This is a genomic window from uncultured Xanthomarina sp., from assembly GCF_963971605.1.
In the GTDB taxonomy this organism is placed as follows: Bacteria; Bacteroidota; Bacteroidia; order Flavobacteriales; family Flavobacteriaceae; genus Xanthomarina; species Xanthomarina gelatinilytica.
The window spans coordinates 1-43,692 of the sequence record NZ_CAXATZ010000023.1 but is presented as its reverse complement, the minus strand read 5'-3'; the positions used below and the strand labels follow the sequence as shown (position 1 = coordinate 43,692).

The following is a 43,692-nucleotide window of genomic DNA, read 5'->3' as shown; positions in this document are numbered from 1 at the left end:
TTATCAAAATGTTTTCTTCCAAATAATCTACTGGGTATTTTATATTATCTGTAAATAGAGCCTGTATGTTTTCAGGTAACTTGGCAACCACCCGAGGTATAAGAATGTCTACTATGTCTTTTCTAATTTTTGCCAGCATGGCTTCATCGGCAGCAAGATTGTCTTTTTTAGAATTGGATTTTGGTTTAACAAAATCGTCGTGCTGTGTTGAAATTACTATGGCATCAATTCGTTGAGGCACATTATCGTCGCTGTACTCAATAGTTACCTGACTTTTAGAATCTGGACGTAAGTAGGTAATGTCTTTGTTTTCCCTTCTTAAATCAGCCAGTTCAATAAGGATTCTGTGTGCTAAATCCAATGCTAGAGGCATGTAATTTTCGGTTTCACTTGTGGCATAGCCAAACATCATACCTTGGTCTCCTGCACCTTGCTCTTCTTTGCTGGCTCTATCTACACCACGATTAATGTCTTCGGATTGCTCGTGTATGGCAGAAAACACACCACAGGAATTACCATCAAACATGTAAGCACTTTTGGTATAGCCAATTTTGTTTATGGTATCCCTGGCAATTTTTTGCACATCCAAATAGGTGTTGGATTTTACTTCTCCAGCTAGCACTACCTGACCTGTAGTAACAAGGGTTTCGCAAGCAACCTTCGAGTCTTTGTCGAAAGCTAAAAAGTTATCGATTAAAGCATCGCTAATTTGGTCTGCTACTTTATCTGGATGTCCTTCAGAAACACTTTCAGAAGTAAATAAATAAGACATATAAATAGGTTTTTTATAATTTATAATTACGAAAAAATGTGATTGCAATAGTTGCTAGAGGAGTAGAATGTTACTGCTTTAGCATTTTTTTAATGAGGTTGCAATCAGACAAATTTTTCCTCTTGATATATGAAATGCAAATGTAGAAAAATTAAATGGATAGCAAATTATTTTCAAATTTTTATAACAAATAATTTGGAATTTCAATTTTTCTAATGCAATATTTGTACTCACAAAGTTCAAATACTTACTGAAATGTTATCAAGAAAGGTGGAGGGATTAGACCCTATGAAGCCTTAGCAACCCTTTGTTTTGCAAAGAAGGTGCTACATTCTACTTAATGTACGATTCATGTATCGACACGTTGGATAGATAACTAAAACGAAATTTCACATCTGAAATCTCGTCAATTTCTTTTTAACATTTTTCTATTAGGTACGCTTCTTAAGAAGCTTATTTGTCCCGATGGTTATCGGGATTGGTTTAATCATTTATTATTAACTCAAAAAAATTAGAAAAATGAATGCAACAAACATTATCCATTCCATTCCTAGCGATCCGTTAACAGGCGCTATTTCAGTACCAGTGTACCAAACATCCACATTTGTTCAGGAAGCTCCCGGGCTAAACAAAGGTTTCGATTACGCCCGAAGCAACAACCCAACCCGTAAAGTTTTGGAAGACGTTGTGGCGCAATTGGAAGGAGGTCATTCTGCCTTTGCTTTTGCAACGGGTTTGGCAGCCATAGATGCTGTTTTAAAATTGTTGTCTGCTGGCGATGAGATTATTGCAGTAGATGATATTTACGGTGGCGCATACCGTTTATTTACCCATGTGTACGAAAAATTAGGTATTAAAGTGCATTATGTAGATACTACAGATGCCGAAAATGTTGCCAATGTTATCAGCAGTAAGACCAAATTGGTTTGGATTGAATCTCCAACCAATCCAACCCTTAAAGTGTCGGATATTCAGGAAATATCCAAAATCGCAAAAAGTGTCAATGCGCTTTTGGTTGTTGATAACACTTTTGCCAGTCCTATTGCCCAAAAACCTATTGTCTTAGGAGCAGATATTATTATCCATAGTGGCACGAAATATATTGGTGGTCATTCCGATTTGGTTGCAGGTTTAGTTGTAACAAAGACAAAGGAATTATCAGAAAAATTAAAATTTATTCAAAATGCTTCTGGAGGTATTTTAGGGCCTTGGGATTGTTTTTTAACCATTCGTGGAATAGAAACCTTGGAGCTTCGTTATAGAAAACAATGCGACAATGCCTTTGCTGTGGCAGCCTTTTTGGCAAATCATGAAGCTGTAGAAAACGTTTATTTCCCTGGTTTGGTATCGCATAAAAACCATGATGTGGCTAAGCGTCAACAAAATGGTTTGTTTGGAGGTATTGTATCCTTTACTTTAAAAGAAGACACGCAAGAGGCAGCCAACAAATTTGTAACAAATACTACATATTTTAAATTGGCAGAAAGCCTTGGAGGTGTTAAAAGTTTGCTTTGTCATCCTCCACAAATGACCCACGCATCCATACCACGTGAAAAGCGGTTACAGTCTGGAATTAAAGACTCATTGATCCGTTTGTCTTGTGGAATTGAGGATTCAGAAGATTTAATAAATGATTTGAGTCAAGCTTTTACGACTGTTAACAAAACAAAAAAAACAGGTTATGTCAAACACTAAAACCCTAAATGTGGTTATTTTCGGTATAGGTAATGTTGGCAGCACCTTAATCAACCAAATACAAGCAGCCAAAGCCCAATTGTTATCACAACAGCAATTAAATATCCAGATTCCTATTGTAACAAACTCTACTTTGGCATTCTATAATGAATTTGGTATTGAAAATGCTTGGCATTCCAATTTTGAAAAGGCTTCAATTCCTTATAAGATTAAAGATATCGTTGACTTTGTCAAATCACACCATTTTCAAAATTTAATAGCTATAGATGCCACAGCCAGTAAAGATTTTGTTCAGAATTATGTGTCTTTAATTGAAAACGGATTTCATATCATTTCAGCAAATAAGGTAGCCAATACCTTAAGTTTTGAATTTTATGAACAATTAAGACAGACTTTAAAAAAGCACAACAAGTCTTTTTTGTACGAAACCAATGTGGGTGCAGGATTGCCTGTGATTGAAACCATAAAACGCTTGTACGATTCTGGTGAACAGATTAAAAAAATTAGAGGTGTTTTTTCTGGATCTTTAAGTTTTATATTCAATCGGTTTTCTTCTGAAAACGTCCTTTTTTCTGATATCCTAATACAGGCTAAACAATTAGGCTTAACAGAACCGGATGCAAGGGAAGATTTGTCAGGAACCGATGTGGCCAGAAAACTATTGATTTTAGCTAGGGAACTCCATATTAAAACCGAGTTGCACGATGTTCAAATAGAATCTTTGGTACCAAAAAATCTGAATGGGAATACTACGCTACATCAGTTTTATAGCAGACAAAAAGAATTGGATGTCCCTTTTCAGGAGCGAAAGCAAAACCTCTTGGGAAATCAGGTGTTGCGTTATGTTGGGGAATTGGATGTTACTAAAAAATCACTGGAAGTCAAGTTGGTATCAGAAGAAAAGCATACAGCTATCGGACAATTAAAAGGAGCCGATTCTGTATTTGAAATATATTCAGAATCTTATCAAGATTTTCCCTTAGTGATACAAGGAGCAGGAGCAGGAAAACATGTGACAGCTAGAGGCCTGTTTTCAGACATTGTAAAATTATCCTCAAGTTTAAATTAACAAATAGGTGAATTTTATCGATTCTATGATTAAACATAAAATTGTTTCAAAACAACATGAGCATTATGAGTGATATAAAACAAGAAATTCAAAAACGTATCTTGGTTTTGGATGGAGCCATGGGAACCATGCTGCAACGTTATAAATTTACAGAAGAAGATTTTAGAGGCGAGCGTTTTAAAGATTACCCAACATCGCTTAAAGGCAATAACGACTTGCTCTCCCTTACGCAACCTGAAGCCATTGCCGAAGTTCATAGATTGTACTTTGAAGCAGGTGCAGATATTGTAGAAACCAATACCTTTTCTGGGACTTCCATTGCCATGGCAGATTACAACATGGAAGATTTGGTGTATGAACTTAATTTTGAATCGGCTAAAATTGCAAGAAAAGTTGCAGACCAATTTACCAAAGAAAATCCAGAAAAACCAAGATTTGTAGCAGGAAGCATTGGTCCAACAAACAAAACCGCAAGTTTATCGCCAGATGTAAATAGACCAGAATTTCGAGCTATTACGTTTGATGAATTAAGAATTGCCTACAAACAACAAGTAGAAGCTTTAATTGATGGAGGCGTAGATGTGCTTTTAGTTGAAACTATTTTCGATACACTCAATGCCAAAGCAGCTTTGTTCGCTATTGAAGAAGTGAAAGAGGAACGTAACATCGATATTCCCATAATGGTTTCTGGAACCATAACAGATGCTTCTGGAAGAACGCTTTCTGGTCAAACCGTAGAAGCTTTTTTAACCTCTATTTCGCATGTTCCGTTGCTTAGCGTTGGATTTAATTGTGCCCTTGGAGCCGAACAATTACAACCATATCTACAACGATTGTCTAACGAAACGGAGTTTTTTACTTCAGCACATCCAAATGCAGGTTTGCCAAATGCTTTTGGGGAATACGACCAGTCACCCAAAGAAATGCAAGTGTTGATTGAAAATTATTTAAAAGATGGGCTTATCAATATTATTGGAGGTTGTTGTGGCACAAATCCAGATCATATAAAAGCGATTGCTGAGATTGCTAAAAATTATAAACCAAGATTGGTTTTTAGTTGTTAGTGTTTGGTGTTTAGAAAAATATAAAATATGAAAAATTATACAGAATTAGAAGTTTGGAAATTTGCAAGAGCTTTGGTGAAATCGGTTTATCAGCTTACTAAGCACTTTCCAAATACAGAATTATATAGTTTAACAAATCAGATTAATCGAAGTGTGATATCTGTACCATCAAATATTGCTGAAGGTATTGGAAGACAATCAGACAAAGAAACTATTCAATTTTTGTATATCTCAAAAGGTTCTTTGTTTGAGCTTGAAACGCAAATGTATCTTGCTTTCGATTTAGAATATATTTCTGAAGACCAACTAAAAGTAATTTTAGAACAATTATCATCTTGCAAGAAATTACTAAACGGATTCATTAACTATTTCAAAAATAAATTATAGTTATGAGTGATACTAAACACCAAACATCAAACACCAAATACCAAAAGTATTTAACTCTGTCTGGTTTAGAACCTTTGGTTGTAACTCCTGAAAGCAACTTTATTAATGTTGGTGAGCGAACCAATGTAACAGGTTCTAGAAAATTTCTTCGATTAATTAAAGAAGGGAATTATAACGAAGCTTTGGAGGTTGCAAGACATCAAGTGGAAGGTGGTGCACAAATCCTTGATGTGAATATGGATGAAGGCATGCTAGATGGTAAATATGCCATGACCAAATTTTTAAACCTTATTGCATCAGAACCTGATATTGCTCGAATTCCAATTATGATTGATAGTTCCAAATGGGAGATTATTGAAGCCGGATTGAAAGTGGTTCAAGGAAAATCGGTTGTGAATTCGATTAGTTTAAAAGAAGGAGAGGCTGAATTTATTCATCATGCAAAATTGGTAAAACGTTATGGAGCAGCTGTCATTGTCATGGCATTTGATGAGGTTGGTCAAGCCGATACTTACCAGCGTCGCATAGATATTTGTAAACGATCTTATGATATTTTGGTTAACCGAGTTAACTTTCCACCACAAGACATTATTTTCGATCCCAATATTTTTCCTGTGGCAACAGGTATGGAAGAACATAGGAAAAATGCTTTGGATTTTTTCATGGCTACCAAATGGATTCGTGAAAACCTGCCATATGCCAATGTTTCGGGAGGCGTAAGTAATGTGTCTTTTTCCTTTAGAGGAAATGATACAGTTCGCGAAGCCATGCATGCCTCTTTTTTATATCACGCCATTCAGCATGGCATGAATTTAGGCATCGTCAATCCTGCCATGTTGGAGGTTTATGATGCGATTGATAAGAAATTGTTGGAATTGGTGGAAGATGTGTTTTTTGATAGACGTGATGATGCCACAGAACGATTGCTGGATTTTGCTGAATCAGTGCACGCAAGTCGCATACGGACAAGTCGCGTAGGGACAAGTCGCGACTTGTCCCTACTACAAGAATGGAGAAACCATAGCCTTCAAGACAGAATCACACATGCTTTAGTAAAAGGAATTGACACTTTTATTATTGAAGATGTGGAGGAAGCACGTTTATCAGTCTCAAAGCCAATTGAAGTGATTGAAGGCCATTTAATGATAGGGATGAATGTGGTTGGAGACCTCTTTGGAAGTGGAAAAATGTTCTTACCTCAAGTAGTGAAATCGGCAAGGGTTATGAAAAAAGCAGTTGCTTATTTACAGCCCTTTATTGAAGCCGAAAAGGATGGAAAACAAGAGTTTTCCGGTCGTGTATTGATGGCAACGGTTAAAGGCGATGTGCATGATATTGGAAAAAACATTGTAAGTGTGGTTTTAGGTTGTAACAATTACGAAATCATCGATTTAGGGGTCATGGTGCCACCTGATAAAATTATTGAAGCTGCCATTGCCGAAAAGGTAGATATTATTGGTTTAAGTGGGTTGATTACACCTTCTCTGGACGAAATGGCTTATGTGTCACAAGAAATGGAAAAGAAAAATTTAGATATTCCTTTAATCATTGGAGGTGCCACCACGTCCAGAGCGCATACGTCTGTAAAAATTGCTCCAAACTATAGCGAAACTGTGGTGCATATTAACGATGCCTCGAGAGCAGTAACAGTTGTTGGAAATTTGCTTCAGAAGGATAATAAAGTGTTTAAAAAACAAATTAGAGAAGAGTATGATGCCTTTAGAGAGCAGTTTTTAAAACGCACTAAGGAAAAAGTATATCTTACTATTGAAGAGGCAAGAAAAAATAAATTTCAAATAGATTGGAATACCTCAGAAATTGTAAAACCAAAGCAATTAGGAGTTCAGATTCTTGAAGATTTCGATTTAAAAAAATTAGAAGCATTTATCGATTGGTCTCCATTTTTTAGGAGTTGGGATTTACATGGTCGTTACCCAGATATTTTGGAAGATGACGTTGTTGGAGCACAAGCCAAGGAGTTATTTAAAGACGCCAAAGTTTTGCTCAATCGTATTTTCGATGATAAACTTCTGAAAGCTAATGCTGTTTTCGGATTATTTCCAGCAAACTCAGTCAATGATGATGATATTCAAATTCAGAATTCAGAATTCCGAATTCAGAATTATAAATTCCTAACCCTTCGTCAGCAATCCAAAAAAGCAGCAGGAAAACCAAACTTGGCCTTAGCCGATTTTATCGCACCAAAAGAAACAGGAGTTCAAGATTATATGGGTTGCTTTTGTGTAAGTACAGGTTTTGGAACAGAATCTTTAGCGAAAGAGTTTGAGGAAAATCATGACGATTATAATGCTATTATGATTAAAGCCTTGGCAGATAGGTTGGCAGAAGCATTTGCAGAATATTTACATAAAGAAGTAAGAACAAATTACTGGAATTATGCGCAAGACGAAAGTTTAACAAACGAAGATTTAATTAAAGAAAATTACAAAGGCATTCGTCCGGCTCCAGGCTATCCAGCGTGTCCAGATCATTTGGAAAAAAAGACAATCTGGGAATTGTTGAAAGTAAAAGAAAACATTGGAGTTGAACTTACAGAAAGTTTGGCCATGTGGCCAGCAGCCAGTGTTAGTGGATACTATTTTGCAAATCCGGAAGCAAAATATTTTGGATTAGGTAAAATTAATCAAGATCAACTAAAAGATTATGCCATACGAAGAGGTATTACAGAAGCCGAAGCAGAAAAATGGTTGCATCCTAATTTAGCAGATTAAATATGAAAGTAACAGAGCACATAAAAAACGCCAACGGGAACACTTTGTTTTCATTCGAGATTTTACCTCCTTTAAAAGGACAAAACGTGCAATCCATATTCGATAATATCGATCCGTTAATGGAATTTAAACCACCATTTATTGATGTAACCTATCATCGTGAAGAATATGTGTATAAAGAGCTCGAGAATGGTTTGCTGCAAAAAAAGGTGGTTAAAAAAAGACCTGGAACGGTTGGAATTTGTGCAGCCATTCAAAATAAATATCGCGTAGATGCCATTCCGCATATTTTGTGTGGTGGATTTACAAAAGAAGATACCGAAAACTTTTTGATAGATTTAGACTTTTTGGGGATTGACAATGTCATGGCCTTACGTGGTGATGCCGTAAAAACAGAAACCTATTTTAAAGCTGAAAAAGAAGGGCATCATTATGCAAGTGAATTGGTGACCCAAATTTCAGATTTGAACAAAGGCACCTATTTGGATGAAGACCTGCTTAATTCATCTTGTACAAATTTCTGCGTTGGCGTTGCAGCTTATCCAGAAAAGCACATGGAAGCTCCAAGTTTGGATAGCGACATCCATTTCTTAAAAAAGAAAATAAAAAATGGAGCCCAATACATTGTAACCCAAATGTTTTTTGATAATAATAGGTACTTTGAATTTGTTGAAAAATGTAGAAGAGAAGGTATCACAGTTCCAATAATTCCAGGGTTGAAACCCATAGCAACCAAAAAACAACTTAATTTAATTCCACATCGATTTCATGTGGATTTACCTGAAGACTTAATTTTAGAGGTTGTGAATTGTCAAAACAATGAACAGGTAAGACAATTGGGCATTGAGTGGTGTGTCCAGCAATCCAAAGAACTACAAAAAGCAGGAATTCCTGTGCTTCATTACTATTCCATGGGGAAAAGTGACAATATAAAAGCCATAGCATCGCAGGTATTTTAAATATTCTACTATTTTTGCTTCACAAATAATATAAATGAGGCAATTACTAACCTGCTTGATGTGTCTGTGTTTTGCATTTGGTTTTTCGCAAGAGAAGCAAAGCAAATCCTATTTTGATATTAATTATTTTACTGGCAACATTGCCTTGCACAATAATGATATTCTTCATTTAATACAAGGACATCCAGAGGGTGTTATCCTGAGTTGGAACAAAAAAACCTTTGGGGAAAAGGATTGGGAACAACGCTATGGCTATCCAGATTGGGGTCTCTCCTTTGCATATCAAGATTTAAAAAACGATGTTTTGGGCAATAATTATTCCCTTTATGCCCATTATAATTTTTATTTTTTAAAACGGAATTTAATGTTGCGTATAGGTCAAGGCTTGGCTTATAATACAAATCCTTACGATAAAGAGGATAACCATAAAAATGTAGCTTTTGGTTCTACCATTTTAAGTGCCACTTATTTAATGCTAAATTACAAAAAAGAACGTTTGTTTGATAGGTTTGGCGTGCAAGCCGGTTTTTCACTTTTACATTATTCCAATGCCAATGTAAAAGCGCCAAATACCAGCGTAAATACCATTGCCTTCAATGTAGGCGTTACATATAATTTAGATGAAACAGACCCAGATTTTATTGGAACGCTTACCAAAGAAAAATTCACGCAACCCATAAAATACAATGTGGTTTTTAGAAGTGGTATCAATGAAAGTGATGTGATAGGAAGTGGGCAATTTCCATTTTATATCCTCTCGGCTTATGCCGATAAGCGTTTGTCGCATAAAAGTGCTGTGCAGTTAGGGACAGATGTGTTCTTCTCTATGTTTTTAAAAGAACTGATTTACTATAAATCCGTTGCCTTTCCTGAAGAACATGTTTCGGGAGATGAAGATTACAAGCGTGTGGGTGTGTTTGCTGGTCACGAATTGTTCATCAATAAAATGTCTTTGGTCACACAATTTGGTTATTATGTGTATTATCCATTTGATTTTGAAGGGAGAACCTACTTAAGAATAGGGGTAAAACGTTATTTTGGCGAAAAAATATTTGGTGCCATTACTTTAAAGTCTCATGGAGCCAAAGCCGAAGCTGTTGAGTTTGGAGTTGGAATTAGATTGTAAATAAATGAAAAAAATACTGTACCTATTTGTTTTTACTTGTTTTCTTGCTTGCGATAGCGAGGATGCGAACGATTGTTTTCAAAAAACCGGAAACATCATTCAAAAGGAAGTGGTTGTGGACGATTTTGAAAAAATTCTAATTAACCGAAACATTGAACTCATTCTTAAAGAAGCACCAGAAACCCATGTTTTAATTGAAACAGGAGAAAACTTAATGAATGATGTAGAGGTGGTAGTTGTAGATAATCAATTGCGTTTAACAGATAACAATACTTGTAATTTTGTACGGGATTACGAGCCAACTAAAATTTATGTTTCGGCTCCAAATATTACCGATATAAGAAGTTCCACACAGTTCGACATATCTTCCGATGGCGTTTTGAATTATACCGATTTAAGATTGTTTTCAGAAGATTTTAATTCTGAAGGTGCTTTCACTATGGGAGATTTTAGATTGCGTGTCAATACAAACATGTTGAGAATCACTTCAAATAATCTGTCTTCTTTTTACATTTCTGGAGATACCAACAAACTGCATATAGGTTTTTATTCTGGAGCTGGACGTTTTGAAGGAGCTCAGCTAATTGCTCAAGAAGTAAATGTGTCCCATAGAGGGAGTAACGACATAATTGTAAACCCACAACTTTCTTTAGAAGGGGAATTACGTGGTACAGGAGATGTCATTTCCAAAAACCAGCCACCAATTGTGGATGTGGAACAATTATACACAGGAGAACTTATTTTTGATTAAGTTGAAAAAAAAATCATTGACTGCTTAGAGGTGATCAAACCCCAAAAACAAAATTGCAATAGCTTAGGCTCCAATCAGTAGTGTTGGTCAAACATTAAAGTTTTAGACCTTTACAACTTTGGGTCTTTGCGAGAAAAAAACTTACTTCGTCAACTCCCGAAACAAGTTTTCCAAACTCATGTTTTTCTGATTCAACTGCAAAATTTTCAACTGATTGTCATGTGCAAAATCAAACACATGGGAACGCATGTCTTCTGTAGTGGAAAAGGTGATTTCATAAATAAAGTCGTGCGTATTTACAACCTGTTTTACTTTTGGCAAGTTCAATAAAAAGGCATCTTCAACCCTGTAATCAAATTCCACAACCACTATTTGTTCCTGACCTTCACGAAGTTCTTTTAATTTCTTATCGGCTACAATTTCACCTTTGTTAATAATAATCACTCGATCGCACATGGCTTCAACTTCTTGCATGATGTGTGTGGAGAGAAAAACAGTTTTTTCTTTTCCAATACTTTTAATCAGGTTCCTAATGTCTACCAATTGGTTTGGGTCCAATCCAGTGGTAGGTTCATCTAAAATCAGCACATCTGGATTGTGCAAAAGCGCATTGGCCAAACCTACCCGTTGTCTGTAGCCTTTAGAGAGCTGGCCTATTTTTTTGTGACTTTCAGGTGTTAAACCAGTAAGCTGTATCACTTCTTCTATACGTTCTTTGGTTACGCCATAAACTTGAGCGTTAAAGGCTAAATATTCCCTTACATACTGTTCCAAATACAACGGATTGTGTTCCGGCAAATACCCTACACTTTGCTGAACCTTCTGTTGGTTGGTATTTACATCAAAGTAGTTCACTTTAGCTTGTCCTTCAGAAGCCTCAATATAAGTGGTTAGAATTTTCATCATGGTCGATTTTCCTGCGCCATTGGGCCCTAAAAAACCAACAATTTCTGGCTTGTTCACCTTAAAGGATATGTTGTTCAACGCTTTTTGAGAACCGTAAATTTTTGTGATGTTTGCAACTTCTATAGACATAAAACGCTTAGATTTTTTGTAAAAATAACTAATTCGTAAACGATTTCAATTAAAAAAAAGTCTTTCCATTTTGTTTTTTCAAATTATTGCTTACATTAGCTGCCGCATTATGAAACAGTCAAGCTAAAGAGCTTAACATCCAAAGGAATGATTATAAAGCTGTTTCAAGTGGCAAATTTTAGCCGTAAAATAAGCACATGAAAACAATAACGCATTTTACATATTATAACTGGTATTATTTCTTTTTTAACAGAAGAAACGAGACCCTATATATGTATATGTAAAGATTAATAATATATGTTAAAAAGTCTCGATTTATTTCGGGACTTTTTTTTTGCGAAAAAATTAAAATAAAAAACATAGGTTTGATAAAAACAGTTGCCATACAGGGAGTCAAAGGGTCTTTTCATCATATTGTGTCACAACAATATTTTAAAAACCAAGCACATATATTGGAATGTTTAACGTTTGATGAAGCTGTACAGAGCTTGATTTCTGGAAAAACAGAAGCTGTGGTCATGGCTTTAGAGAATTCCATAGCTGGTTCCATTATCCCAAATTATGCTTTGATAGACACCCATCATTTGCATATTGTAGGTGAACATTATTTGGATGTGCAACACCATCTAATGGCTTTGCCAAATCAAAGCATAGCCAATGTTAAAGAGGTGTATTCCCATCCGATGGCTTTATTGCAATGCAAAGAATTTTTTAAAAAATTCCCACACATAAAACTTATTGAAGATAAAGATACAGCTGAGGTGGCACAGCGTATTCAAAGTAAAAGCATCAAAGGGGTTGCGGCCATAGCAAGTAAACTGGCTTCAGAACTATTTAACTTGAACATTCTTGCCGAAAGCATTCAAACCATAAAACATAACGAAACCCGATTTGTAATCGTTAAAAAAGAAAATCATGAAATCTCAGAAGAAGAAATCAACAAAGCATCTATAAAATTCGAATTAGAACATAAAAGAGGCAGTTTGGCAGCCATGTTGAATGTCATGAGTGATTGTAAATTGAACTTAACCAAAATACAATCATTACCAAAAATGGAAACACCATGGAAATACGCTTTTTTTGTTGATGTGACATTTGATGAGTATAAAGACTATAAAAAAGCAATTTCCATTATGGAAATCATGACTGAAGATTTTAAAATATTAGGTGAATATAAAAAAGCAAAACCATGATTGAAGCTGCAAAAAGATTGCAAAGCATTGAAGAATACTACTTTTCGAAAAAACTTCGTGAAGTTAGGCTGTTGGAAGCCAATGGCAAACCAATCATTAATTTGGGCATTGGAAGCCCAGACCTTCAACCACCACAGAGTGTCATTACAGCCTTGGGCAAAAGTTTTGAAGCGATACAGGCCAACCAATATCAAAGCTATCAAGGTTTGCCGGAACTTCGCGAAGCCATTGTCTCTTTTTATAGAGACCAGTTTCAGGTGTATTTAAGCCCAACTACAGAAGTCTTGCCATTAATGGGAAGCAAAGAAGGTATCATGCACATTTCCATGGCTTTTTTAAATCATGGAGATCAAGTGCTTATTCCAAATCCAGGATATCCAACCTATGCTTCTGTAACAAAATTACTTGGTGCAAAGCCAGTATTTTACAATTTAAATGAAACAAATAATTGGATGCCAGATTTGGAAGTATTAGAAAGTCAAGACTTAACCAAGGTAAAAATGATGTGGGTGAATTATCCTCATATGCCAACAGGAGCAATAGCGACCGAAGGGTTTTTTACAAGATTGATTTCCTTTGCCAAACGGCATCGTATTTTAATTGTGAATGATAATCCGTATGGTTTTATTTTAAACGATTCCCCTAAAAGTATCTTGAGTATTCCAGGAGCAAAAGACGTTTGTTTGGAGCTGAACTCTTTAAGTAAAACCTTTAATATGTCTGGTTGGAGAGTTGGGATGGTTTTGGGGAAATCAGACTACATCAATCATGTTTTAAAAGTAAAAAGCAATATGGATTCTGGCATGTTTTACGGTATTCAAAAAGGAGCCATAGAAGCCTTAAAGTGCTCCAAATTATGGTATGCCAGTTTAAATCAAGTTTATCGGGAAAGACGAAAACTCATCTGGCAACTGGCAGATAGCTTAAACTGCAGATTTGATAAAAAAGCAACTGGATTGTTTGTTTGGGCAAAAGTTCCAGACTTGTTTACATCAGAGGAGTTTATTGATTTATTGTTAAAAGAAAAAAACATTTTTATAGCTCCAGGGACTGTTTTTGGAAGCCAAGGAGAAGGCTATGTTAGGTTTTCACTTTGTGCAACCACAGATGTTATTGAAGAAGCCATTGCGAGGCTATAAATACCCTGCATGGTTATAATCCCCAAGCGTTGTGACTTGCAGGTTTAAATTTCAAATCTTCCATAAGTGAAGATGTCTTTAAAAGACAAAAAATATGAAAAACATATACATAATAGGAGTTGGTTTAATTGGAGGTAGCATTGCCAAAGATGTTAAAAAAATGAATCTAGGGATTTCAATTCATGGAATTGATGCAAACGAAACCCATTTACAAGAAGCATTAACTTTAAAACTAATTGATAAAAAAGCAAATTTCGAAGATTTAAAACATGCTGATTTGGTGATTGTTTCCATTCCTGTAGATGCTACAGAAACCTTGTTGCCACATATTTTGGATGTTGTATCTGAGGATACCTTGGTAATTGATTCTGGTTCCACCAAAGCAAGCATTTGCAAAGCTGTAGCGAAACATCCAAAAAGGAGAAATTTTTTAGCCACACACCCTATTGCAGGAACTGAATTTTCGGGGCCAAAAGCTGCTGTGGAAGGTTTGTTCATGAACAAAACAAACATCATTTGCGAAATAGAAAAAACAGCTTTTAAATTGCAAGAGCGCGCTTTAACCATTTTCAAGATTATGGGAATGAACATGCGTTACATGAATCCGGAAGCCCATGACAAACACATAGCTTATGTATCGCATTTATCCCATATAAGTGCTTTTATGTTAGGGAAAACAGTTATTGAGAAAGAAAAAAACGAACGTGATATTTTCGATTTGGCAGGAAGTGGTTTTGCTTCAACAGTAAGATTGGCGAAAAGTTCACCAAGTATGTGGACACCCATTTTCAAACAAAATAAAGTTAATGTTATTGAAACTTTAGATGAGTATATAAACAATCTTGTTAAATTTAAGGAGTTTATGCAAACCGATAATTTTGATGCCATTTTTAAGGATATGGAAAACACAAACCATATAAAAGACATATTAAACGGAATAAAATAAGTAAGCACTAAGCAAATTCCCAAACATCAAAAAAGCAGGACTTGTATAGATAATATTGGAATTTGTTTTAAGAAATTTTAAAACATATTATGGAAAACAAAAAAGAATTAAGACACTGGTTAAATGCCTTCGGGTTAGAGCATCCATTGGTTATTGCAGGACCTTGTAGCGCAGAGACTGAAGAACAGGTTTTAAATATAGCCCATCAATTGAAGGATAGTGATACAACAGTTTTAAGAGCAGGAATCTGGAAACCAAGAACACGACCTGGAAATTTTGAAGGAGTAGGAGCCTTGGGCTTAAAGTGGTTGCAAAAAGCCAAAGAAGAAACAGGCTTGTTAACAGCCACAGAAGTTGCCAATGCCACTCATGTGGATTTGGCGCTGCAACATGATATAGATGTGTTGTGGATTGGTGCCAGAACAACGGTCAGTCCGTTTATAGTTCAGGAAATTGCAGAAGCTTTAAAAGGAACCGACAAAATAGTGTTGGTGAAAAACCCTGTAAATCCAGATTTGGCTTTGTGGTTGGGAGCTGTAGAGCGTTTTTACGCCTCAGGAATCAATAATCTGGGAGTGATCCACAGAGGTTTTTCAACCTATGAAAAAACCAGGTATAGAAACAATCCAGAATGGCAATTACCAATCGATTTACAAAACAGGTTTCCAGACTTGCCACTTATTTTAGATCCTTCGCATATAGCTGGACGTAGGGATATTATTTTCGATTTATGCCAAACGGCTCTCGATTTGAATTATGATGGCTTAATGATAGAAACACATCACCAACCTGATAAGGCTTGGAGTGATGCGTCCCAGCAAATCACACCAAACACGCTTATTCAGTACACAAAAGATTTACGTATAAGAAAAGAGATAGGTGAAGCTGCAGAATTTAAAAACAAAATAAACACCTTAAGAACGCAAATAGATGTTATAGACCATCAATTTATTGAAATGTTAGGAAAACGCATGAAGATTGCCGATGATATAGGAGCTTTAAAAAAAGCACATAATGTGGCCGTTTTACAAACCAAACGTTGGAACGAGATACTTGGTAAAATGATTCTTCAAGGAGAAGAGAAAAACTTAAGCGAAGAATTTATTTTAAGGCTTTTCAAAGCCATACACCAGGAGTCCATCAATCATCAGGAAAAGATTATTAACAAATAAAAGTGTTTTCCCACCATTAAGGTTTCTAAAATCTCAATGGTCTTGAGTCATCCTGAAAGGTCTTTTATCAACGATAAGTTTTTCATTATTAATTAATATTGCATCTTTGTAATAATGATAGGAATTGTATATAAATCTACAGGAAGTTGGTACACTGTTAAAACAGATTTTGGTGCCACTTATCAATGCCGAATCAAAGGAAAGTTCAGGATACAAGGCATTAAAAGCACCAATCCCATAGCCGTTGGAGATCGTGTGGATTTTGATTTGGATACAACAAATAACGAAGAAACCGTTGGTATTGTGACCCATATTCACGATAGAAAGAATTATATTGTTAGAAAATCGGTTAATTTATCAAAGCAAACACACATTATTGCATCAAACATCGATCAAGTGTTTTTATTGATTACCATTGATAATCCACCAACATTTACAAGTTTTATCGATCGGTTTTTGGTTACAGCAGAAGCCTATTCCATTAAAACCATTTTACTGTTCAATAAAATAGACACCTATCAAGAAGAGACCCTTAATGAAGTTAGGTATTTGGCTCATATATATAGGCAAATAGGTTATGAGTGTATTGGGATTTCGGCTGCTACTGGTAAAAATATCGATAAGGTTAAGGCCTTAATGCAAGATAAGGTAAGCATGTTTGCTGGTCATTCTGGAGTTGGAAAATCTACCTTAATAAACACTATTGAGCCAGAATTGGACTTGAAAACAAAAGCCATTTCCAATCAGCATATGCAAGGACAGCACACCACGACTTTCGCTGAAATGTTTGATTTAAGTTTTGGAGCTAAAATTATAGATACACCTGGAATTAAAGGTTTTGGGGTTGTAGATATGGATAAGGCTGAGGTAGGCGATTATTTTCCTGAGTTTTTTAAACTAAAACAGGAATGCAAATTTCATAATTGTATTCATGTGGACGAACCAAAATGTGCTGTAAAAGAAGCCTTGGATAGAGATGAGATAGCCTATACCAGATATAGAAGTTACATTCAAATTCTGGAAGGTGAAGATGAACATTATAGAACGGATAGTTGGGATAAAGAATAAGGTATGAAAGCTGTAATTCAAAGAGTTTCAAAAGCCAGTGTTACTATTAATGCTAAACAGGTTGCCAATATAAACAAGGGCTTGTTGGTATTATTGGGTATTATTGAAGAAGATACTCAGGAAGACATTTCATGGTTGTCCAATAAAATTGCTAACCTCAGGGTTTTTAACGACAAGAATGGTGTGATGAATCAATCGTTGCAAGAGGTTGATGGGGAAGTCATAGTTGTAAGTCAGTTTACACTTCATGCAAGTACAAAAAAAGGCAATAGACCGAGTTATATAAAAGCAGCCAAGCCAGATACAGCAATACCAATCTACGAAAACTTTGTAAAACAATTGGAGGCAGACTTAGGGAAGAGTGTACAGACAGGTGAGTTTGGTGCAGATATGAAAGTGGAACTTTTAAACGATGGACCAGTAACCATAATCATTGATACTAAAAATAAAGAATAAATCAATTAATTTTATTGAAAGCTTTGTTTTTTGAAAAATAAGTCTATTTTTGAAACAGAGAAATAAAGTGCCTACATGATAAGAATTATACTTTTAGTTCTCTCCTCACTAATTTATACACAAATAACAGCACAGGATGATAATTTATTTAATGTAAATACCATCCCTTTAGAGCTTAGAATAAAATCGAATGCAGTTGTTAGGTCTGATTATACACATATAAACGTTATTGACTATGATAAATTCGTGTTTACTAATAAACGTATCATCACAGTTCTTAATAAAGAAGGTGATTATAAAATTGGTGCATTTCAACATTACGATGATAACATAAAAATCCAAGATCTTGAAGTGCGAATTTATAATTCACTTGGAAAAGAAATCAAAAAGATTAAAAAGAACGAGTTTAAAGACGTAAGTGCAGTACCTGGTGGTACGTTGTATTCAGACAGTCGTGTAAAGTATTTAGAATATACCCCAATTAATTATCCTTATACCGTCCTCTTTGAGACAGAAGTTGTTTACAATTCCACAGCTTTTATACCAAGTTGGAGACCAATAGAAGGATTTTATATAAGTACCGAAAATGCTGAATATAAAATCTCAAATTCTTCTGATATATCCGTAAAAGTTAAAACTTCAAATTTTAAAGATTATAACATCAAAAGGCTTAGTGATTATCATTTTATAGCCAAAAACTTAAAATCAATAGAGCCAGAGTCATTCAGTCCAGATTTTAGTACTTATGCACCTTTTTTAAAAGCAGCTTTAACTAAATTTGAAATGGAAGGCGTTAAAGGCGTTAATAACAATTGGGTGGATTTTGGATTATGGATGAACAACAACTTGATAAACGGAACTCAAGAACTACCTCAAAATGTAAAAAACACCATTAAACAACTTACAGCAACTGCTAATACAGATATGGAAAAAGCTAAAATTGTTTATGAGTATATGCAGAATAAAACACGCTATGTAAGTGTGCAAGTGGGTATTGGCGGATGGAAACCTATGCTGGCAGAAGATGTAGAAAGATTGAGTTATGGAGACTGTAAAGCTTTAACCAATTATACACAAGCCTTATTAAAAGAAGTTGGTGTGGCTTCTTATTACACCATTATTTATGGAGATGATAAACTTATTGATATAGATAAAGATTTTTCGGCAACTCAAGGGAATCACGCTATTTTATGCTTGCCTAATAATAACGATTATATCTGGCTGGAATGTACTAGTCAAACCAATCCGTTTGGGTATACTGCAAATTTTACCGATGATAGAGATGCTTTAATAATTACACCAGAAGGAGGTAAAATTGTACGTACAAAGGTATATGCCACTGAAGAAAATATTCAAAAGATAGATGCTGAAGTTTTTTTAGATGAAAACGGAGCTATTCTAGCAGATGTTAACATTCAATCTAAAGGAGCGCAATATGGTGATCATGAAGGCATACAAAACAAAACAATAAAAGAACAGGAATTATATTACAAAAATAATTTTTGGAAAGATTTAAATAATCTTGAAATTCTAAAAATGGCTTTCAGTAACGATAAAGACAGTATTGTTTTTACAGAAGACATCAAAGTTAAAATTCCTAATTATACCTCTAAGGCAGGTAGCAGATTCTTATTTCAGCCTAATGTGTTTAATAAAATAACCATGGTGCCTCCAAGGTATAAAAACAGAAAATTACCTTTTGTAATAGAAAGGGGATTTACAGATCTTGACACCTATAGGATTAAGCTTTCTAACAACTTACATGTGGAAGCTAAGAACGAGCCTGTATCAATTCAAAACAAGTTTGGCTCATATAATTTAAACATCACAACCTCCAATAATGTTATAAACTATAGGCGTGAATTAATACTTAATAAAGGTTCTTATTCTAAAGAAGATTACCATGAGTTTAGAGAGTTCCTCTTAAGTATTAAAAAACACGATAACTCTAAAATCGTACTAAACACCAAAACTTAACCTATGAAATATTTATTATTATTCATATTTGTATTTGCGTTGAAAATCGCAACTGCCCAAGATTATAAATTTGGAAAAGTAAGCAAAGGGGAACTTCAGGAAACATCAGATCCTACAGATTCAGAAGCCAATGCAACCGTTTTATATAGAAGTCAAGAAATTAAATTCGAATATATAGAAAGCAAAGGCTTTGTTCAGAAAAATGAGATTCATGAACGCATAAAAATATATAATAAAGACGGCTTTGATCAAGCAACCAAAGTAATAAAACTTTATAATGAATCTAATGAATTAAAAGAAAGTTTAACAGGATTTAAAGCATATACATATAACTTAGAAGGGAATAAAATAATAGATGATAAATTAAAAAGCGATGGTATTTTTGAAGAAGAAACTAATAGATATTGGTTATATACTAAATTCACCATGCCAAATATTAAAGAAGGTTGTGTTATTGAATATAAATATACAATTGAATCAGAACTAATTAGAATAGATGATATTGAGTTTCAACAAGAAATTCCAATTAGAAAATTAGATTTTAAAATGTCAACACCAGAGTTTTATAACTATGCCAAATATCCAAATGTTAAGGCAGCTTACTACCCTAAATTAAATGAAACTTATAAAGAAACTACGGTTTTTCTGTCTGGTGAAATGCAAACAAAAATATCTCATAATCCAACAAGAGGAACTCGTTCAGATTTTAGTAAAAATGAATGGAAGTATAGAGAAAATATAACAACTGCTAATTTAGTTAACATTCCAGCTATAAAAAACGAAACTCATGTGTCTAATATTGATAATTATAGAGCCATCATGAAAATGGATTTAAGTTCCATTCATTATCCAGATCAAGTGAGACGTAATTTTACAACCAATTGGGAAAAAGTAACAAAAACAATTTATGAAAGTAATGATTTTGGAGAGCAATTAAAAAAATCAGGTTATTTTAGTGATGATTTAAGTTCTGCCATTGCAGGCGCAACAAACCCAATAGAACAAACCTATAATATTTTCAATTTTGTAAAAACCAAAGTAAAATGGAACGGACTTCATGGGTATTACTCAGATTTAGGCGTAAGGCAAGCTTATAAGCAAGGTGTTGGAAATGTGGCAGATATCAATTTGATTTTAAATGCTATGTTGCGTGAAGCTGGACTAGATGCAAATCCTGTTTTAGTGAGCACAAAAGATAATGGTATTCCAGTATTTCCAACAAGAAGTGGTTTTAATTATGTTATTTGCGCTGTTAAATTAAAAGAAGGTCTGGTGCTTTTAGACGCTTCTAGAAATTTCACAAGCCTCAACGTATTACCAGTAAAAGCTTTAAATTGGCAAGGAAGATTAATACGAAAAGATGGTAGTTCAGACTGGATTAATTTATCTGTTCAAGAGCCTTCTAAGGAAATAGTTTCTTTAAATATTAAACTTAATACAGATTTATCAGCAACAGGAAAAGTTAGAAATCAATACACAGACTATAGTGCATTAAAATACAGAAATACCTTTGAAAGTTATTCTAAAGACGATTTGATTAAAGAAATTGAATCTGAAAATGGGTTGTTACAAGTATCTAATATTGAAGTAGAAGATATGAATATTCCTATAAAACCTGTACTTTTATCTTATGAATATGAGCTAAAAGAAGCTTTAGAAGAAATAGGAGGTAGCTACTATTTTTCTCCTTTATTATTTTTAAAAATAAAAGAAACACCTTTTAAGCTTCAAACAAGAAATTACCCAATAGATTTAGATTACCCAACGTCAAGAAAATATATGGTAAACATCATGTTACCTGAAGGATTTCAAGTAGAATCTTTACCAGAAAACCAAAAGTTACAGTATAATAGCACAGAAGGAGAATTTACTTATTTAATTAGAGAGAACGGTTCGATGCTACAAATGATAATTACGTTAGATTTAAATAATACCTTAATTTTACCAGAAAATTATGAGCAATTTAAACAGTTTTTCGAATTATTAGTAAATAAACAAGCTGAGAAAATAGTTCTTAAAAAAGCATAACAATGGATATTAAAAATGCACAGTTGATAGTTGATTCCTGGATTAAAGAGCATGGCGTTCGTTACTTTAACGAATTAACCAACATGGCACAATTAACTGAAGAAGTGGGAGAGGTGGCCAGAATTATAGCCAGGCGTTATGGTGAACAAAGTGAAAAGGAAAGCGATAAAGACAAAGATTTAGGCGAAGAATTGGCAGATGTTGTTTTTGTGGTTCTATGTCTCGCCAACCAAACAGGAATTGACCTCCAAGCAGCTTTTGATAAAAAAATGGATAAAAAAACCAAACGCGATCACGACAGACACCACAACAACAGCAAATTAAAATAACGCAAATTCCTGAGACAGCAGGAGTCTTTTTAAATGAATATCCTACTTCAACAATCAACAATCAACAATCTGCAATCTGAAATCAAAATCACAGGTTCCAAAAGCGAATCCAATAGGTTGTTGTTGTTACAGGCTTTGTACTCCAATATCCAAATAGAGAACTTATCAAATTCCGATGATACTCGTGTCATGTCTCAAGCATTATCGTCTACTTCCAATATTGTGGATGTTCATCATGCTGGTACAGCCATGCGTTTTTTAACAGCCTATTTTGCCTTTCAAAAAGGTCGGGAAGTGGTATTAACCGGATCAGATAGAATGAAGGAAAGACCCATAAAAATACTGGTCGATGCTCTTAGGGAACTTGGTGCAGATATAAGTTATTTGGAAACGGAAGGATTTCCACCTTTAAAAATAAACGGAAAAAACCCAACAAAAAATAAAGTGACACTTCAAGCCAATGTAAGCAGTCAATATATCTCTGCTTTATTGTTGATTGCACCTAAATTAGAAAACGGCTTGGAGCTTACTTTAGAGGGAAACATCACGTCTGTTCCTTATATTAAGATGACGCTTAGGCTACTTGAAGATTTAGGAATAGAAACATCTTTTAAGGATCAAACTATCAAGGTCAAGCAACAATCAGCAATCAACAATCAAATAGCAACAGTTGAATCAGATTGGTCATCAGCATCTTATTTTTATAGCATTATTGCTTTAAGCAAAGTGGGAACCAAAATCACTTTGTCATCCTACAAAGCACATTCTCTGCAAGGAGATGCTGTTTTGGCAGACATCTATCTGCAATTTGGAGTAAAAACCACTTTTAAAACCAATAGGCTTGTCCTTCAAAAAGTAGAAAAGCTAAATAACCTTTCCCTTATTGAATTAGACTTGTCAAATTCACCAGATATTGCGCAAACCATAACAGTAACATGTTTCGCTTTAGGCTTGGAATGCCTACTAACCGGACTTCATACCTTAAAAATTAAAGAAACAGATAGACTTCTTGCCCTTAAAACCGAAATTGAAAAATTAGGAGGTATGGTAACCATTACAACCAATAGTTTACATTTAAAAGCTTCAAATAATTTAAAAAGTCAGGTTGCCATAGCAACTTATAACGACCATAGAATGGCTATGGCATTTGCTCCGTTGGCGCTTAAAACCTCACTTATAATCAATGATGCCGAAGTAGTCTCTAAGTCTTATCCAGGTTTTTGGAACGATTTAAAAACCATCGGTTTTCAAATATCTCAATAATAATTGGCTAAATACTTGACAACGCCTACTTTCAGATTGTATATTTGCAACCTTTGTAAAAAACAAAACACTTTCATTTTAATTTAAAAATTGATAGAACACAATGAAATTATCACATTTTAATTTTAACCTTCCAGACGAATTATTAGCAGAATATCCAGCCGAAAATAGAGATGAATCCCGTTTAATGGTATTAAACAGGGAAAAGCAAACCATCGAGCATAAGATGTTTAAAGATCTTATTGATTATTTTGATAAGGATGATGTGATGATTCTTAACAACACCAAGGTTTTTCCTGCCAGACTGTTTGGTAACAAGGAAAAAACTGGAGCAAGAATTGAAGTGTTTTTGTTAAGGGAATTAAATGAAGAACAACGTCTTTGGGATGTATTGGTAGATCCAGCAAGAAAAATTAGAATTGGAAACAAATTATATTTTGGAGAAGGCGAATCTTTAGTAGCAGAAGTTATAGACAACACCACTTCCAGAGGTAGAACCTTACGTTTCTTATATGATGGATCTTATAGGGATTTTAGGGTGAAGCTAAGGGAGTTGGGAGAAACACCACTTCCTAAATATATAAAAAGAGAGGTGGAACCAGAAGATGAAGAGCGTTACCAAACCATTTTCGCTAAAAACGAAGGAGCTGTTGCAGCTCCAACAGCTGGATTGCATTTTTCCAAACATTTGTTAAAGCGTTTGGAAATTAAAGGTGTGAACCTTGCAGAAGTTACTTTACATGTAGGTTTAGGAACTTTTAATCCAGTTGAGGTGGAAGATTTGTCCAAACACAAAATGGATAGTGAAGAAATAATTATCAACAAAGAAGCAGTAGAAACCATAAACACAGGTATTAAAAACAAAAGACGTGTATGTGCTGTAGGAACCACTGCCATGCGCGCCATAGAAAGCTCTGTGTCTTCCAGTGGTACCTTAAACGAATTTGATGGTTGGTCCAATAAATTTATTTTTCCACCATACGATTTCAGTATAGCCAATAGCATGATTACCAATTTCCATACTCCAAAATCCACACTGTTAATGATGGTATCTGCTTTTGCTGGTCACGATTTTATTAAAAAGGCATACGAAGAAGCCATAAAAGAAAAATATAAATTCTATAGTTATGGTGATGCCATGCTCATTATCTAACTTACAAATATTCTATTAAAAGGCCTTGTTTTTACAAGGCTTTTTTTTTGCTTTACCTAAGATCCTTGAACAAATTAAAAAGTGGAAGTCGTCAATCCAAATTCCTTTCATTACTTTTGCAAACACATGGAAACTAAAAAGAAAGACATACGAGCCTTAAGCAAAGAACAATTACGTGATTTTTTTGTAAAAGAAGGAGACCAAGCGTTTCGTGGCAATCAGGTTTATGAATGGTTGTGGAATAAAGGAGCTCACACCTTTGAAGATATGACAAATATTTCAAAAGAAACCAGACAAATGCTGGAAGATCATTTTGTCATCAACCACATACATGTGGATACCATGCAAAAAAGTGCTGATGGAACCATAAAAAATGCCGTTCGTTTGCATGATGGTTTAATCGTGGAATCGGTGTTAATTCCAACCAGTACCAGAACAACAGCCTGTGTTTCCAGTCAGGTAGGTTGTAGTTTGGATTGTAGGTTTTGCGCCACTGCCAGACTAAAACGTATGCGAAATTTAAATCCTGATGAAATTTTCGACCAAGTGGTTGCCATAGATAAAGAAAGTAGGTTGTACCACAACAGGCCATTGAGCAATATTGTATTCATGGGAATGGGAGAACCTCTTATGAATTATAACAATGTGCTTAAAGCTATTGATAAAATAACTTCAGATGAAGGTTTGGGCATGTCTCCCAAACGAATTGTCGTGTCCACTTCTGGTGTGCCAAAAATGATAAAAAAAATGGCAGACGATGAAGTGAAGTTTAAATTAGCCGTTTCACTTCATTCGGCAATTGACGAAGTGAGGTCTTCCATCATGCCTTTTAATGAAAATTTTCCATTGGCCGATTTACGGGAAGCTTTGGAATATTGGTATGCCAAAACCAAAAATAGAATTACCTACGAATATGTGGTATGGAAGGATATAAACGACAAAAAGAAAGATGTAGATGCCTTAATAGCCTTTTGCAAATTTGCACCAAGTAAAGTTAATTTAATAGAATACAACCCTATTGATGATGGCGAGTTTCAACAGGCCAATACACAAGCTATAGACATGTATGTGTCCATGTTGGAAGCCCATAACATTACAGTTACAGTAAGAAGGTCCAGAGGAAAAGATATTGATGCAGCCTGTGGGCAATTGGCAAACAAGGGATAGCATACAGAAGCTGTTAAAAAGCCATGTGTTACATTATACGCAGTCTAAATGTCAATAAACCAAAACGGTTGGTTTTTTAACGGAGCTCAAAATGATGATCTTACAACTGGATTAAAAAGCAATTTTCTTTCTAAAAACGCCTTGGGTTTCTGGGTTATAAATTTCAATTATGTAAACACCAGAAGCTAAGCCAGAAGCATCTATATTATGTGTTTCTAAAGCAGTTTTTCCCTCTAAAAGTGTTTGTCCAGTAAGGGATAACAGTTTGTAATTAATTTCGCTGTTAATATTGTAAATGGATATATAATGGTTTACACAACCTATTTGGTAGGTAATAGGTTCCTCATATTCGCCTACATTTAAATTGTTTACAGCTACGGAAACATTGTCAACCAGTAAAACAAATTTATCTGTACTGTTATTTCTCCATGCTATATATACGGTTTGTCCATTGTAAGAGGCAAGGTCGACTGTTCTGTTAACCCAATCAGGATTTTCAGCACTTGTGGAAAATAAAACAGTATCAAAATCGCTATTGATATTGGTTCCCGTTGTGGAAATCCTTACTTCATAACCATCAGGATAAGAAGCGTCCTGGGCTTTTGCATCCCAAACCAGCTCATTGTTGGCACTTATGTTAATAGCTGGAGTTATCATCCAATCGTCAGAGGTTTGTAAACTGGTGTACCAAGAACCACTCATGGCTGCTACATCTCCAGCAGGACCACCAAAATTCCCGTTTGCGTCATTCCTATCTATTTCAACCCAAGCATTTGTAATAAACGAAATCCCAGCGTTTATGGCATGTCCATCGTTGTCAATAACAGTCCAACCTGCTAAGCCAGGACCAGAACCATCAAAATTATCCTCAAAAATTATTTGTGAAAAAGAAACATGACAGCCAAAAACCAGAAAAAGTAATAAAATAGATTGCTTCATGGTATTAATTTTTAATTGGTTGCAACAAGTTAAGGTACAAAAAATAATATTAACACTGTGGTTATATTGCATGAAGCACCTTAATTTGAAAGTTAGTAGTATTTCACAGGCATTTTTAGTACGTTTGTTATCAATTTTTAGCCATATTTTCTTTTGAAAATTGTAGAACAAATAAAACAGCCTATTGATTATGAGATGGAACTTTTTGAACAAAAGTTTCAATTGTCCATGTCTTCAAAGGTAGCCTTGTTAAACCGAATTACCCATTATATTGTTAACAGAAAAGGTAAGCAAATGCGTCCTATGTTTGTGTTTTTGGTGGCTAAAATGGTTTCCAATGGCGAGGTTAGTGAACGCACGTATCGAGGCGCTTCTGTTATAGAGCTTATTCATACAGCCACTTTGGTTCATGATGATGTGGTGGATGAGAGCAACAGACGTCGTGGTTTTTTCTCTATCAATGCCCTTTGGAAAAACAAAATTGCGGTTTTGGTAGGTGATTATTTACTCTCAAAAGGCCTATTGCTATCCATAGACAACAACGATTTCGATTTGCTCAAAATTATTTCCATTGCAGTTAGGGAAATGAGCGAAGGTGAATTGCTTCAAATAGAAAAAGCCAGAAAATTGGATATTACAGAAGCCGTTTATTACGAAATTATACGTCAAAAAACAGCTACGTTAATCGCTGCCTGTTGCAGTCTGGGAGCTGCTTCGGTGAAACCAGGTTCGGAGCATGTGGAACGCATGCGAAAATTTGGTGAACTTATTGGGATGGCTTTCCAAATTAAAGACGATTTGTTTGATTATGGCGAAGAGAAAATAGGCAAACCTACTGGAATCGATATCAAAGAACAAAAAATGACCTTGCCATTGATTTATGTGCTCAACCAAGCAGATAAAAAGGACAAGCGTTGGCTTATAAATTCCATTAAAAACCACAATAGGGATAAAAAAAGGGTCTCCGAAGTTATTGGCTATGTTATAGCCAAAGGTGGTCTAGATTATGCTATCTCCAAAATGAAGGCATTTCAGGAAGAAGCCCTTCAAATACTTCAAGTCTATCCAGATTCTGCATTTAAAAATTCATTGGAGTTGATGGTTAATTATGTGATTGACAGAAAAAAATAAGACATTAACCGTTTCATTTTTAGTATTTTAAAATATTCTTTCAAAACTTAGGCAACCTTTTGCATGATTTTTTCGTCTTTATAAATAGAAGCAGTTCAAAACCCTTTTAGTGAAAGTTATACAACTCTACAAAAACGAAACAGTGCTTATTAAAAAAGCCATTAAAAACAATCGTGAGGCACAACACGTGTTGTTTGAGATGCATGCACCTAAAATGTTAAGTGTTTGTAGATATTATATAAAGGATCTACAGCATGCCGAAGAAGCCATGCTGAATGGGTTTTACAAGGTTTTTAAACATCTTAGGGATTATAAGGCAGAAGGTAGTTTTGAAGGCTGGATCAGACGTATCATGGTTCGGGAATCCATATCGTTTTTAAGGCAAAAAAAGCAAATTGTGTTCACTGAAGAAGTGATGGAGGAGGCTCATGGTTCTTCCCTTCAAATAGATGTATCAATGGATGTTGCAGATATCCAACGATTGATAGATGGGTTGCCCGAAGGCTATAGAATGGTTTTTGTCATGTATGCCGTAGAAGGTTACAAACATGCCGAAATAGCAAAACTTTTAAAGATTTCGGAAGGCACCTCCAAATCGCAACTCTTTAAAGCCCGAAAACTGCTTCAGGAACAAATAAACAAACAAAACAACACCCATTATGGCTCCAATTAAATTTGAAGACAGCATTAAGGAAAAGCTTGAAAAAAGAAGGTTAGAGCCATCCACTGAGGCTTGGAATAGACTTTCTGAAAAGCTGGAGACAAATACTGAAAGATCTTCCAAAAAAACGTATGTATGGATAGGAATTGCTGCCAGTCTGGTTGGGATTTTTTTAATGACCTACACGTTTTTTAAAACTTCTGAAGTATCCAATCAAAATCCTGTTTTGGTAGATACAGAAACCCAGGAAATTGAAGCCCTTCAGAAAAGCGGTAAAGAGAATCAAGAAAAACAAGTTTTCATGGAACAACCTCATATGGAAGTTGTAGGCACTTTAGAAAATGTGACAAAAACCAATGAAACCAAAAAAGAGTCCATAACATATTCAGTGAAAACCACCCAAGTTGCCCAAACAGAAAGTCCGAAAGCGTCACAAAAGTTTTTAAAGGATACACTTCATGAACCATTTTCAAGAGAAACAGAAATAGCTCAAACAGAGACACAGGAACATCCAATAAAAACAGAAACAGATGTTGATGCCTTGCTAAAGGAGGCTCAACAGAAGCTTAAACATACTACTACAGAAAAAGACTATGCCATAGATGCGAAAGCTTTACTTCAAGACGTTGAAGCAGATCTGGACGAATCGTTCAGAGCCAAAGTTTTCGAATCATTGATAACAGGTTACAAAAAGGTAAAAACTGCAGTTGCCCAACGTAACCAATAAATATATCATCCATTAAAAAAAACAAACAATCATGCAAACACTTACTAAATTATTAGCACTACTTGTGCTTGGTTTTTCCATACAGTTTATTCAGGCACAGGAAACGTCCAATCAAGATAAAATTGCTGCCTTGGAAGCACAGAAAGAACAGGTAGTAACCCAAGAAAAAGAATGGCTTAAAGCCGAGGTTGAAGCAGTTAATGTGCAACTGGACAATAATGAGATCACGCAGGAAGAAGCAGATGGTTTAAAAGCAGATTTTGCGTCCAAACATGCCTTAAATATAGAAAACAGATTGGCTATAATAGATAATAGAATTGCTCTCTTGGAAAGAAATGAACACGTGCCTTATGATACAGGAGCCAATTTGGAAGGGTTTATTATAACTGTAGGTAAGGATGAAGATTCCGATACTTACGATTTAAAGAGTATATATATTGGCCCTGAACAAAAAAAAGAACCTAAAAAGTACGACAGACGCACCACCAGTGATTTGGTTTTTGCCATAGGATTTAATAATGCCATTATAGAAGGACAATCCCTAAACGATTCGCCATACAAATTAGGAGGTTCCGGGTTTGTGGAATTGGGTTGGGCTTGGAAGACCAGATTGCTTAAAAACAGTAATGCCATACGTTTAAAATATGGAGTGTCGTTTCAATGGAATAAATTAGATATAAAAGACAATCTTTATTTTCAGGAAGTAGATGATGTGGTATCCTTGGAAGAATTCCCCTTAAACCTGGACAAATCTAAATTTAGGTCAACCAATTTGGTGTTTCCTGTGCATTTAGAGTTTGGACCTTCCAAGAAAATAGAACGGGAAAACTATTTTAGGTATTCCACGCACAAGAAATTTAAAATTGGGCTTGGTGGTTATGGAGGATTTGTTATCCAATCGCTTCAAAAACTAAAATACGATGATGAACAAGGCAATTTTCAAAAAGATAAAATTAAAGATTTTAACACCAATAACTTTGTATATGGTTTAAGCTCTTATATTTCTTGGGGACATGTTGGTATTTATGCCAAGTATGATCTATCAACTATTTTTAAAGATCAGGCCATAGACCAAAACAATATTTCATTGGGCTTACGTTTCGACATGGATTAGTTTACGTGGTTCATTTAAGTTAGGCCTTTCTGGTTTTAAAAAAACAGTAAGGCCTTTTTAATTTAATTTAAAAACATTTCGTTTTATTACTTTTACTATTCAATGTATATTGTAATTTTACAACCTCAAATGTTTTTAAATTGATATCAAAATCCACCATAGATCAAGTGTTTGAAACTGCTCGTGTAGAGGAGGTTATAGGCGATTTTGTACAGCTTAAAAAATCTGGAAGCAGTTTCAAAGGCCTTAGTCCGTTTAGCGATGAGCGATCCCCAAGCTTCATGGTCTCTCCAGTGAAGCAAATATGGAAGGATTTTTCAAGTGGCAAAGGTGGTAACGTGGTGGCTTTTTTAATGGAACACGAGCATTTTACCTATCCAGAAGCCATTAAGTATTTAGCTAATAAATACAATATTGAAGTAGAGGAAACCGAACAAACCAATGAGCAAAAAGAACAGGCAAACGAGCGTGAAAGTTTGTATTTGGTCAGTGAGTTTGCAAGTAGCTATTTTCAAAACATACTCCACAAAACCAATCAAGGTAAAGCCATTGGACTGAGTTACTTTAAGGAACGAGGATTTACCGAAGAAACCATAAAAAAATTCCATTTGGGTTATTCTTTAGACGACTGGCAAGCCTTTACAGACGAAGCCCTGAAAAAAGGTTACAAATTGGAATATCTTGAAAAAACAGGTCTTACCATAGTAAGGGAAGACAAGCGTTTTGATAGGTTTAAAGGTCGTGTCATGTTTCCAATTAGGAGTATGAGCGGACGTGTACTTGGGTTTGGAGGCCGTATTTTAACCAATGATAAAAAAGCGGCCAAATATTTAAATTCCCCAGAAAGCGACATTTACCATAAAAGCAAAGTGCTTTATGGAATTTTTCACGCCAAACAAAGCATTGCCAAAGAAGATAATTGTTATTTGGTAGAAGGTTATACCGATGTCATTCAATTTCATCAAAGAGGGATTAAAAACGTTGTATCGTCTTCTGGAACAGCCTTAACGCCAGACCAGATTAGGCTTATTAACCGACTAACAAAAAACATTACGGTACTTTTTGATGGCGATGCAGCAGGAATAAGGGCATCCTTGAGAGGAATTGATTTGATTTTGGAACAAGGGATGAACGTAAAAATATGCACCTTTCCAGAAGGTGAAGATCCAGATAGTTTCGCCAAACAAAACACCCTTGAAGAGCTCACTTTATATCTGGAAGAACACGCGCAGGATTTTATTCAGTATAAAGCATCCATGTTATTTGAAGCTTCTAAAAACGATCCTATAAAGAAAGCAGAAACCGTTCGGGATATCGTAAATAGTATTTCCAAAATTCCAGATAGGATTAAGCGTGAGATTTATATCCAGGAATGCTCCAAGATCATGCAAATTAGCGAAGATGTGCTTTATAGTACCTTGGCACAATCTTCAAAAAAAGATTTACAAGAAGCCAACAAACAATTTAAAGAGGAGCAAAAAGCCTTTGATGTTATAAAAAATCAGCAACCAAAGCCTAAGGTAGATGTGCAATATGAATTGGAACGTAAAATTATCCAAATCTTATTGCTTTATGGAAACAGAACCGAAGATTTTGAGGATTTGATTTTAAAGGAAAACGATAAAAATGAATTGGTTTTAGAGCCTGTGGTGCATCGAGCAAAAGTATTTGAAAAAATATTTTTGGACCTTCAGGAAGACGAGATGGAATTTACCAATTTAAAATTTAAAGGACTATATTATAAAATTATAGACACCTTAAATCAAAATCCCGATTTTGCTTTGGAAAATTTTGTTAACGATGTAGATGCCGATGTGGCCACAGAAATGACTACCATTTTAATGGAGGATGAACGTTATACCTTGTCCAATTGGCATACAAAAAATATTTTTCCAAAAGAAAAAACAGATACCATAGCACAATTGGTAAATGAAACCATCTTGAATTTAAGATGTTTTTTAATCAGTAAAAAAATAGACGAATTAAGCCAGGAGACCAAAGGGAATATAGAAATACAGTATAAAGAGATTTTGGAAGAGGTTGTTGGTTATAAAAAACTGGACAATTTACTATCCAGAAAATTAAATAAGGCACTTTAAAATTCCATCAACTTGGCTCTATTGATCAAATCTACAATATTATCAACGTGTAGTTTTTTCATCAACCTGGACTTATAGGTGCTCACAGTTTTTTCGTTTATTTCCAATTCTTGGGCAATTTCTTTGTTTTTCTTGCCTACGGAAATCAATTTCAACACTTCTATTTCTCTGGTTGACAGTTTTTTATAAGTTGATTTGGTCGATTTGTGAATGCCTTTTGCAAATGCTAATTGACTGGCAAGGTTGTTACTTAAATACGTTTCCCCAGCAGCTACTTTTTCTATGGCTTCCTTAATGGTGATTATATTGGCTGTTTTGGATAAATATCCAGAAGCACCAGCTTTTATGGTGTTTACAGCATAGATTTCTTCAGGTTGCGAAGAAAACATTAGCACTTTGATATTTGGGTGTTCTTTTGATAAACGCCTTAAAGCAGTGATGCCATTAAGCTTTGGTAAATCTATTTCAGATAAAATTACATCTGCTTTCTCCTGTTTTAGAAAATCGAATATAGCTTCGCCATTGCTAATTCCTCCAACAACTTTAATGTCTTTGGAAGCAACAAACAAAAGTTCGATACCTTTTCTAATAATTGGATGACTATCAACAACCAACAGTTTTATCATCTTAAAAAGTTTTAAATATTAAGACTGTTGAGGCAAAAAAGTGAATCATGTTTAGTAAAGATAGTAAAATTCTTTCAAATATTAATAATTATTGCTTTAAATTATTAGGAATCATGCAGATAGGAATGGGGTTCATTTTGTGCTTGTTGGCTGTGTTCAAGCGTTTATAAATTTTAAAAACCTCTTTTTGCCTATCCTCAAAATCGCCTTCTGTTTTATGTTCTTCAACCATTTTCATGGCCCATTCCAGTTCTGGGTACGAAGCACCTATTTGGTCTTCGTCGCTTCTGGCATCACCAAATAAGCCATCGCTTGGTGCTGCTTTCAAAATGGATTCAGGCACGTTTAAAATTTCAGCTAATTCATATACTTCAGATTTCAATAAATCGGCAATGGGACTCAAATCAACACCTCCATCTCCATATTTGGTATAAAAACCCACTCCAAAATCTTCAATTTTATTGCCAGTTCCTGCAACCAACAATTTTTTCAATCCGGCGTAATAATACAAGGTGGTCATTCTTAAACGAGCTCTGGTATTTGCCAAAGCCATATCCACAATGGCTTGCTCACCATCCAAAGATACTTCGGTTTTAAACTCTTCAAAAACGGGTGTTAAATCGGTTCTTAAATCGCTAACATTATTATAATTGGCTTTAAGTTGTGCAAGGTGTTCCTGAGCTCTTGTTACATGGCTTGTAGCTTGATGAATGGGCATTTCTAGGCAAAGGACTTCCAAACCTGTTTTTGCACAAAGGGTTGAAGTGACTGCAGAATCAATACCTCCGGAAATACCTACAACAAAACCGTTTACTTTGGCGTTTAAGGCATAATCTTTAAGCCATTTTACTATGTGATGAACCACTTTTTCTGTTTGCATTTTAAACGTATTTTAAACAAAGTACCTTACCTTTGCCCAACAAAAGTAAAAGAAACACCTAATTAATAAAAATTAACAACCTATTAGTTTTTTATGAAGAATTTTAGTTTACTGATATTTCTGTTTGTAATTGTATTTTCTTGTAAGAACGACAACAAGATTGAAAAGGAGATTGCCAAGATAGACGTTGATTTTATTGTGGAGAGGTTTGATAAGGCTTTTGGAGAAACAACACCAGAAAATCTGGCAGAGACCAAAATAGCCTATCCATTTATGTTTTCGGAAAAATATCCGGACTCTTTTTGGATCGCGAAAGTAAACGACACCTTGCAACAGCAATTAACACAAGAAACAGCTCGTGTTTTTCCAGAGTTGAAACAAGAAAAAGAAGAAATCATACAGCTTTTTCAGCATCTTAAATACTATTTTCCAGAATTTAAGACACCTCGAGTGGTCACTACCACCTCCAATGTGGATTATAGAAATAAAGTGATCGTGACAGATACCATTGTTTTAATTTCCTTGGACACCTATTTAGGGAAGGACCATGAATTTTATCAAGGCATTCAAAAGTACTTGAGGGAAAACTTCTCCAAAGACCAAATGGTGGTGGATTTGGCAGCTGCTTATGCAGAGAGGTACATCTATCAAAAACCACCAAAATCATTATTGGACGAAATGATTTATTACGGGAAACAACTTTATTTTAAAGATGTGGTCATTCCTTTTAAAACAGATGCCGAAAAAATAGGTTATACGCAAGACCAATTGGATTGGGCAGCAGCAAACGAAACAGAGATTTGGCGCTATTTTGTTGAGAAAGAGCTTTTGTTCAGTACAGATTCCAAACTTCCCAACAGGTTTATAAATCCAGCTCCGTTTTCTAAGTTTTATTTGGAGGAAATAGATACTGAATCCCCTGGACAGATAGGAAGATATATGGGTTGGCAGATAGTTAGGGCTTATATGGCCCATAACGAGGTGTCCTTGAAGGATATGCTGCAAAAAGAACCCACAGAGATTTTTAATAATTCAAATTTTAAACCTAAAAAATAAATGGCAAATACAACTTCTACCATAGAGCTTAAAGTAGAATTAGACGACAATAGGATTCCAGAGAAATTGCTTTGGACAGCCGAAGATGGAGGCATAAACAACGAAGAGGCCAAAGCCATGTTGCTTTCTGTTTGGGACAGTAAAGCACAAGAAACCTTACGGATTGATCTTTGGACCAAAGATATGCCTGTGGATGAAATGAAATTGTTTTTTCATCAAACCCTTGTGGCCATGAGCGATACTTTTCATAGAGCTACCCAAGATGAAAAAATGACAGCTACCATGAAAGACTTTTGCGATTATTTTGCCGAAAAACTAGAGCTTAAAAAATAAGAGGATTGTAAAAAAACAATCCTCCAATGGTTTTTAAACTTTCATTTAATCGGTATTTGGAGCTAGATATTTATAAAGCAATCCTGCTAAAATAGCTCCAACTATTGGGGCTATCCAAAACAACCATAATTGTCCCATGGCCCAATCTCCAATAAATAAAGCCTGACTGGTGCTTCTAGCTGGATTTACAGATGTGTTGGTAACCGGAATGCTAATTAAGTGGATTAAAGTGAGTGCCAAACCTATGGCGATACCTCCAATTCCAGGAGAAGCATTTCTGTGGGTGGCACCAAGAATCACAATTAGAAACATAAAGGTCATAACAATTTCCGTTACCAAAGCAGAAGTCATGTCGTAACCCATTGGTGAATGTTCTCCATAACCATTGGCTGCAAATCCATCAGCCAGGCTAAAGCCATCGTTTCCACTGGCAATAACATATAGGATGCCAGCACCTGCAATACCACCAAGTACTTGGGCAATAATGTAACCAGGTAGTTCTTTACCATTAAAACGGCCTCCCATCCATAACCCAATAGAAACAGCAGGATTAAAATGGGCGCCTGAGATATGGCCTACAGCATAAGCTCCTGTTAATACAGTTAAACCAAATGCAGCTGCCACACCTGCAAACCCAATACCTAGTTCTGGAATTCCTGCAGCAAGCACAGCACTTCCGCAACCTCCCAGTACCAACCAGAAGGTTCCAATAAATTCAGCTAAAAGTTTTTTCATATTTTCAATGATTAGTTAGTAATTAAATGATATGTAGTTAATTAGATTGAAGGTAAAAAAAAATTTAAAGTTTTTAATAAAAATAATGGTAGTATGGAATGGAATTTTTTTTAAGATTAAAAACTATTCTAAAGCAAATTGTTTTAATGGGTTTTTAGGGTTCCATTATAAACACGGATTCTTAAAATAAAATCGCTTGAACTGTTGTTGGTTTCAGTGTTGTTTTTGGTTTCATTAAAGATTAAGTAGAGTTCAAACTTCCAATCGTTCTTCAATTTATAACCCAATCTAGGCGAAATTCTTACCAAATCGTTAAAACGATCGGATTTTTTTAAATTTAAAAATATCTAAAAACTCATGGGAATGTATAAGCCATTAGTGAATTTAACCACATGTTTTTTCCAATTCAGTTCGGTAGAAATCCGGTATCTTAATCGGTAACCAGCTGTCCAACCAGAGTTGTTAAATGTATTTTGAAACCGTTCTTCCAAACGTACATAGTTAATAAGATCAATGCCTTTAAGGGTGGGAATGCTAAATTTAAACCCTTGAGAGAGTCTGAATTCTAAGTTATCGTCTGCATCATAATTTTGGGTGTAGATAATTCCAGCACCCAACATAAACGACTCTATAAAGGGTTTTTCCAGATTTACAATACCCAAACTTTTTTTGTGAAGGAGATTGATGTGAGAAAGTACCAAAAATCTATTGAACACATTGGGAGATATTTTTCTAAAACCTATTTGTGTGTTTAAAACCTTTAAACTGTCTATGTTGTTTTTAAAATTGTAATCCAACCATAGCTGTTGGTTTACTTTTACGTCTTGATCTTTACTAAAATCTTGGGCCTTAACATGAAAGCTTAACAAAACAATCCAAAACAAATAAAGAAATTGATGTTTCATTACACTTTCAAATCTCAAGAAATAACCTTTAAATTTACTGTTATTTAACCAAATGGGTTACATCGCTTCTCATTCCTTTTGAAAAGGGTAAATGGTTTTCCAATCGTTTTTCATGTCTATAATGGTCCAACCTTTTTCTAAGGCCTCATCCAAACCTTTGTTGAATTGCCCTATATGTGATTCCCTGTCGTAGGCCCATTCCCTGTCTGCATCTGTATGATGTAAATATAGCTGAAAGGATTTGTATGGGTTTGAATCTGTCCATTGCATCATTTGTAAGTCGCCATCGGAATTTCCAGAAGCAAAAACAGGCTTTCTTCCTATAAATTTATTTATACCAACGGGTTTTCCTGCTTTATCGTCTATAAAATCAATTTTTGATAAACGTCTTATAACTGGGGCTCCATTGTTATAATCATATTCGGTAGCGATACTGCTTCCAACTACTTGATCTTTGGGAATGCCGTAAGCTTCTTCAACCCAAGGCCTCATAAATTCTATGCCTCCACCAGAAACTATAAAGGTTTTAAAATCGTTGGTTCTTAAATAGTCTAAAAGTTCTAACATAGGTTGATAGATTAATTGGTTATAGGGTTTGTTGAATCTTGGGTGCTGGGCAGTTTCCAACCAATTTTTCACCAACAGTTCAAATTCATCTGTGGTAATACCAGCATGTGTTGCCATGATCAACTCCATAATCCCCTTTTCACCTGAAGCAATCAATGTTTTCATGTCATTTTCCAATACCGCTTTAAAAGGCTGTTTGTTCTGCCATTCTGGATGGTCTTTTGCAAGTTCTTTTACCCGATCCATAGCAAAGAACAACTGGAAATAAGCTGGTTGTTCGGACCATAAATTGCCATCATTGTCAAAGGTTGCTATTCTGTCTATTTCTGGAATAAAATTGGCACTTTCTTTATTGGTCACATCATTGATATAATCTATAATGGCTGCTTTGGTTTTGCCTTCGTTCCATGAAGGTAGAGGATCTATTTTAAAGCTGGTAGTATCCTTGACCACAACTTCCACTTGCTTGTTTTCAGATTTTTTCAAACAACCTGTTAAAAGCAAAAAACTGATGCTTAGAATGGCAATATTTTTCATGGTTTTTTTTATTTAAATTAAGTTAAAATTTTTGTGCAACACCTATACCCAAAGAGAATGAATTGTAGGCACTGAATTTTATGTCGTTTGCAATGTTGCTCACAAGTTCCCAGTTTTCGTGAAATGGATAACCGTATTCTATTCCTAGACGCAATAAGGCAAAATTTTCTTCTTTTGAAAATTCCCCACCAAGTCCCAATAAAGCAGAAAAGTTGTTGCAAAATTTATAAAAGCTAACATTGGCTGGAGCTATAGGGGAACTTCGTTCTACCATGTTGTTATCTTCAGAAAATGTTTCCACTGTAAAATCCTCAATAACAATGTCTGTATGGAGTCCGATAGCCCATTTGTTATTTATTTCATAATTGTAATTAGTTCAAAAGATGGAACATATTTCCATGTTTTTTCTCCGTTTTCATTTAGCGCTTCTTGAATTTGCGTGTGTGCCAATAAGAACTGAATGGAATGGTGTTTTTCTTCTGAATTTGTATTTTCTTGTGCTTTAGAAATATTGGGAATATATATAAAGACAAATAAAAGAAAATTGAAAACAGTTTTTTTCATTGGTTGGTTTTGTCTTTTAATGGGTTAGGATTAAAATTAAACTTTTTAATGAAGCTGTCAAAAGAAAATTTTAAGCTTTATCAAAATTGATATACTAAAACACTAAAGACATTTTAGAAATATCTTTAGTGTTAGTTCGTGACGTGCTTTTCTTTTTTTTATTGAATCTAAAAACGCCATGTCTCTTTAACATCAATCATGATTTTTTTTTTAATATATCTATCAACGATCATCCTCATGGTTAATATTGCTGTAGTTTGATGATTTTATTTGTATTTCAGAATAAAAGTTGCTTGAGCCTGAATCAACCAATCGGCATCTGTGGGATGAGCTATAAATTTATACACACCTGCTTTTACATTTATGGGTAGGTATCTATTGTGAGTGATCAGTTTTCCGGCACCAACTCCCAAAGGAATGGTCCATTGATTGTTGTTTGTGGCATTCCAATCAGCCGTAATGTTTGGATTGGAATACAGGTACCAACCATTCTTTAAATTTTTGGATAGTAGAATCTGTGTGTATAGGTAATTGACATTCTGAGCATTGCTAGGGCCAGCAACGGAAAAGTAATTTTGTAATATTAGGCCATAGGTTAGGCCATTGCTTTGTTTTAAAGCTGCCAGAGAAGGTCCGATGGAAAATTTTTCAAAGCCCAATCCTTTTATGCCTGTAGGCAACATAAGGGCAGGACCAGCTCCCCAAGAAAAACTGCCTTCTTTTGCAGGTGTAATGGTTCCAGTGAACATGACATTTCCAACCCCATTGCTATAGCTTGATGTTGAGGGAACATTCATAAATGGAACAAAGGCACGTGTAATCAACAACCAGTTCTCTGTAAGTCTTACAGGAATTACAGCTTGTAAGTTAAGGATGTTGGAATTCTTGTTGTTAATGGATAGATTATAATCCAAAGGAATGCTTGCCATGTTGGCAATGGGGTTTTGAATTTTATCCTGTAAACTTTTGCCGTCTTCAGGATCTGCACTTGTTCTGTTTTCTTGTGCCATTAAAGGAATTGCAACCAGCATGGCAAACGCACATAGAAATTGTCTTTTCATGAGTTGATAGGTTTAAATGAAACAAATAATTTGCTATCAATCAGACTAAAAGTGTGTTTTAGGGAGAACGGTTGTCAAGAATAAAGATACTTAAAAAAGTTTTTTAAATAAATTAAATAAGAAATATTAATTATTCAATGCCACCTGGCTTAAAAAGATGTATTATTTTTTAAAATTATTCTAGTATTGGCTATTAAGTATAAAGTAAATTTAACTCCATAGGTAGAATTTGGGCTGTGTAATTAACCATAACAAATTATTTTGCAAAAATATTTTTATGGTTTTCCTAATATACAGGTTAATTTTATGATGCTTATTTCCATCTTTTTTTGCATTTAATCGATAAGATTTATATTACAAAGTCTTACAAATTAACATTGCCAATTTTTACTACCTCACTTCATACAGTTGCATATTGAATTAGGCTTCTTAAAGTTGCCTAAAGACTGTTTACATAGTGGTGTTTTTTTTAGTATAATACACTAGCAAAAAATTAGTTTTTGGAGAAGCAAACGGTGTTGCAATGTTGTTTTTATTTAACAGTCAACATGCACTGTCTTTGCTTTCAGGTTAATTGTTTTTGATTTCAATTTTATGGACCTATATTAGGTTTAGAAAATGTTACGTTTATATAAAAGCGTATGTCATTTTATTTATGTATCAAACTTATTGATTAAATTGTATAAAATGAACACTGTTAATTGTATACCTTAAAGAATTAACAAAAATGGTAAAAGGAAACTAGCTTCTTTAGATTTAGGAAATATGACCCTAAAAAAGTTGGAAATTAAATGTTAAAAGAGCATTTTAATACTACCAATGGATTTAAAAATGTCTAAACAGTAAAATAAGGATTCATATACATTTGATATGGAAAAGTGGGTATATGATGCGCTTATTTTTTAATGGGGTCAACAGGGAATCTTTTCATAAGTTTTTTAATGTTTTTGGGAATGGATTTCTCTCTTTTTTCTGATTTTTCTTGAACTTCAGTGGTCATGTCTCCTTGTCATATTAATTTTTTTTGTGCGGTATCATACAGGTCAATAACAATAGTGCCTTCTCTGTATTCATTTTCACTAAGAGATGTAGAGGCACTACCAACACCTCCATAAATACCTCTTCCAAACCCCCATCGTCCAGCATAACCCAATCCACCATTAAAGTTGGTATATGCTGTAATGTTAGATTTATTTTTTATAACTAAATATAGTGTTACTGTGGCATCGCCATTTGCATCTACCAGTTTAATGCCTCTAGAGTTAAATTCGTTGGTTAAAGCATCTGTGATTCTTTTTTTGTCGAAATCGTTTAAAATTTTGTCACTTTCTTTTTCCCAGCCTCCAAAGCTAACTGTTTTATATTTTTTGAAATCTGTACTTTTATCATAGTCACTGTTTACTTGTGCAATACTGTTACTTGTAAAAATGAATATTGTGACTAGGATACCGAATGTATTGAATAGATTTTTCATAAAATGTTACTGTGTAATGATATATAGATGATTAGTATTGAAAAATAAAGGAAAAAAAAATCTTAAAATATCGTTTTATAATAAATGGAGTAATTAAATTTTTACCACTCATTAATTCTATTGGAATCCAGTTTAATAAAAATAAACAATAAAATAGTAAAGCCCCAAAGTCCTGAGCCACCATAGCTAAAGAAAGGTAACGGAATTCCAATGGTTGGTATCAATCCCATAACCATGCCTATATTAATCATGAAATGGAAAAAAAGTATGGATGCCACACTGTAGCCATAGACACGACTAAATTGTGACTTTTGTAGTTCGGAAAGGTGCAAAATACGGAGTAATAACAGGACAAAAAGCACTACTACAAAAGTGGTGCCAGCAAAACCCCATTCTTCGCCAACTGTACTGAAAATGTAATCAGTATGCTGTTCTGGAACAAATTTCCCTGTAGTTCTAGTGCCTTCCAAAAATCCTTTGCCAGTTAAACCTCCAGAGCTTATGGCTTTTTCAGATTCGTAGAGATTGTATAAAATATCCCTTCTCATTTGGGCAATTTTATCAGGATCTTTTTCCAGTCTTAACCACAAACTTATTCGGTCTTGTTGATGAGGTTGCAGAATGTTTTGATAGAAAAATTTAATCCCAAAACTTAAAACCAAACAGGTTGCAATAGCAAATAGGGTTTGTAGTATTCGAGGTTTTTTTCTTCTTGTAAAGTGATAAGCCAAAATTAAAATGGTAAAGACAATTCCAGTGATCGTGGCTCCAAACTTTAATGAACTTACAGAAATAAATATAAGCAACAGACTTAGTGTCAAGTAAATTTTTGGCAGTCCTTCCCTGTAAAAAACAAAAAAGAAAGACGCGTACACAACGGTACTTCCTGCATCATTTTGAAGTAAAATTAAGATAGCTGGAATAGCTATAATTATAAAGGCTTTAATTTGGTCTTTAAAATTTTTTATATCTGTTTGTAAATCGCTTAAAAACTTTGCAACAGCAAGAGCTGTTGCAGCTTTGGCAAATTCACTGGGTTGAATGGTCATACCACCAATGGCATACCAAGAGGTAGCACCATTTACATTTTTTCCGGCAATAAACAAACCAACCAATGACAACATGGAGACAATGTAAATAATACTGGAGAAACGTTCATAAAATTTTGATTCTATGGAAAGAATAAGAATAATCAATAAAACCGTTAAGGCTATAAACATCAGCTGCTTGCCATAAGGTTGGGAAAAATCAAAATAATCAATGGTTTCCCCAACATGAGAAGCAGATAAGATGTTTAGCCAACCAAAACCAACAAGCAGTAAAAATATGATGATGGTGATCCAATCGAACCTAAAATATCTATTTGTCTCTCTATACATTAGTTGTTAATTGTAAACGGTTTTCCAGAATACGGCTTGGCATATTCTTCCTCCAAGCTTTTATCTAAAACCATTTGTTCCATTTGTTTCAATGTTACTTCGCCCTTTAAATATTTTTCTATCATCAAACTAGCTATTCTACCAGCCCAACGTGCGCCATAATAACCATTTTCAACAAAAACGGCTAAAGCTATTTTAGGGTCGTCTTTTGGGGCAAAGGCTATAAAAATGGAATGGTCTGTTAATTGGGTTCTTTTGCCATCTATAATAGTGAAATTTTCTGCTGTTCCGGTTTTTCCACAAACATCTATCCCTGGGACTTTTAAAAACCAAGCTGTTCCGTTGTTGTACACATCAAAAAGTCCTTGAATTACGGGATCAAAATGTTTTGGATCTATTGTGGTTTGGTTTTTTGTGGTGTATTTTTTGTCTATAGGTTTTCCTTCTATATGTTTAATAATATGTGGTGTGTAGTAATACCCTTTATTAGCAATGGCAGCTGTGGCATTGGCCAGTTGTATTGGTGTTACTAAAACCTCTCCTTGACCAATGGAGTTGGAGATAATGGTGGTGGCTCCCCAATTAAAATCTGGATACCATTTATCGTAATAGGCACCATCAGGAATATTCCCCTTTTTTCCTATGGCCAAATCGTAACCCAAAAAATTTCCAAATCCAAAACTTTTCATATGGTCACTCCATATATCCATAGCTTTTCCAGCATCTGGATATAAATCAATATTTTTTCTAAAGGCGTTGGCAAAATAGGAATTACAAGATTTAGCAATCCCTAAAACCAAATCCCTTTTTCCACCACCACAATGGCAACCCATGGTACCTCTTCTTCCATAGTGATAAACACCAGAACAATAAAGCGTGGTTTGAGGTGTGATGGCATGTTCCTGTAAAGCTACCAAAGACACAAACACTTTAAATGGCGAACCAGGTTCGTGCATACGCAAGAGTCCTCTGTCAATTAAAGGTCTATTAATGGTGTCGTTGTAAAGCTTAGTGAAATTTCTGGAACGTTGTCTTCCAACTAATAAATTAGGGTCGTAGGTTGGCGCAGATACCAGTGCCAATATTTCTCCAGAACTTGGTTCAATAGCTACAATGCCACCATGTTTTTTTTGCATTAAACGCTCGCCATATTCTTGCAAATCGGCATCAATGGAAATGGTAATGTCCTTCCCTTGTTGAGGTACTGTATCGTATATGCCATCTTTATAGGGACCAATGTCTCTGTTAAATCTATCTTTTTGAATAAACTTTATTCCTTTAACACCTCTAAGCTCTTCCTCGTAAGAAAGTTCCACGCCTTGTTTTCCAATCAAGTCTCCCATGTTGTAGTATGGATCGTTGTCTATTTGGTACTGTGTCGCTTCGGCAATATAACCCAACACATTGGCTCCAATGGTTGTTT

42 protein-coding genes and 1 riboswitch are annotated in these 43,692 nt (G+C 34.9%); of the genes, 27 read left to right on the top strand and 15 right to left on the bottom strand.

What is annotated here, in order from left to right:
• A partial coding sequence (locus AACY93_RS09560) for an S-adenosylmethionine synthetase N-terminal domain-containing protein (RefSeq protein ID WP_339611816.1) occupies positions 1–772 on the bottom strand: 772 nt, incomplete at its 3' end.
• A 255-nt stretch (positions 773–1,027) separates the two neighbouring features.
• A riboswitch (SAM riboswitch) is annotated at positions 1,028–1,151 on the top strand.
• A 140-nt stretch (positions 1,152–1,291) separates the two neighbouring features.
• On the opposite strand from AACY93_RS09560, the gene AACY93_RS09555 reads away from it, so the two are divergent.
• The 8 genes from AACY93_RS09555 (at position 1,292) to AACY93_RS09520 (ending at position 10,555) form a co-directional block, all read left to right on the top strand.
• A complete protein-coding gene (locus AACY93_RS09555) occupies positions 1,292–2,467 on the top strand; it encodes a PLP-dependent aspartate aminotransferase family protein (protein ID WP_287005932.1) in 1,176 nt (391 codons plus the stop codon).
• On the top strand, positions 2,454–3,536 hold the full coding sequence (locus AACY93_RS09550) for an aspartate kinase (protein WP_286854761.1): 1,083 nt from the start codon (positions 2,454–2,456) through the stop codon (positions 3,534–3,536). Before AACY93_RS09555 ends, AACY93_RS09550 begins: the two co-directional genes overlap by 14 nt.
• A 65-nt stretch (positions 3,537–3,601) precedes the next feature.
• Positions 3,602–4,600: a homocysteine S-methyltransferase family protein gene (locus tag AACY93_RS09545; RefSeq protein ID WP_287005931.1), complete on the top strand. Its 999-nt coding sequence runs from the start codon at positions 3,602–3,604 to the stop codon at positions 4,598–4,600.
• A gap of 27 nt (positions 4,601–4,627) precedes the next feature.
• Entirely contained in the window at positions 4,628–4,987 is a 360-nt protein-coding gene (locus AACY93_RS09540; RefSeq protein ID WP_287005929.1) for a four helix bundle protein, read from the top strand.
• A gap of 2 nt (positions 4,988–4,989) precedes the next feature.
• Positions 4,990–7,719, top strand: coding sequence for a methionine synthase (gene metH / locus AACY93_RS09535; RefSeq protein ID WP_287005928.1), 2,730 nt, complete (start codon positions 4,990–4,992; stop codon positions 7,717–7,719).
• A 2-nt stretch (positions 7,720–7,721) separates the two neighbouring features.
• Positions 7,722–8,678 (top strand): methylenetetrahydrofolate reductase [NAD(P)H], encoded by a 957-nt coding sequence (gene metF, locus AACY93_RS09530; RefSeq protein ID WP_287005927.1) that lies wholly within the window; start codon positions 7,722–7,724, stop codon positions 8,676–8,678.
• Positions 8,679–8,712: 34 nt separating this feature from the next.
• Positions 8,713–9,804 (top strand): acyloxyacyl hydrolase, encoded by a 1,092-nt coding sequence (locus AACY93_RS09525; RefSeq protein WP_287005926.1) that lies wholly within the window; start codon positions 8,713–8,715, stop codon positions 9,802–9,804.
• Between the two features lie 4 nt (positions 9,805–9,808).
• Positions 9,809–10,555, top strand: a complete 747-nt coding sequence (locus AACY93_RS09520; protein ID WP_007648017.1) for a head GIN domain-containing protein — start codon at positions 9,809–9,811, stop codon at positions 10,553–10,555.
• Between the two features lie 141 nt (positions 10,556–10,696).
• Here AACY93_RS09520 and gldA read toward each other — a convergent pair whose 3' ends face one another.
• On the bottom strand, positions 10,697–11,590 hold the full coding sequence (gene gldA, locus AACY93_RS09515) for a gliding motility-associated ABC transporter ATP-binding subunit GldA (protein WP_287005924.1): 894 nt from the start codon (positions 11,588–11,590) through the stop codon (positions 10,697–10,699).
• 365 nt (positions 11,591–11,955) lie between these two features.
• On the opposite strand from gldA, the gene AACY93_RS09510 reads away from it, so the two are divergent.
• The 12 genes from AACY93_RS09510 to rlmN all read left to right on the top strand — a co-directional run bounded on the left by AACY93_RS09510 (position 11,956) and on the right by rlmN (position 25,481).
• Positions 11,956–12,783 carry a prephenate dehydratase gene (locus tag AACY93_RS09510; RefSeq protein WP_287005923.1) on the top strand — a complete coding sequence of 276 codons (828 nt, stop codon included), beginning with the start codon at positions 11,956–11,958 and terminating at the stop codon, positions 12,781–12,783.
• Positions 12,780–13,922: an aminotransferase class I/II-fold pyridoxal phosphate-dependent enzyme gene (locus AACY93_RS09505; RefSeq protein WP_287005922.1), complete on the top strand. Its 1,143-nt coding sequence runs from the start codon at positions 12,780–12,782 to the stop codon at positions 13,920–13,922. Before AACY93_RS09510 ends, AACY93_RS09505 begins: the two co-directional genes overlap by 4 nt.
• A gap of 94 nt (positions 13,923–14,016) precedes the next feature.
• On the top strand, positions 14,017–14,868 hold the full coding sequence (locus AACY93_RS09500; RefSeq protein WP_286854771.1) for a prephenate dehydrogenase: 852 nt from the start codon (positions 14,017–14,019) through the stop codon (positions 14,866–14,868).
• An 89-nt stretch (positions 14,869–14,957) separates the two neighbouring features.
• On the top strand, positions 14,958–16,040 hold the full coding sequence (locus AACY93_RS09495) for a bifunctional 3-deoxy-7-phosphoheptulonate synthase/chorismate mutase type II (protein WP_286854772.1): 1,083 nt from the start codon (positions 14,958–14,960) through the stop codon (positions 16,038–16,040).
• Positions 16,041–16,154: 114 nt separating this feature from the next.
• A complete protein-coding gene (gene rsgA / locus AACY93_RS09490; RefSeq protein WP_286854774.1) occupies positions 16,155–17,108 on the top strand; it encodes a ribosome small subunit-dependent GTPase A in 954 nt (317 codons plus the stop codon).
• A gap of 3 nt (positions 17,109–17,111) precedes the next feature.
• Positions 17,112–17,564, top strand: a complete 453-nt coding sequence (gene dtd, locus AACY93_RS09485; RefSeq protein WP_286854776.1) for a D-aminoacyl-tRNA deacylase — start codon at positions 17,112–17,114, stop codon at positions 17,562–17,564.
• Positions 17,565–17,639: 75 nt separating this feature from the next.
• Positions 17,640–19,541 carry a DUF3858 domain-containing protein gene (locus tag AACY93_RS09480; RefSeq protein WP_286854778.1) on the top strand — a complete coding sequence of 634 codons (1,902 nt, stop codon included), beginning with the start codon at positions 17,640–17,642 and terminating at the stop codon, positions 19,539–19,541.
• A gap of 3 nt (positions 19,542–19,544) precedes the next feature.
• Complete coding sequence (locus AACY93_RS09475) at positions 19,545–21,569, top strand: DUF3858 domain-containing protein (RefSeq protein ID WP_286854779.1); 2,025 nt, start codon at positions 19,545–19,547, stop codon at positions 21,567–21,569.
• Positions 21,570–21,571: 2 nt separating this feature from the next.
• Positions 21,572–21,898 carry a nucleotide pyrophosphohydrolase gene (locus tag AACY93_RS09470; protein WP_007648027.1) on the top strand — a complete coding sequence of 109 codons (327 nt, stop codon included), beginning with the start codon at positions 21,572–21,574 and terminating at the stop codon, positions 21,896–21,898.
• Between the two features lie 33 nt (positions 21,899–21,931).
• The gene (aroA, locus tag AACY93_RS09465; RefSeq protein ID WP_287005921.1) at positions 21,932–23,161 is read left to right on the top strand and encodes a 3-phosphoshikimate 1-carboxyvinyltransferase; all 1,230 of its coding nucleotides are present in this window, start codon (positions 21,932–21,934) and stop codon (positions 23,159–23,161) included.
• A gap of 103 nt (positions 23,162–23,264) precedes the next feature.
• Entirely contained in the window at positions 23,265–24,314 is a 1,050-nt protein-coding gene (gene queA / locus AACY93_RS09460; protein ID WP_007648029.1) for a tRNA preQ1(34) S-adenosylmethionine ribosyltransferase-isomerase QueA, read from the top strand.
• 126 nt (positions 24,315–24,440) lie between these two features.
• Complete coding sequence (rlmN, locus tag AACY93_RS09455; protein ID WP_007648030.1) at positions 24,441–25,481, top strand: 23S rRNA (adenine(2503)-C(2))-methyltransferase RlmN; 1,041 nt, start codon at positions 24,441–24,443, stop codon at positions 25,479–25,481.
• 111 nt (positions 25,482–25,592) lie between these two features.
• On the opposite strand, the gene AACY93_RS09450 is transcribed toward rlmN, so the two are convergent.
• A complete protein-coding gene (locus tag AACY93_RS09450) occupies positions 25,593–26,420 on the bottom strand; it encodes a choice-of-anchor J domain-containing protein (RefSeq protein ID WP_287005920.1) in 828 nt (275 codons plus the stop codon).
• A gap of 153 nt (positions 26,421–26,573) precedes the next feature.
• Between AACY93_RS09450 and AACY93_RS09445 the strand changes: the two genes are divergently transcribed.
• The 5 genes from AACY93_RS09445 (at position 26,574) to dnaG (ending at position 32,152) form a co-directional block, all read left to right on the top strand.
• Positions 26,574–27,551 carry a polyprenyl synthetase family protein gene (locus AACY93_RS09445; protein WP_287005919.1) on the top strand — a complete coding sequence of 326 codons (978 nt, stop codon included), beginning with the start codon at positions 26,574–26,576 and terminating at the stop codon, positions 27,549–27,551.
• 109 nt (positions 27,552–27,660) lie between these two features.
• On the top strand, positions 27,661–28,224 hold the full coding sequence (locus AACY93_RS09440; protein ID WP_287005918.1) for an RNA polymerase sigma factor: 564 nt from the start codon (positions 27,661–27,663) through the stop codon (positions 28,222–28,224).
• Positions 28,211–28,939 carry a hypothetical protein gene (locus AACY93_RS09435; protein ID WP_287005917.1) on the top strand — a complete coding sequence of 243 codons (729 nt, stop codon included), beginning with the start codon at positions 28,211–28,213 and terminating at the stop codon, positions 28,937–28,939. Before AACY93_RS09440 ends, AACY93_RS09435 begins: the two co-directional genes overlap by 14 nt.
• Before the next feature lie 31 nt (positions 28,940–28,970).
• Positions 28,971–30,053 (top strand): hypothetical protein, encoded by a 1,083-nt coding sequence (locus AACY93_RS09430; protein WP_286854791.1) that lies wholly within the window; start codon positions 28,971–28,973, stop codon positions 30,051–30,053.
• 140 nt (positions 30,054–30,193) lie between these two features.
• Complete coding sequence (gene dnaG / locus AACY93_RS09425) at positions 30,194–32,152, top strand: DNA primase (protein ID WP_007648041.1); 1,959 nt, start codon at positions 30,194–30,196, stop codon at positions 32,150–32,152.
• Here the strand turns inward: dnaG and AACY93_RS09420 are convergent.
• On the bottom strand, positions 32,149–32,778 hold the full coding sequence (locus AACY93_RS09420; protein ID WP_286854792.1) for a response regulator transcription factor: 630 nt from the start codon (positions 32,776–32,778) through the stop codon (positions 32,149–32,151). The genes dnaG and AACY93_RS09420 overlap by 4 nt on opposite strands.
• Positions 32,779–32,866: 88 nt before the next feature.
• The gene (gene nadE, locus AACY93_RS09415) at positions 32,867–33,658 is read right to left on the bottom strand and encodes an NAD(+) synthase (RefSeq protein ID WP_286854793.1); all 792 of its coding nucleotides are present in this window, start codon (positions 33,656–33,658) and stop codon (positions 32,867–32,869) included.
• 93 nt (positions 33,659–33,751) lie between these two features.
• On the opposite strand from nadE, the gene gldB reads away from it, so the two are divergent.
• Positions 33,752–34,714, top strand: coding sequence for a gliding motility lipoprotein GldB (gene gldB, locus AACY93_RS09410; RefSeq protein WP_286854794.1), 963 nt, complete (start codon positions 33,752–33,754; stop codon positions 34,712–34,714).
• On the top strand, positions 34,715–35,047 hold the full coding sequence (gene gldC, locus AACY93_RS09405) for a gliding motility protein GldC (protein ID WP_007648049.1): 333 nt from the start codon (positions 34,715–34,717) through the stop codon (positions 35,045–35,047).
• A 45-nt stretch (positions 35,048–35,092) separates the two neighbouring features.
• On the opposite strand, the gene aqpZ is transcribed toward gldC, so the two are convergent.
• The 10 genes from aqpZ to AACY93_RS09355 form a co-directional block, all read right to left on the bottom strand.
• Positions 35,093–35,782: an aquaporin Z gene (gene aqpZ, locus AACY93_RS09400; protein WP_007648051.1), complete on the bottom strand. Its 690-nt coding sequence runs from the start codon at positions 35,780–35,782 to the stop codon at positions 35,093–35,095.
• 143 nt (positions 35,783–35,925) lie between these two features.
• Positions 35,926–36,090: a hypothetical protein gene (locus tag AACY93_RS09395; protein WP_162138288.1), complete on the bottom strand. Its 165-nt coding sequence runs from the start codon at positions 36,088–36,090 to the stop codon at positions 35,926–35,928.
• Between the two features lie 39 nt (positions 36,091–36,129).
• Positions 36,130–36,687 (bottom strand): hypothetical protein, encoded by a 558-nt coding sequence (locus tag AACY93_RS09390; RefSeq protein ID WP_286854796.1) that lies wholly within the window; start codon positions 36,685–36,687, stop codon positions 36,130–36,132.
• Between the two features lie 69 nt (positions 36,688–36,756).
• Positions 36,757–37,791, bottom strand: coding sequence for an HAD family hydrolase (locus AACY93_RS09385; RefSeq protein WP_286854797.1), 1,035 nt, complete (start codon positions 37,789–37,791; stop codon positions 36,757–36,759).
• A 22-nt stretch (positions 37,792–37,813) separates the two neighbouring features.
• Complete coding sequence (locus AACY93_RS09380) at positions 37,814–38,092, bottom strand: hypothetical protein (RefSeq protein ID WP_286854798.1); 279 nt, start codon at positions 38,090–38,092, stop codon at positions 37,814–37,816.
• A gap of 53 nt (positions 38,093–38,145) precedes the next feature.
• Complete coding sequence (locus AACY93_RS09375) at positions 38,146–38,355, bottom strand: hypothetical protein (RefSeq protein ID WP_286854800.1); 210 nt, start codon at positions 38,353–38,355, stop codon at positions 38,146–38,148.
• Between the two features lie 266 nt (positions 38,356–38,621).
• Positions 38,622–39,416 carry a neuromedin U gene (locus tag AACY93_RS09370; protein ID WP_286854801.1) on the bottom strand — a complete coding sequence of 265 codons (795 nt, stop codon included), beginning with the start codon at positions 39,414–39,416 and terminating at the stop codon, positions 38,622–38,624.
• A gap of 1,009 nt (positions 39,417–40,425) precedes the next feature.
• Positions 40,426–40,890, bottom strand: coding sequence for a DUF4136 domain-containing protein (locus AACY93_RS09365; protein WP_286854802.1), 465 nt, complete (start codon positions 40,888–40,890; stop codon positions 40,426–40,428).
• Between the two features lie 101 nt (positions 40,891–40,991).
• Positions 40,992–42,269, bottom strand: coding sequence for a rod shape-determining protein RodA (gene rodA, locus AACY93_RS09360; protein WP_286854803.1), 1,278 nt, complete (start codon positions 42,267–42,269; stop codon positions 40,992–40,994).
• Positions 42,269–43,692 (bottom strand): penicillin-binding transpeptidase domain-containing protein (locus AACY93_RS09355; protein ID WP_339611799.1); only part of this gene is annotated, 1,424 nt, incomplete at its 5' end. The genes rodA and AACY93_RS09355, both read right to left, overlap by 1 nt.

Bases quoted from the DNA above. Each gene is read 5' to 3' on its own strand.
- AACY93_RS09420 (WP_286854792.1), bottom strand. From the start codon at position 32,778: ATGATAAAACTGTTGGTTGTTGATAGTCATCCAATTATTAGAAAAGGT.
- AACY93_RS09450 (WP_287005920.1), bottom strand. From the start codon at position 26,420: ATGAAGCAATCTATTTTATTACTTTTTCTGGTTTTTGGCTGTCATGTT.
- rodA (WP_286854803.1), bottom strand. From the start codon at position 42,269: ATGTATAGAGAGACAAATAGATATTTTAGGTTCGATTGGATCACCATC.
- aqpZ (WP_007648051.1), bottom strand. From the start codon at position 35,782: ATGAAAAAACTTTTAGCTGAATTTATTGGAACCTTCTGGTTGGTACTG.
- rlmN (WP_007648030.1), top strand. From the start codon at position 24,441: ATGGAAACTAAAAAGAAAGACATACGAGCCTTAAGCAAAGAACAATTA.
- AACY93_RS09370 (WP_286854801.1), bottom strand. From the start codon at position 39,416: ATGAAAAGACAATTTCTATGTGCGTTTGCCATGCTGGTTGCAATTCCT.
- AACY93_RS09385 (WP_286854797.1), bottom strand. From the start codon at position 37,791: ATGAAAAATATTGCCATTCTAAGCATCAGTTTTTTGCTTTTAACAGGT.
- AACY93_RS09365 (WP_286854802.1), bottom strand. From the start codon at position 40,890: ATGAAAAATCTATTCAATACATTCGGTATCCTAGTCACAATATTCATT.
- AACY93_RS09525 (WP_287005926.1), top strand. From the start codon at position 8,713: ATGAGGCAATTACTAACCTGCTTGATGTGTCTGTGTTTTGCATTTGGT.
- AACY93_RS09550 (WP_286854761.1), top strand. From the start codon at position 2,454: ATGTCAAACACTAAAACCCTAAATGTGGTTATTTTCGGTATAGGTAAT.
- gldB (WP_286854794.1), top strand. From the start codon at position 33,752: ATGAAGAATTTTAGTTTACTGATATTTCTGTTTGTAATTGTATTTTCT.
- metF (WP_287005927.1), top strand. From the start codon at position 7,722: ATGAAAGTAACAGAGCACATAAAAAACGCCAACGGGAACACTTTGTTT.
- AACY93_RS09520 (WP_007648017.1), top strand. From the start codon at position 9,809: ATGAAAAAAATACTGTACCTATTTGTTTTTACTTGTTTTCTTGCTTGC.
- queA (WP_007648029.1), top strand. From the start codon at position 23,265: ATGAAATTATCACATTTTAATTTTAACCTTCCAGACGAATTATTAGCA.
- AACY93_RS09470 (WP_007648027.1), top strand. From the start codon at position 21,572: ATGGATATTAAAAATGCACAGTTGATAGTTGATTCCTGGATTAAAGAG.
- AACY93_RS09505 (WP_287005922.1), top strand. From the start codon at position 12,780: ATGATTGAAGCTGCAAAAAGATTGCAAAGCATTGAAGAATACTACTTT.
- AACY93_RS09555 (WP_287005932.1), top strand. From the start codon at position 1,292: ATGAATGCAACAAACATTATCCATTCCATTCCTAGCGATCCGTTAACA.
- AACY93_RS09500 (WP_286854771.1), top strand. From the start codon at position 14,017: ATGAAAAACATATACATAATAGGAGTTGGTTTAATTGGAGGTAGCATT.
- AACY93_RS09430 (WP_286854791.1), top strand. From the start codon at position 28,971: ATGCAAACACTTACTAAATTATTAGCACTACTTGTGCTTGGTTTTTCC.
- dtd (WP_286854776.1), top strand. From the start codon at position 17,112: ATGAAAGCTGTAATTCAAAGAGTTTCAAAAGCCAGTGTTACTATTAAT.
- aroA (WP_287005921.1), top strand. From the start codon at position 21,932: ATGAATATCCTACTTCAACAATCAACAATCAACAATCTGCAATCTGAA.
- AACY93_RS09375 (WP_286854800.1), bottom strand. From the start codon at position 38,355: ATGAAAAAAACTGTTTTCAATTTTCTTTTATTTGTCTTTATATATATT.
- rsgA (WP_286854774.1), top strand. From the start codon at position 16,155: ATGATAGGAATTGTATATAAATCTACAGGAAGTTGGTACACTGTTAAA.
- AACY93_RS09480 (WP_286854778.1), top strand. From the start codon at position 17,640: ATGATAAGAATTATACTTTTAGTTCTCTCCTCACTAATTTATACACAA.
- AACY93_RS09390 (WP_286854796.1), bottom strand. From the start codon at position 36,687: ATGAAACATCAATTTCTTTATTTGTTTTGGATTGTTTTGTTAAGCTTT.
- AACY93_RS09475 (WP_286854779.1), top strand. From the start codon at position 19,545: ATGAAATATTTATTATTATTCATATTTGTATTTGCGTTGAAAATCGCA.
- AACY93_RS09435 (WP_287005917.1), top strand. From the start codon at position 28,211: ATGGCTCCAATTAAATTTGAAGACAGCATTAAGGAAAAGCTTGAAAAA.
- gldC (WP_007648049.1), top strand. From the start codon at position 34,715: ATGGCAAATACAACTTCTACCATAGAGCTTAAAGTAGAATTAGACGAC.
- AACY93_RS09540 (WP_287005929.1), top strand. From the start codon at position 4,628: ATGAAAAATTATACAGAATTAGAAGTTTGGAAATTTGCAAGAGCTTTG.
- AACY93_RS09495 (WP_286854772.1), top strand. From the start codon at position 14,958: ATGGAAAACAAAAAAGAATTAAGACACTGGTTAAATGCCTTCGGGTTA.
- AACY93_RS09545 (WP_287005931.1), top strand. From the start codon at position 3,602: ATGAGTGATATAAAACAAGAAATTCAAAAACGTATCTTGGTTTTGGAT.
- gldA (WP_287005924.1), bottom strand. From the start codon at position 11,590: ATGTCTATAGAAGTTGCAAACATCACAAAAATTTACGGTTCTCAAAAA.
- nadE (WP_286854793.1), bottom strand. From the start codon at position 33,658: ATGCAAACAGAAAAAGTGGTTCATCACATAGTAAAATGGCTTAAAGAT.
- metH (WP_287005928.1), top strand. From the start codon at position 4,990: ATGAGTGATACTAAACACCAAACATCAAACACCAAATACCAAAAGTAT.